The sequence below is a fragment of the Micromonospora sediminimaris genome (assembly GCF_016863575.1).
GTDB classification, from domain to species: domain Bacteria; phylum Actinomycetota; class Actinomycetes; order Mycobacteriales; family Micromonosporaceae; genus Micromonospora; species Micromonospora sediminimaris.
Map to the genome: position 1 here is coordinate 1 of NZ_BOPD01000017.1, position 57,671 is coordinate 57,671.

At 71.8% G+C, this 57,671-nt stretch carries 53 protein-coding genes and 1 pseudogene (1 of these 54 running past the window's edge); 17 read left to right on the forward strand and 37 right to left on the reverse strand.

Annotated features, from left to right (window positions below):
• Positions 1-511, reverse strand: a 511-nt coding sequence (locus Vse01_RS14670; RefSeq protein WP_204019247.1) for a DNA glycosylase AlkZ-like family protein, incomplete at its 3' end; no start/stop codon positions are given.
• 78 nt (positions 512-589) lie between these two features.
• Here Vse01_RS14670 and Vse01_RS14675 point away from each other — a divergent pair.
• Complete coding sequence (locus Vse01_RS14675; protein WP_093401626.1) at positions 590-1,144, forward strand: GNAT family N-acetyltransferase; 555 nt, start codon at positions 590-592, stop codon at positions 1,142-1,144.
• Here the strand turns inward: Vse01_RS14675 and Vse01_RS14680 are convergent.
• Positions 1,040-2,344, reverse strand: a complete 1,305-nt coding sequence (locus Vse01_RS14680) for a glycosyltransferase family 87 protein (protein ID WP_093401627.1) — start codon at positions 2,342-2,344, stop codon at positions 1,040-1,042. The two genes, Vse01_RS14675 and Vse01_RS14680, sit on opposite strands and share 105 nt — an antisense overlap.
• 35 nt (positions 2,345-2,379) lie before the next feature.
• Between Vse01_RS14680 and Vse01_RS14685 the strand changes: the two genes are divergently transcribed.
• Positions 2,380-2,961 (forward strand): GNAT family N-acetyltransferase, encoded by a 582-nt coding sequence (locus tag Vse01_RS14685; protein WP_093401628.1) that lies wholly within the window; start codon positions 2,380-2,382, stop codon positions 2,959-2,961.
• A gap of 29 nt (positions 2,962-2,990) precedes the next feature.
• Here Vse01_RS14685 and dapB read toward each other — a convergent pair whose 3' ends face one another.
• The 6 genes from dapB to truB form a co-directional block, all read right to left on the reverse strand.
• A complete protein-coding gene (dapB, locus tag Vse01_RS14690) occupies positions 2,991-3,764 on the reverse strand; it encodes a 4-hydroxy-tetrahydrodipicolinate reductase (protein WP_093401629.1) in 774 nt (257 codons plus the stop codon).
• Positions 3,765-3,837: 73 nt separating this feature from the next.
• The gene (locus tag Vse01_RS14695) at positions 3,838-5,136 is read right to left on the reverse strand and encodes a M16 family metallopeptidase (RefSeq protein ID WP_232511025.1); all 1,299 of its coding nucleotides are present in this window, start codon (positions 5,134-5,136) and stop codon (positions 3,838-3,840) included.
• 200 nt (positions 5,137-5,336) lie between these two features.
• A complete protein-coding gene (locus tag Vse01_RS14700) occupies positions 5,337-7,703 on the reverse strand; it encodes a polyribonucleotide nucleotidyltransferase (protein WP_093401630.1) in 2,367 nt (788 codons plus the stop codon).
• Positions 7,704-7,924: 221 nt separating this feature from the next.
• The gene (gene rpsO, locus Vse01_RS14705) at positions 7,925-8,194 is read right to left on the reverse strand and encodes a 30S ribosomal protein S15 (RefSeq protein ID WP_013732184.1); all 270 of its coding nucleotides are present in this window, start codon (positions 8,192-8,194) and stop codon (positions 7,925-7,927) included.
• A gap of 193 nt (positions 8,195-8,387) precedes the next feature.
• Positions 8,388-9,317 carry a bifunctional riboflavin kinase/FAD synthetase gene (locus Vse01_RS14710; protein WP_093401631.1) on the reverse strand — a complete coding sequence of 310 codons (930 nt, stop codon included), beginning with the start codon at positions 9,315-9,317 and terminating at the stop codon, positions 8,388-8,390.
• A 59-nt stretch (positions 9,318-9,376) separates the two neighbouring features.
• The gene (gene truB, locus Vse01_RS14715) at positions 9,377-10,261 is read right to left on the reverse strand and encodes a tRNA pseudouridine(55) synthase TruB (RefSeq protein WP_093401632.1); all 885 of its coding nucleotides are present in this window, start codon (positions 10,259-10,261) and stop codon (positions 9,377-9,379) included.
• Between the two features lie 144 nt (positions 10,262-10,405).
• Between truB and Vse01_RS14720 the strand changes: the two genes are divergently transcribed.
• Positions 10,406-10,738 carry a hypothetical protein gene (locus tag Vse01_RS14720; RefSeq protein WP_093402017.1) on the forward strand — a complete coding sequence of 111 codons (333 nt, stop codon included), beginning with the start codon at positions 10,406-10,408 and terminating at the stop codon, positions 10,736-10,738.
• On the opposite strand, the gene Vse01_RS14725 is transcribed toward Vse01_RS14720, so the two are convergent.
• The 10 genes and pseudogenes from Vse01_RS14725 to rimP all read right to left on the reverse strand — a co-directional run bounded on the left by Vse01_RS14725 (position 10,727) and on the right by rimP (position 20,587).
• On the reverse strand, positions 10,727-12,070 hold the full coding sequence (locus tag Vse01_RS14725) for an MATE family efflux transporter (RefSeq protein WP_093401633.1): 1,344 nt from the start codon (positions 12,068-12,070) through the stop codon (positions 10,727-10,729). The two genes, Vse01_RS14720 and Vse01_RS14725, sit on opposite strands and share 12 nt — an antisense overlap.
• 530 nt (positions 12,071-12,600) lie before the next feature.
• Positions 12,601-12,810 carry a DUF6186 family protein gene (locus Vse01_RS14730; RefSeq protein ID WP_170863305.1) on the reverse strand — a complete coding sequence of 70 codons (210 nt, stop codon included), beginning with the start codon at positions 12,808-12,810 and terminating at the stop codon, positions 12,601-12,603.
• Complete coding sequence (locus Vse01_RS14735) at positions 12,810-13,217, reverse strand: hypothetical protein (protein ID WP_093402018.1); 408 nt, start codon at positions 13,215-13,217, stop codon at positions 12,810-12,812. Before Vse01_RS14735 ends, Vse01_RS14730 begins: the two co-directional genes overlap by 1 nt.
• Before the next feature lie 63 nt (positions 13,218-13,280).
• The gene (locus Vse01_RS14740; RefSeq protein WP_232511050.1) at positions 13,281-14,276 is read right to left on the reverse strand and encodes a DHH family phosphoesterase; all 996 of its coding nucleotides are present in this window, start codon (positions 14,274-14,276) and stop codon (positions 13,281-13,283) included.
• A gap of 200 nt (positions 14,277-14,476) precedes the next feature.
• Positions 14,477-14,974: a 30S ribosome-binding factor RbfA gene (gene rbfA, locus Vse01_RS14745; protein ID WP_093402020.1), complete on the reverse strand. Its 498-nt coding sequence runs from the start codon at positions 14,972-14,974 to the stop codon at positions 14,477-14,479.
• Between the two features lie 133 nt (positions 14,975-15,107).
• A complete protein-coding gene (locus Vse01_RS14750; protein ID WP_093401635.1) occupies positions 15,108-15,401 on the reverse strand; it encodes a DUF503 domain-containing protein in 294 nt (97 codons plus the stop codon).
• A 91-nt stretch (positions 15,402-15,492) separates the two neighbouring features.
• Entirely contained in the window at positions 15,493-18,465 is a 2,973-nt protein-coding gene (gene infB / locus Vse01_RS14755; protein ID WP_093401636.1) for a translation initiation factor IF-2, read from the reverse strand.
• 93 nt (positions 18,466-18,558) lie between these two features.
• Positions 18,559-18,889, reverse strand: a pseudogene (locus tag Vse01_RS14760) (YlxR family protein).
• A gap of 16 nt (positions 18,890-18,905) precedes the next feature.
• Positions 18,906-19,949: a transcription termination factor NusA gene (nusA, locus tag Vse01_RS14765; RefSeq protein ID WP_093401637.1), complete on the reverse strand. Its 1,044-nt coding sequence runs from the start codon at positions 19,947-19,949 to the stop codon at positions 18,906-18,908.
• Positions 19,946-20,587 (reverse strand): ribosome maturation factor RimP, encoded by a 642-nt coding sequence (gene rimP / locus Vse01_RS14770; protein ID WP_093401638.1) that lies wholly within the window; start codon positions 20,585-20,587, stop codon positions 19,946-19,948. Before rimP ends, nusA begins: the two co-directional genes overlap by 4 nt.
• Before the next feature lie 168 nt (positions 20,588-20,755).
• Between rimP and Vse01_RS14775 the strand changes: the two genes are divergently transcribed.
• The 7 genes from Vse01_RS14775 (at position 20,756) to Vse01_RS14805 (ending at position 27,309) form a co-directional block, all read left to right on the forward strand.
• Complete coding sequence (locus tag Vse01_RS14775; protein ID WP_170863281.1) at positions 20,756-21,259, forward strand: hypothetical protein; 504 nt, start codon at positions 20,756-20,758, stop codon at positions 21,257-21,259.
• Positions 21,260-21,335: 76 nt separating this feature from the next.
• Positions 21,336-21,782, forward strand: coding sequence for a ferritin-like domain-containing protein (locus tag Vse01_RS14780; RefSeq protein WP_093401639.1), 447 nt, complete (start codon positions 21,336-21,338; stop codon positions 21,780-21,782).
• Positions 21,783-21,869: 87 nt separating this feature from the next.
• The gene (locus Vse01_RS14785) at positions 21,870-22,451 is read left to right on the forward strand and encodes a PadR family transcriptional regulator (protein ID WP_093401640.1); all 582 of its coding nucleotides are present in this window, start codon (positions 21,870-21,872) and stop codon (positions 22,449-22,451) included.
• A 107-nt stretch (positions 22,452-22,558) separates the two neighbouring features.
• Positions 22,559-23,263, forward strand: a complete 705-nt coding sequence (locus Vse01_RS14790; RefSeq protein WP_210937377.1) for an ABC transporter ATP-binding protein — start codon at positions 22,559-22,561, stop codon at positions 23,261-23,263.
• Entirely contained in the window at positions 23,260-25,986 is a 2,727-nt protein-coding gene (locus Vse01_RS14795) for an FtsX-like permease family protein (RefSeq protein WP_232511027.1), read from the forward strand. The genes Vse01_RS14790 and Vse01_RS14795 overlap by 4 nt, the downstream gene beginning before the upstream one ends.
• Positions 25,987-26,014: 28 nt before the next feature.
• A complete protein-coding gene (locus tag Vse01_RS14800) occupies positions 26,015-26,494 on the forward strand; it encodes a nitroreductase family deazaflavin-dependent oxidoreductase (RefSeq protein WP_093401642.1) in 480 nt (159 codons plus the stop codon).
• A 137-nt stretch (positions 26,495-26,631) separates the two neighbouring features.
• Positions 26,632-27,309: a hypothetical protein gene (locus tag Vse01_RS14805; protein WP_093402023.1), complete on the forward strand. Its 678-nt coding sequence runs from the start codon at positions 26,632-26,634 to the stop codon at positions 27,307-27,309.
• Position 27,310: 1 nt separating this feature from the next.
• Here Vse01_RS14805 and Vse01_RS14810 read toward each other — a convergent pair whose 3' ends face one another.
• Together Vse01_RS14810 and map are read right to left on the reverse strand one after the other, a co-directional pair.
• The gene (locus Vse01_RS14810; protein ID WP_093401643.1) at positions 27,311-28,027 is read right to left on the reverse strand and encodes a VIT1/CCC1 transporter family protein; all 717 of its coding nucleotides are present in this window, start codon (positions 28,025-28,027) and stop codon (positions 27,311-27,313) included.
• A complete protein-coding gene (map, locus tag Vse01_RS14815) occupies positions 28,024-28,881 on the reverse strand; it encodes a type I methionyl aminopeptidase (RefSeq protein WP_093401644.1) in 858 nt (285 codons plus the stop codon). The genes Vse01_RS14810 and map overlap by 4 nt, the downstream gene beginning before the upstream one ends.
• Before the next feature lie 94 nt (positions 28,882-28,975).
• Between map and Vse01_RS14820 the strand changes: the two genes are divergently transcribed.
• Positions 28,976-29,290 (forward strand): STAS domain-containing protein, encoded by a 315-nt coding sequence (locus Vse01_RS14820; RefSeq protein ID WP_232511028.1) that lies wholly within the window; start codon positions 28,976-28,978, stop codon positions 29,288-29,290.
• 20 nt (positions 29,291-29,310) lie between these two features.
• Here Vse01_RS14820 and Vse01_RS14825 read toward each other — a convergent pair whose 3' ends face one another.
• From Vse01_RS14825 to Vse01_RS14845, 5 genes are all read right to left on the reverse strand, one after another.
• On the reverse strand, positions 29,311-33,018 hold the full coding sequence (locus Vse01_RS14825) for a SpoIIE family protein phosphatase (protein ID WP_093401646.1): 3,708 nt from the start codon (positions 33,016-33,018) through the stop codon (positions 29,311-29,313).
• Positions 33,019-33,192: 174 nt separating this feature from the next.
• The gene (locus tag Vse01_RS14830; protein WP_093401647.1) at positions 33,193-33,960 is read right to left on the reverse strand and encodes a 3-oxoacyl-ACP reductase; all 768 of its coding nucleotides are present in this window, start codon (positions 33,958-33,960) and stop codon (positions 33,193-33,195) included.
• A gap of 2 nt (positions 33,961-33,962) precedes the next feature.
• A complete protein-coding gene (locus Vse01_RS14835) occupies positions 33,963-35,318 on the reverse strand; it encodes an aldehyde dehydrogenase family protein (RefSeq protein ID WP_093401648.1) in 1,356 nt (451 codons plus the stop codon).
• A gap of 121 nt (positions 35,319-35,439) precedes the next feature.
• Entirely contained in the window at positions 35,440-36,804 is a 1,365-nt protein-coding gene (locus Vse01_RS14840; protein ID WP_093401649.1) for a glutamine synthetase family protein, read from the reverse strand.
• Positions 36,805-36,897: 93 nt separating this feature from the next.
• The gene (locus Vse01_RS14845; RefSeq protein WP_093401650.1) at positions 36,898-37,158 is read right to left on the reverse strand and encodes a YciI family protein; all 261 of its coding nucleotides are present in this window, start codon (positions 37,156-37,158) and stop codon (positions 36,898-36,900) included.
• 60 nt (positions 37,159-37,218) lie between these two features.
• On the opposite strand from Vse01_RS14845, the gene Vse01_RS14850 reads away from it, so the two are divergent.
• Entirely contained in the window at positions 37,219-37,881 is a 663-nt protein-coding gene (locus Vse01_RS14850; protein ID WP_093401651.1) for a Crp/Fnr family transcriptional regulator, read from the forward strand.
• A 216-nt stretch (positions 37,882-38,097) separates the two neighbouring features.
• Here Vse01_RS14850 and Vse01_RS14855 read toward each other — a convergent pair whose 3' ends face one another.
• The 4 genes from Vse01_RS14855 to pcaF all read right to left on the reverse strand — a co-directional run bounded on the left by Vse01_RS14855 (position 38,098) and on the right by pcaF (position 42,974).
• The gene (locus Vse01_RS14855; protein WP_093401652.1) at positions 38,098-38,598 is read right to left on the reverse strand and encodes a DUF456 domain-containing protein; all 501 of its coding nucleotides are present in this window, start codon (positions 38,596-38,598) and stop codon (positions 38,098-38,100) included.
• Between the two features lie 72 nt (positions 38,599-38,670).
• Positions 38,671-40,833: a putative bifunctional diguanylate cyclase/phosphodiesterase gene (locus Vse01_RS14860; protein WP_093402024.1), complete on the reverse strand. Its 2,163-nt coding sequence runs from the start codon at positions 40,831-40,833 to the stop codon at positions 38,671-38,673.
• A 4-nt stretch (positions 40,834-40,837) separates the two neighbouring features.
• Positions 40,838-41,656, reverse strand: a complete 819-nt coding sequence (locus tag Vse01_RS14865; RefSeq protein WP_093401653.1) for an SAM-dependent methyltransferase — start codon at positions 41,654-41,656, stop codon at positions 40,838-40,840.
• Positions 41,657-41,771: 115 nt separating this feature from the next.
• Positions 41,772-42,974: a 3-oxoadipyl-CoA thiolase gene (pcaF, locus tag Vse01_RS14870; RefSeq protein ID WP_093401654.1), complete on the reverse strand. Its 1,203-nt coding sequence runs from the start codon at positions 42,972-42,974 to the stop codon at positions 41,772-41,774.
• Between the two features lie 104 nt (positions 42,975-43,078).
• Here pcaF and Vse01_RS14875 point away from each other — a divergent pair, with 104 nt between their 5' ends.
• From Vse01_RS14875 to Vse01_RS14885, 3 genes are read left to right on the forward strand one after another with little or no spacing between them, the layout of a single operon-like run.
• Positions 43,079-44,044: a glutathione S-transferase family protein gene (locus Vse01_RS14875; protein ID WP_093401655.1), complete on the forward strand. Its 966-nt coding sequence runs from the start codon at positions 43,079-43,081 to the stop codon at positions 44,042-44,044.
• Positions 44,037-44,759, forward strand: coding sequence for a DUF998 domain-containing protein (locus tag Vse01_RS14880; RefSeq protein WP_093401656.1), 723 nt, complete (start codon positions 44,037-44,039; stop codon positions 44,757-44,759). The genes Vse01_RS14875 and Vse01_RS14880 overlap by 8 nt, the downstream gene beginning before the upstream one ends.
• A 28-nt stretch (positions 44,760-44,787) precedes the next feature.
• Positions 44,788-45,855: an NADH:flavin oxidoreductase/NADH oxidase gene (locus tag Vse01_RS14885; protein WP_093401657.1), complete on the forward strand. Its 1,068-nt coding sequence runs from the start codon at positions 44,788-44,790 to the stop codon at positions 45,853-45,855.
• 66 nt (positions 45,856-45,921) lie between these two features.
• Here Vse01_RS14885 and Vse01_RS14890 read toward each other — a convergent pair whose 3' ends face one another.
• Together Vse01_RS14890 and Vse01_RS14895 are read right to left on the reverse strand one after the other, a co-directional pair.
• Positions 45,922-49,677: an ABC transporter ATP-binding protein gene (locus tag Vse01_RS14890; protein ID WP_093401658.1), complete on the reverse strand. Its 3,756-nt coding sequence runs from the start codon at positions 49,675-49,677 to the stop codon at positions 45,922-45,924.
• 120 nt (positions 49,678-49,797) lie between these two features.
• Positions 49,798-50,637, reverse strand: coding sequence for a GNAT family N-acetyltransferase (locus Vse01_RS14895; RefSeq protein ID WP_093401659.1), 840 nt, complete (start codon positions 50,635-50,637; stop codon positions 49,798-49,800).
• A 281-nt stretch (positions 50,638-50,918) separates the two neighbouring features.
• On the opposite strand from Vse01_RS14895, the gene Vse01_RS14900 reads away from it, so the two are divergent.
• Entirely contained in the window at positions 50,919-51,503 is a 585-nt protein-coding gene (locus Vse01_RS14900; RefSeq protein ID WP_093401660.1) for a PadR family transcriptional regulator, read from the forward strand.
• A 60-nt stretch (positions 51,504-51,563) separates the two neighbouring features.
• On the opposite strand, the gene ispG is transcribed toward Vse01_RS14900, so the two are convergent.
• From ispG to Vse01_RS14930, 6 genes are all read right to left on the reverse strand, one after another.
• On the reverse strand, positions 51,564-52,736 hold the full coding sequence (gene ispG / locus Vse01_RS14905) for a flavodoxin-dependent (E)-4-hydroxy-3-methylbut-2-enyl-diphosphate synthase (RefSeq protein WP_093401661.1): 1,173 nt from the start codon (positions 52,734-52,736) through the stop codon (positions 51,564-51,566).
• Between the two features lie 9 nt (positions 52,737-52,745).
• Positions 52,746-53,996, reverse strand: coding sequence for a M50 family metallopeptidase (locus tag Vse01_RS14910; RefSeq protein WP_093401662.1), 1,251 nt, complete (start codon positions 53,994-53,996; stop codon positions 52,746-52,748).
• Positions 53,996-55,207: a 1-deoxy-D-xylulose-5-phosphate reductoisomerase gene (gene dxr / locus Vse01_RS14915; protein ID WP_093401663.1), complete on the reverse strand. Its 1,212-nt coding sequence runs from the start codon at positions 55,205-55,207 to the stop codon at positions 53,996-53,998. Before dxr ends, Vse01_RS14910 begins: the two co-directional genes overlap by 1 nt.
• A gap of 91 nt (positions 55,208-55,298) precedes the next feature.
• Entirely contained in the window at positions 55,299-55,994 is a 696-nt protein-coding gene (locus tag Vse01_RS14920) for a Uma2 family endonuclease (protein ID WP_093401664.1), read from the reverse strand.
• Between the two features lie 188 nt (positions 55,995-56,182).
• Positions 56,183-56,362, reverse strand: a complete 180-nt coding sequence (locus Vse01_RS14925; RefSeq protein WP_093401665.1) for a DUF397 domain-containing protein — start codon at positions 56,360-56,362, stop codon at positions 56,183-56,185.
• Between the two features lie 4 nt (positions 56,363-56,366).
• Positions 56,367-57,248, reverse strand: coding sequence for a helix-turn-helix domain-containing protein (locus Vse01_RS14930; RefSeq protein WP_093401666.1), 882 nt, complete (start codon positions 57,246-57,248; stop codon positions 56,367-56,369).
• Between the two features lie 205 nt (positions 57,249-57,453).
• On the opposite strand from Vse01_RS14930, the gene Vse01_RS14935 reads away from it, so the two are divergent.
• Positions 57,454-57,671: the 5' portion of a hypothetical protein gene (locus tag Vse01_RS14935; protein WP_093401667.1), read on the forward strand. 37 nt of this gene lie beyond the right edge of the window; the window shows 218 of its 255 coding nt (coding positions 1-218); the start codon lies at positions 57,454-57,456; its stop codon lies off the right edge, out of view.

Here is a 57,671-nt window from a genome sequence, read left to right on the forward strand (position 1 = left end):
CCAGGGCCTGTTTCACCGCCGACCAGTTCCACCCCCAGTTCCCGGTCTGTCGGGGTACGTCGTGCTCGATCTCGGCGACGGTCAGCGGGCCCCGGGCGGCCACCTCGTCGCGTACCCAGGCGACCAGGGCGGGCTGCTCGGCGGCGATGCGGCGCATCCCGCCCCAGGCGTCGGTGTGTGCCCGGGCCATCCGCCAGCGCAGCGCCGGATGCAGGGCGACCGGCACCAGCGACGCCTCGTGGCCCCAGTATTCAAACAGCTCCCGGGGACGGCGGTAGGCGGCGGAGTCGAGCAGCGTGGTGGGGTAAGGCCCGAGCCGGCTGTAGAGCGGCAGGTAGTGCGCCCGTTGCAGCACGTTCACCGAATCCATCTGGATCAACCCGACCCGGTCGAGCACCCGACGCAGGTGACGGCGGGTGGGCACCCCGGAGGGCGCCAGATCGGCGAAGCCCTGCGCGGCCAACGCGACACGGCGGGCCTGGGCGAGCGAGAGCGATTCCGGTGCGGCCATCGCAGGCAGGCTACGACAGGCGTACGACATCGGTGCGGACACTGGACCTGCCCGCCCCGGCGGCCTAGAACTACTTCCATGCCCAGCATCCGCCGTGAGCAGCCCGACGACGCCGAGGCGGTGGCCCGGGTGCATGTCCGCGGCTGGCAGGCCGGCTACGCCGGCATCATGCCCGACGAGGTGCTGAACCGACTCAACCCGGTCGCCTGGGCGCAGCGCCGGCGGGCCCTCGGCACCGCCGACCCGGATCACCCGTTCACCACGTTGCTCGCCGAGGAGCACGGCACCCTCGTCGGGTTCGCCACCTTCGGGCCGTACCGCAACAACCAGGATCGCGGTGACCTCGACCCAGCGTACGGCGAGGTGGTCAGCCTCTACGTCACGCCCGAGAACTGGGGTGACGGCACCGCTCGGGCCCTGTTCGCGGCGGCCCGGACGGGCCTGCGCGAGTCCGGCTGGACGGAGTACCGGCTCTGGGTGCTGGCGGACAACGACCGGGCCCGCCGGTTCTACGAGCGGGCCGGGTTGTCACCGGACGGTGAGCGCTCGACCTATCCGGTGCCGTTGTCCGGCGGGCGGCCGGCGATCGGGCTGGTCGAGTTGCGGTACACCGGCCGGCTCGACGGCAGCTGAATCCGACGGCGACGCTGGATCCGACGGCGACCGGGGGGCGGCCCGACGCACCGGCAGGAAGGCCAGCAACGCCAGGCTGATCCAGACGTAGGTGTTGCCGAACAGGAAACCGTCGAGGCCGGTGAAGTCCTTCTCCCACGCCCAGACGATCCGGCTGGTCAGGAACGCGTACCCGATGGTGGCGCAGGCCAGCAGGACCCGGCGTCGGCGACCGCCCGGTGGCGCCGCCATGCCGCGGTCCACCAGCAACAGCAGGCCCGGCAGCAGCCAGACCAGGTGATGCACCCAGGTGACCGGGCTGACCAGGCACATCACCGCGCCGGTCAGGGCCAGCCCGGTGGCCTCGTCGCCCACGGACGCCGCGACCCGGGACCGCCACGCCCAGAGCACCAGCGTCACGGCGACCAGCAGCAGCCAGGCCAGCGTGCTGGGGCTCTCCGGGTCCAGCCGGGCCACCACGCCCCGCAGCGACTGGTTGGAGACGAAGGCCAACTCGCCTACGCGCCCGGTGTTCCACAGGGCGCTGGTCCAGAACTCCCGGGAGGCGTCCGGGAACAGCGCCGCGGCCAGGACGGTCGCGGCGGTCGCGGTGCCCGAGGCGGTCACCGCCGCGCGCCAGCGCCCGGTCACCAGCAGGTAGACGATGAAGATGCCCGGCGTGAGCTTGATCGCGGTGGCCAGGCCGATGCCGATCCCGGCCCATCTGCTGCCACCCGGCAGCAGCCGGAGCAGATCCACCGCCACCAGGAAGAGCAGCAACGTGTTGACCTGGCCGAAGTTGATCGTCTCGCGCATCGGTTCGAAGGCGGCGACCAGGCACAGCGCCACCGCGAAGGCGAACCAGCGGGTCCAGCCGGCACGCCGGGACACCGGGTCCAGCAGCCACCAGATCAGCACCGCGCTGGTCACCACGCCGGCCGCCACGCTCACCACGATCGCCGCATGCCAGGACAGGTACGCCATCGGCAACATCACCAGGGCGGCGAACGGTGGGTACGTGAAGCCGTACTGGGTGCCGGGCTTGAGGTAGTCGTAGATCTCCCCGCCCTCGTGCACCCACCAGACCAGGGCGCCCCGGTACACCTGCAGGTCGAAGAAGCCGTGCCGGACGGCCGCCACGGACAGGAACCCGGCCACCGCGACGGCGAGCACGATCACCGCGGCGACCTGTCCGACCGTCCGCCTGGCACCCTGCGTCACCGTCGCCTCCCTCACCCTGCGTAGGCTGTCGTGCCATGAGTCTCGGGTACGTCCGCCCGGCGCGTCCGGAGGACGCCGCCGAGATCGCCCGCATCCAGCTCGCCACCTGGCGGGTCGCCTACCGGCGACTGCTGCCCCGGGAGGTGCTGGACGGCCTCGATGAGGCGTCGCTGGCCGAACGCTGGGATGCCTCGGTGCGCCAGCCGCCGAGCGACACCCACCGGGTGCTGGTCGCCGTCGAACAGGCCGAGCAATCGTATCTGGTGGGCTTCGCCGCCTCCGGTCCGGCCGACGCCGAGGCGCTGGCCCCGAACGAACCGGCCGAGGCGCTCGGTGCCGACGTGGTGGCGGTGACCGACCTGCTGGTCGAGCCCCGGTGGGGCCGACGCGGGCACGGCTCCCGGCTGCTCGCCGCCAGCGTCGACCTGTGGCGGGAGTCCGGCTTCGACCGGGCGGTGGCGTGGGTGTTCGAGGGAGACCAGGCGTCCCGCAAGTTCCTCACCACAGCCGGCTGGGAACCCGACGGCGCGGGACGCGCGCTGGACGTCGACGACATGCTGGTCCCCCAGCTGCGCCTGCACGTCGCCGTCCCCACCGAGCCGCCCCGGGCCGGCTGACCGACCCGCCGGCCCGCCCCGGCCGCGCCTCAGTCGAGCAGGGCGTCCAGGCCGAGGGTCAGGCCCGGGCGGTTCCGCACCGCGCGTACCGCGAGCAGCACGCCCGGCATGAACGAGACCCGGTCGTAGGAGTCGTGCCGAATGGTGAGCGTCTCACCCGTGGTGCCGAAGAGCACCTCCTGGTGGGCGACCAGTCCGGTGGCCCGCACGGCGTGTACGCGTACCCCGTCGACGTCGGCGCCCCGGGCACCGGCGATCTCGTCCGTGGTGGCGTCCGGCACCGGACCGAGGCCGGCCTCGGCGCGGGCCGCCGCGACCAGGCGCGCGGTGTGCATGGCGGTGCCGCTCGGCGCGTCGAGCTTGCGCGGATGGTGCTGCTCGACGATCTCGACCGACTCGAAGTAGCGGGCGGCCCGCGCGGCGAACTGCATCATCAGCACCGCGCCGAGACCGAAGTTGGGGGCGATCACCACACCCACGTCGGGCCGGTCGGCCAGCCAGCCGCGTACCTTCTCGATCCGCTGCTCGGTGAAGCCGCTGGTGCCGACCACCGCGTGGATGCCCTGGTCGATGCACCAGTGCAGGTTGTCCATCACGACGTCGGGAGTGGTGAAGTCGACGAGCACCTCCGCCCCCGCCTCGGCGGCGTTGACCAGCCAGTCGTCCTGGTCGACGGTCGCCACCAGTTTCATGTCGGCGGCCGCCTCGACGGCCCGGCACACCTCGGCACCCATCCGGCCGCCGGCACCCAGCACGCCGACCTTGATCGACTCGGGGCCAGCCTTCTCCTGCTCGTCAGTCACGCGGCACAACCTATCCCAATCGGGACGTGGACACCCCGGGGGTGCACCGCGCCCATCCGGTCGGCCGAAAGGGTCAGGCGCTGAAGTCCCGGCCGGCGAACGGGCCGACGACGGCGAGGGACATCGGCCGGTCCAGCAGCTCGGCGGCGAGGGCGTTGACATCGTCGAGGGTGACCGCGTCGACCCGGTCGAGCAGTTCGTTCACCGGCACCAGGTCCCCGTAGAGCAGTTCGCCCTTGGCCAGGCGGCTCATCCGGGAGCCGGTGTCCTCCAGTCCGAGCACGAACGAGCCCTTGCTCATCCCCTTGCCCCTGGCCAGTTCCGCCTCGGTGATGCCGTGCGCGGCGGTACGCGCCAACTCGGCCCGGGTCAGCTCCAGCACCTCGTCGACCCGCCCCGGGGCGCAGCCGGCGTAGACGCCGAACAGGCCGCTGTCGGCGTACTGGCTGGCATAGGAGTAGACGGAGTAGGCGAGGCCACGCCGCTCCCGGATCTCCTGGAAGAGCCGGCTGGACATGCCCCCGCCGAGCACGTTGTTCAGCACGCCGAGAGCGAAGCGGCGCTCGTCGAGCCGATCGATGCCCGGGCAGCCCAGCATGATGTGCGCCTGCTCGGTCTCCTTCTCCTCCACCACGGTGGCGGCGGCCCGGGTGCGTACGCCCGGAGTGGCCGGCCGCTGCGGCGCGGGCGCCGCCGGATCGGTGTCCAGCGGAGTGCCTCGCAGCGCCTGGCGGACCAGCCGCACCACGGCGGTGTGGTCGAGGTTGCCGGCGGCGGCGATGACGATCTGGGGCGCGACGTAGCGTCGCCGGTAGAAGCTCTGGATCTGCCGACGGGTCATCGGGGTGACGGTCTCCGCGGTGCCGGAGATCAGCCGGCCCAACGGATGGTCACCGTAGACAGCCTGGGCGAACAGGTCGTGCACCTCGTCGCCGGGTTCGTCGTCGTGCATGGCGATCTCTTCGAGGATCACGCCACGCTCGGTCTCCACGTCGGCCGGCTCCAGCACCGAGTCGGCGACCAGGTCGCACATCACGTCGATGGCCAGGGGCAGGTCCTCGTCCAGCACCCGGGCGTAGTAGCAGGTGTACTCCTTCGTGGTGAAGGCGTTGGTCTCGCCGCCCACCGCCTCGATCGCCGAGGAGATCTCCATCGCGTTCCGCTTGTGGGTGCCCTTGAACAGCAGGTGTTCCAGGAAGTGGGCGGCACCGGCCTGCGGGCCGGTCTCGTCCCGGGAGCCGACCGCCACCCAGACACCAAACGAGACGCTGCGCATTGCCGGAATCGCCTCGGTCAGCACGCGCAGCCCGTTCGGCAGCACCGTGCGGCGTACCGTGCCGCCCAGCGGATCGTCGCTCAGGGTCCGGGTCACCGCCCGGGTCGACCCACCGGCGGCCCGAGCGGTCGCGGTGGTCGAACGACCGGCGCGCGGCGTCGGCCCCGGTCGGGCCCCGAGGAAAGACGAATGCCGGGTCCGGGTCACGGCCACCTGCTTCCAGTACGACGAGAGGGCGGATGAGTTGACGAACCGGCCGGGCGACGGTGTCGCCCGGCCGGTCAGCGGTTCACGTGTCAGCTGTGCCGGGTACGGCGTCGGGGACGGTTGTCGCCGCCACCCTCGCCACCTTCGCCACGCTCCGGGCCGCGAGCGCCCCGGTCGCCACCGCGCTCGCGGTCGCCCCGGTCACGCGGACCCCGGTCGCCACCCCGGTCACGGCCGGCGGGCCGCTCCTCGCCGGCTGCGGCGGCCGGTGCCTCGGCGCCCTCCGGACGGACCTTGTCCAGGTAGATCTTGCCGCGCTGGTCGATGTCGGCGATCTCGACCTCGACCCGGTCACCGACGTTGAGGAAGTCCTCGACCTTCTCCACCCGCTTGCCGTCGCCCACCTTGGAGATGTGCAGCAGGCCGTCGCGGCCCGGCAGCAGCGAGACGAACGCGCCGAACGGAGCGGTCTTCACCACCGTGCCGAGGAAGCGGTCGCCGACCTTGGGCAGGGTCGGGTTGGCGATCGCGTTGATCCGCTCGACCGCGGCCTGTGCCGACGGACCGTTGGTCGCGCCGACGTAGATGGTGCCGTCGTCCTCGATGGAGATCTCGGCACCGGTCTCGTCCTGGATGGCGTTGATGGTCTGACCCTTCGGGCCGATCACCATGCCGATCTTGTCGACCGGAATCTTGACCGTGGTGACCCGCGGCGCGTAGTCGGACATCTCGGCCGGCGCCTCGATCGCCCGCTGCATCACGTCGAGGATGGTCTGCCGCGCCTCGTGCGCCTGCTGGAGCGCGGCGGCCAGCACGTCGGACGGGATGCCGTCGAGCTTGGTGTCGAGCTGCAACGCGGTGACGAAGTCGCGGGTGCCGGCGACCTTGAAGTCCATGTCACCGAAGGCGTCCTCGGCACCGAGGATGTCGGTGAGCGTGACGTACTGGGTCTTGCCGTCGACCTCGTCGGAGATGAGGCCCATGGCGATGCCGGCGACCGGCGCCTTCAGCGGCACACCGGCGCTGAGCAGGCCCAGCGTCGAGGCGCAGACCGAGCCCATCGAGGTGGAGCCGTTGGAGCCGAGCGCCTCGGAGACCTGCCGGATGGCGTACGGGAACTCCTCCCGCGAGGGCAGCACCGGGATCAGCGCCCGCTCCGCGAGGGCACCGTGCCCGATCTCGCGGCGCTTCGGCGAGCCGACCCGTCCGGTCTCACCGGTGGAGTACGGCGGGAAGTTGTAGTTGTGCATGTAGCGCTTGGACTTCTCCGGGGAGAGGGTGTCCAGCGCCTGCTCCATGCGCAGCATGTTGAGCGTGGTGACGCCGAGGATCTGGGTCTCGCCGCGCTCGAACAGCGCCGAGCCGTGCACCCGAGGCAGCACGCCCACCTCGGCGCTCAGCGGACGGATGTCACGCGGACCCCGACCGTCGATGCGGACCTGCTCGCGCAGCACCCGGCTGCGCACCTCGGACTTGGTCAGCGAACGGAAGGCGGCGGAGAGTTCCTTCTCCCGGCCCTCGAAGCGCGAGCCGAGTTCCTCGTGGACCCGCAGCTTGATCGCGTCCAGGGCCCCCTCGCGGTCGGCCTTGCCGGCGATCTGCAGGGCCTCGGCGACGTCGGCGCGGGCCAGTTCGGCGACCGCGTCGTACGCGTCGTCCTGGTAGTCCAGGAAGACCGGGAACTCGGCGACCGGCTTGGCGGCGACCTCGGCCAGCTCGCTCTGTGCCCGGCACAGCTCGCGGATGGCGGGCTTGGCGGCCTCCAGGCCGCTGGCCACGACCTCCTCGGTCGGTGCGGGCGCCCCGCCGGCGACCAGCTTCACGGTGTGCTCGGTGGCCTCCGCCTCGACCATCATGATCGCGACGTCGCCGTCGGGCAGCGCCCGGCCGGCCACCACCATGTCGAAGGTGGCCCGGGCCAGCTCCTCGTGGGTCGGGAAGGCGACCCACTGGCCGTCCACGTGGGCCATCCGGGTGGCCCCGATCGGGCCGGAGAACGGCAGGCCGGACAGCTTGGTCGACATCGACGCGGCGTTGATCGCGACCACGTCGTACGGGTGCTGCGGGTCGAGCGCGAGGATGGTCTCGACGACCTGGACCTCGTTGCGCAGGCCCTTGACGAACGACGGGCGCAGCGGCCGGTCGATCAGCCGGCAGGTGAGGATGGCGTCCTCGCTGGGCCGACCCTCGCGGCGGAAGAACGAGCCGGGGATGCGGCCCGCGGCGTACATCCGCTCCTCGACGTCGACGGTCAGCGGGAAGAAGTCGAACTGCTCCTTCGGCTGCTTGCCGGCGGTGGTGGCGGAGAGGACGACAGTCTCGCCGAGCTGGGCGGTGACGGAGCCGGCGGCCTGTCGGGCCAGCCGGCCGGTCGAGAAGGTGATCTCACGGGTGCCGAACGACCCGTTGTCGATCACGGCGGTGCGGGTTTCGGTGCCGAGTTTGGTCTCGGTCATGCTGCTTCAATGCTCCTTCGCATCGGGGGCCACGACGCGGGAGCTGTACGGACGGCCGGTCTTCGATCGAAGCGCCCGGGACCGCCGGCGGGATGCCAGGGTGCCCGGAGGCCACTACCGGAGACCGGTACGCCGACACTCCCTTGTCTGGGTGGTCGTGGCCCGTTTCTCGGTTGGGACGCCGACGGGGGAGTGACCTGGTGGGCCACTCCCCCGTCACGTCACCGGCGCAGGCCGAGCCGCTCGATGAGCGACCGGTAGCGGTTGATGTCCTTCTTCTGAACGTAGTTGAGCAACCGGCGGCGACGGCCGACCAGCAGCAGCAGCCCACGGCGGCTGTGGTGGTCGTGCTTGTGCACCTTCAGGTGCTCGGTGAGATCGGCGATCCGCTTGGTGAGGACCGCGACCTGCACCTCGGGCGACCCGGTGTCACCCTCGGCGGTCGCGTACTCCTCGCGGATCTTGGCCTTTGCCTGCTGGTCGAGCGCCATGTTCTCCCTGTTCTGGTGGGTTGTCTCGATGCGGTCCGTCGGGCCGGGCTACGGCACCGGTGACGGACGGTCCTCGCACCCGCGGCGTCGAGCAGGCAGGCGAGGCCCCACGTCGGTCAGCCGACGTCTCAGCCAGCCTACCAGCACCCACCGGACCGGGCCGGTCAAGGGCCACGGGCGGGTCGGTGACGGGTCAGCCCAGCGCCCGGCGGGTCCGCTCGACGTCCTGGGCGATCTGGGCGATCAGCGGCTCGATCGAATCGAAGCGGGTCTGCCCGCGCAGGTGCGCCACGAAGTCCAGCGCCAGCCGCTCGCCGTAGAGGTCGCCGTCGAAGTCGAGCACGTACGCCTCGACCCGGCGCTCCCGGCCGGAGAAGGTCGGGTTCGTACCGATCGACACGGCGGCGGCGAGCGGCTGCCGTCGCCCCCGACGGATCATCCGGGCGGCGTAGACGCCGTCGGCCGGGACCGCCGCGTGCCGGTGGCAGAGCAGGTTCGCGGTCGGGTAGCCGAGTTCCCGCCCACGCTGGTCACCGCGGACCACCACACCCTCCAGCCGGTGCGGGCGGCCCAGCGCGTCGGCCGCCGCGGTCACGTCGCCCGCGTCGACGCAGGATCTGATGTACGTCGAGGAGAAGACCGTGCCGGCCGCGGCGACCAGCGGCGCTCCCTCGACGGCGAAGCCGAAGGTGCGACCGAGCCGCTCCAGCAGCGCCACGTCACCGGCGGCCCGGTGGCCGAACCGGAAGTTCTCGCCCACCACCACGAGCGCGGCGTGCAGGTGCTCGACAAGCACGTCGTGCACGAACGCCTCGGCCGACAACCGGGAGAGCTCGGGCGTGAACGGGATCACACAGAGCACGTCCGCCCCGAGGGCCTCGATCAGCTCCGCCTTGCGGGACGGCTCGGTCAACACGGCCGGATGCGAACCCGGCCGCACGACCTCGGACGGGTGCGGGTCGAAGGTGACCACCACCGACTGCACGCCGAGTTCACCGGCGCGGGCCACGGCATGCCCGATGGTCGCCTGGTGCCCCTTGTGCACACCGTCGAAGACGCCGATGGTGACGACCGACCGCCCCCAGCCACCGGGCACCGCGTCGTACCCCCGCCACCGCTGCATGCTGCTCCTCCGCTGTCGTTGGCCCCGACCGTCGGCGGTCGGCCGTCGGGCACCCGGCGTCAGGCCGGGGCGAGCACGATCTCCGCGCGGGCCCGGCCGGCCCGCTCGCTGACGATAGCGATCAGCCCACCGGCCGGATCGAAGACCGCGTACGGCCCGGTGTGGCCGACCGGGTCGAGCGGACCGCCGTGGGAGAGCACCTTCGCCTCCTCGGCGGTGGCGTCCCGGCGGGGGAAGAACCGGTCGGCGGCGGGCGCGAGCGGCAGCCCCACCACGTCCGGCGCGCGACGCTCCAGCTCGTCGAGGGTGACGGCCTCCGCCAGGGTGAACCCACCCACGGCGGTACGACGCAGCGCGGTCAGGTGACCGCCGACCCCGAGCGCCAGGCCCGCGTCGCGGGCGATCGCCCGGATGTACGTCCCGGTCGAGCAGACCACCTCGACATCGACGTCGACCACGTCGGGCCGATCATGTCGGATCGCCAGCACGTCGAGCCGGGAGACGGTGACCCGCCGGGCCGGCAGGTCGACGCTCTCGCCCTCACGGACCCGCTTGTACGCCCGCTGCCCGTTGATCTTGATGGCGCTCACCGCGCTCGGCACCTGGTCGATCTCCCCGGTCATCCCGGCCAGCACGCTCCGGACCGCCTCGTCGGTGAGCATTCCGGCGGGCGTGGTGGCGATCACGTCACCCTCCGCGTCGTCGGTGACCGTGGCCTGGCCCAGCCGGATGGTCGCCGCGTAGCTCTTGTCCGCACCGATCACGTAGGTCAGCAGCCTGGTGGCCCGGCCCACCCCGATCACCAGCACCCCGGTGGCCATCGGATCGAGCGTGCCACCGTGACCGACGCGCCGGGTCCGAGCGAGCCTGCGGATCCGGGCGACCACGTCGTGCGAGGTCATGCCGCCGGACTTGTCCACCACGATCAGGCCGTCTGTGCTCACGACGTGCAAGCCTGCCAGATCGGCGCGCCGGCCCGAGCACCGGACAGCCGCCGGAAAACCGGATGTTCGGGCTTGGACTCCCCTGACACGATGGGCCCATCGGCGACGGTGAGTGCCGCGCTGGCAGGCCACGGGGAGAACGAGATGACCACGGACCGCGGTCCCGATCGAACGCGCCGGCCCGACGAAGGGGTCCGCCTGCGTACGCCCGACCAGCCCAGCGCGCTGCCGGACTGGATGCTGAATCCACCACCGGCGCGGCGCACGTTGGGTGTCCGGTTCGCCGAAGGTCTGGCCGCCCTGCCCGGCGCCGCGGCGGTCCGGCGACGCTGGTGGGCCTGGCAGGGACGGCGGCGCCTGCGCGAGCGCTACCCGAACACCGTGAAGATCGTCGCCATGCTGGCCGCCTTCGTGGCGAGCCTGGCGCTGGTGCTCGTCATCTACGCGCTCTACGGCCAGGTCTTATCAGGCGGGTAGACGCTCCTCGCCGCGTACCGCGCCGGTCACCGCCCAGGCACCGCTGCGCAGCCGCAGCAGCAGCCCGATCAGGCGGATCACGGTGAACAGCATCAGCCCGGCCCAGATGCCACCGAGGCCCAGATCGAGGGCGTACGCCAGCCAGATCGCCGGCAGGAATCCGCCGAGCGCACCGGCCACGGTGAGGTTGCGCAGATAGCGGATGTCACCCGCGCCGATCAGCACGCCGTCGAGGGCGAACACCACCCCGGCCAGCGGCAGCATCGCGGCGAACCAGGGCCAGGCCACCAACGCCTGTTCGTGTACCGCCCGATCCGAGCTGAACCAGGTGGGCACCACGCCGGCGCCGGCCGCCGCGAGCACCGCGAACGCCGTACCGCAGATTGCGCCCAGCCGGCCGATCCGGCGGGCCAGCGCCCGGGCCGTCGCGTCGTCACCACCGCCGAGCGCCGCCCCGACCAGCGCCTGCGCGGCGATGGCCAGCGCATCGAGCACCAGCGCCGCGAAGAACCAGAGCTGTACGGCGATCTGGTGGGCACCGACCGTGGCGGCACCGAACCGGGCGGCCACGGCCGTGGCGGACAGGAAGCTGGCCTGGAAGGCCACCCCGCGAATCAGCAGGTCCCGGCTGAGCACCAGTTGCTGGCCGATGATCCGGGGACGCGGGCGCAGCGCCACCCGCTCGGCCACCAGGGCGGCGGCGAAGAGAGCGCCGGAAAGGGTCTGCGCGATCACGTTCGCCACCGCCGAGCCGATCAGCCCCAGGCCCACCGGGTAGACCAGCACCGGACAGAGCACCGCGGAGAGCACATTGGGGCCGACCACGAAGAGCAGCGGCCGCCGGGTGTCCTGTACACCCCGCAGCCAGCCGTTGCCGGCGGCGGCGAGCAGCAACCCGGGGGTGCCGAACGCGGCGATGCGCAGCCACTCGGCGGCGGCCACGGCCACGTCACCACCGCCGGCCAGCGCGCCGGCCAGGGCACCACCGCCGAACTGCATGCCGACGACGACCGCCAGGCCCACGCCAAGGGCCGACCAGGAGGCCTGGACCCCCTCGGCCACCGCTGCGGCGCGGTCCCCGGCACCGAACCGACGGGCCGCGCGGCCGGTCGTGCCGTACGCGACCACGGTCCCCAGCCAGGCGGTGAGGGTCATCACGGTGCCACCCACGGCCACCGCCGCCAGCGGCACCCGACCCAGGTGGCCGACAACCGCGGTGTCAACGAGCACGTAGAGCGGCTCGGCGGCGAGCACCACGAGGGCGGGCAGGGCGAGCGCGGCGATTCGGCGCGGCGACGCGACCCGGCCGGTGGCAATTGTCGGCTGGCTCATCGCCGCCGATGGTGGCACGTGAGAAGTAAGGGGGGCAAGCCGGCGCACCACTTACCCCTGGCGACCATCACCCGGGGATGGCGCCGGTCCAGCCCAACGACCCGGAAGCACGAGCGGACCGGCGGTGACGCCGTACGCATCGGCGGCGGGGCGTCACCGCCGGTCGAACACCGTCACTGACGGGTGTCCATGGAGGTCTGCAGGGCGCGACGGGCCTGCTCACGGGCCTCGTCAGTGGTCTCGGGCTTGGGCTTGGCGGCCATGGTGAACCCCTTCCAGGGCACGCGTCACCGAGCGCGGCGGCGCGTCACGGGCGGTGCTACGACTGTCGCCCGAAAGCCGGTACCGGGGTCGCCGGAGCGGCGGATGGGCGGCCTGATGGCCCGGGTCGGTCAACCCTGGAGTGGAGCGGCACCGGGTATGGCTCCGCCCCTGACCTGCGCCGAAAGCGACGCCAGCCGTTTCCCAAGTTATCGTTCAGGTCCACATGGTGCGCGCTGTTCCCGCAATCTGGACGGGTCGAGTCCCGGTCAACGAGCCAGGAAGTGCCAGCCGACCCACCACCAGAAGCCGAACAGCCCGATCCGGCCCACCGGTACCGGACCGACCTCGTAACGCATGACGTACGCGCAGAGTTCGCCGAGGGTCGGAATCTTCGAGCCCTCCCGCCGGGCCAGCCACTCGACCAGCCCGAACAGCGCCATCCCGAGCAGGAAACCGCCGATCGCCAAGGCCCGCATCATCGCCGCACCAACCCCCAGAACGCCGACAGCCACACCAACCAGGCCGCCGAACGGACCAGGCGGTCCTCCAGCAGCGGATCGGCCAGGAGGGAGAAGGTGGGGAAGTCGTCACCGGCCGCCGCGATGAAGGTGACCCCCTCGAAGATCCCGAAGACCGCCACCGGCAGCGCCCACCAGACCACGCCGGGTGGCAACCGATCAGGTGCCGGACGGGCCTGCACCCGCTTGGTCAGGCCGAGCCAGATCAGCACCCCGCCGGCACCGAAGACATAGACGTTCGCCTCGGTCGAGAAGGACGAGAAGCGGCCGCCCACCAGGGAGAGAGCGACAAGCACCGGTACGCAGACGACCGGCCGCTCCCAGGTGCGAGGGGCGTCGACGGTGAGATCGTGGGGCTGCTCCATCATCCGATTCTCCCCGCCCTGTCCAGGTGCCGAAGCGCCGACGCCCCGGAGCTGACCCTGAAATCACCCCTGCTGGTCGGTGCCGCTCCTCGGGGCGCACGCCCGCAACTGGCTCCTGATCTGCTCGATGACCTCGTCCACGGTCCCACGGCCGGTGAAACCGGCGGCCAGCCGGTGCCCACCGCCACCCAGCGCAACGGCTACCCGGCTCACGTCCGTCGCACCCTTGCTGCGCAGGGAGACCGCCCAGACGGCCGGCGCGGTCTGCTTGACCACGCAACTCACGTCGGCCTCCGCGGTGCAGCGCACCGGATCGATGAGTGCCTCCAGCACGTACGGCCGCTGCTCATGGCGGGCCAGGTCGTCCAGGGTCGCGTACGTCCAGACCAGGCCCTGCCCGCCGGCCTCACCGGGCTCCAGCCGGGCTCGCCCGAGCACCTCACCGAAGAGCCGTACCGCGCCGAACGGCCGGCTGTCGAACACCCGCCGCGAGATGTCACCCGGACGGATCCCGGTCGCCAACAGCCGGGCCGCCATCTCGTGCACCGCCGGGGTGGTCGCGTCGAACCGGAACGATCCGGTATCGGTGCTCAGCGCCACGTACAGACATTCGGCGATGCCGGCGTCCAGCGGCACGCCGAGGCGGTCCAGTAGCTGCTCGGCGAGCACGGAGGTCGCCGCCGCCGCCGGGTCGACCAGGTTCACATCGCCGAAGCCGCGATTCGAGGCGTGATGGTCGAGCACCAACGCGGTGCCCTTCCCGGTCAACCGGTCGGCCAGCTCACCGAGCCGCGACTCACTCGCCGCGTCGAAGCAGATGACCAGGTCCGGCTCGGGTTCCACCTCGGCCTCGGGCACCAGCAGCTCCAGACCGGGCAGACCGGACAGCGGCTCGGGCACCTCCGGCGGACCGGGGAAGGTGGCCTGCAACCGGCGTACGCCGAGTCGCCGCAGCCCGAGTGCGAAGCCGAGCATGCTGCCCAGCGCGTCGCCGTCCGGGTTGACGTGGCAGATCAGCAGCACCCGACCGTCGGCGGGCAGCTGGCGGATCGCCGCCACCGCGGCGGCCCAGTCGGCCTCGGTCGGCCCGACGGGTGCCGTCGCGGAGGGACTCGGCCCGACCGGGTCGTCCGGGCCGTGCGGACCGGTGGCGGGTGTCGACGGGGCCGGCTGACCGTCGGCAGCCGCACCGACCCGGCCGGGGCCGGGCTGACGCCGCACGGCGGGATCCGGCTCGGTCACGGCTCCACCGTAGGCGGTCACCGACGGTCCCCGCCCCGGGCATCGTCGGCGGTGCCGTCGGGCTCGTCCTCGTCGTCGGCGCCGCCCTCGTCATCGTCCTCGTCGAGGCGGTACGGCTGCGCCTCACCGGCGTACTCGGCCCTCGCCGCCAGGCGCTGCACCTCGGCGTCCGCGTTGCGGGCCGCGGCGAGCAGGTCGTCGATGTGCTTGACCTGATCCTGGACGTCGTCCAGAACGAAGGTCAGCGTCGGCGAGTGACGCAGCCCGAGCGCCTTGCCGACCGTGCTGCGCAGCATGCCCTTGGCGCTGTCCAGCGCGGCGGCGGTGCCCGCCTGGGCCGCCGCGTCGCCGAGCACGGTGTAGAAGACCGTGGCATCCCGCAGGTCGGCGGTGATCCGGGCGTCGGTGATGGTGATCATGCCGAGTCGGGGATCCTTGATCTGACTCCGCACCACCGACGCGACCAGTTCGCGCACCCGCTCCGCGTGCCGGCGTACCTTGGCCGCATCCGTCATCTCCGCCACCTCCACGGCGTCCCGCCACCGGCCGGGGCCGGCGACGCCGGCGTCACCGGAGCCCGCACCGACCCCAACACTCGAACCCTACCCGCGCCGTCCGCCCCGGCGTGCGGGGCGGCGGCCAACCGGGTCAGTCGTCGTCGCCGTACCACCGACGACGCACCGACAGCAGTTCGACCTCCGGACGGCCCGCCATCAGACGCTCGCACGAGTCGAGCACCTCACCGGCATGTGCCGCCTCGGCGGCCACCACCGCCACTCCTATCTCCGCTCGCCCGTGCAGGTCGAGCGCCCCCACCTCGGCGGCCGACACGTCGAACCGGCGGAGCGCCGCGACGATCGGCCGCACGTACGACCTCTTGGCCTTCAGCGACCGGGAGTCCCCCGGCAGCAGCAGGTCGAATACTGCGGTTGCGGTGTACATCGTCTGGGGACACTACCCGCACCCCACCCCGCATGATCAAGGGGTTTACGCCGGCCGGCGTAAACCCCTTGATCAGTGCGTCACCGCAGGATCAGGCGCGAACCTTCTCCCGCATCTCGAAGGTCTCGATCACGTCGCCGACCTGGACGTTGTTGTAACCGCCCAGAGTCAGACCACACTCGAAGCCCTCCCGGACCTCCGTCGCGTCGTCCTTGAACCGCTTGAGCGAGCTGATCGTGAGGTTGTCCGCCACGACCGTGCCGTCACGCAGCAGGCGCGCCTTCGCGTTCCGTCGGATGACACCCGACCGGACGATGCAACCGGAGATGTTGCCGATCTTGGACGAGCGGAACACGTCGCGGATCTCCGCAGTGCCGAGCTCGACCTCCTCGTACTCCGGCTTGAGCAGGCCCTTGAGCGCCGCCTCGATCTCCTCGATGGCCTGGTAGATGACCGTGTAGTACCGGATCTCCACGCCCTCGCGGTCGGCCATCTCGCGGACCTTGTTGGAGGCCCGCACGTTGAAGCCGATGATCGTGACCGGCTCGGACGACGCGCTCGCGAGCATGATGTTGCTCTCGGTGATCGCGCCGACGCCCCGGTCGAGGACCTTGAGCTGAACCTCCTCGGGAATGTCGAGGTTGAACAGCGCGTCCTCCAGGGCCTCCACCGAACCGGAGACGTCACCCTTGAGGATGAGGTTGAGCGACGTCTTCTCGCCCTCCTTGAGCTGCTCCATGAGCGTCTCGAGGGTGGCCCGGCCACGGGAGTTGGCGAACGCCGCCGCCCGGCGACGGGCCTGCCGCTGCTCGGCGATCTGCCGCACCGTGCGGTCGTCCGCCGCAGCGAGGAAGGTGTCGCCCGCCCCCGGCACCGCGGTCAGACCGAGGACCATGACCGGACGCGCCGGACCCGCCTCGGTGACCTGATTGCCGTTCTCGTCGAGCATCGCCCGGACCCGGCCGTGCGCCCCACCGGCGACGATCGAGTCGCCCGCCCGCAGGGTGCCCTTCTGCACCAGCACCGTCGCGACCGCACCACGGCCCTTGTCCAGGTGCGCCTCGATGGCCACACCCTGCGCCGGCCCGTCGGTCGGAGCGGTCAGCTCCAGCGACGCGTCGGCGGTGAGCAGCACCGCTTCGAGCAGTTCCTCGATGCCGGTGCCGGGCTTCGCGGCCACGTTGACGAACATGGTCTCGCCGCCGTACTCCTCGGCGACCAGGCCGTACTCGGTCAGCTGCTGGCGGACCTTGTCCGGGTTCGCCTCCGGCTTGTCGACCTTGTTGACCGCGACCACGATCGGCACCTCGGCCGCCTTGGCGTGGTTCAGCGCCTCGATGGTCTGCGGCATGACACCGTCGTCGGCCGCGACCACCAGGATCACGATGTCCGTCACCTGGGCACCACGGGCACGCATGGCGGTGAACGCCTCGTGACCCGGGGTGTCGATGAAGGTCACCGCGCGGTCCTCGCCCTCGTGCGGCACGTGGACCTGATAGGCACCGATGTGCTGGGTGATGCCTCCGGCCTCACCGGCGACGACGTTCGCCTTACGGATCGCGTCGAGCAGCTTGGTCTTACCGTGGTCGACGTGACCCATGACGGTCACCACCGGCGCCCGGCTGACCAGGCGGTCCTCCGCGACCTCGGCGTCGAGGTCGATGTTGAACTGCGCGAGCAGCTCGCGGTCCTCGTCCTCCGGGCTGACGATCTGCACGTTGAAGCCGAGGTGCTCGCCCAGCAGCAGCAGCGTGTCGTCGGAGCACGACTGGGTCGCGGTGACCATCTCGCCCAGGTTGAACATCTCCTGGACCAACGAACCCGGGTTGGCGTTGATCTTGTCGGCGAAGTCCGACAGCGAGGCGCCGCGGGAGAGCCGAACCGTCTGCCCCTGACCCCGGGGAGCGCCCGAGCTCATGGTCGGGGCCGACAGGTTGTCGAACTCCTGTCTGCGCTGCTTCTTGGACTTGCGACCACGGGTGGGCTTGCCACCCGGACGCCCGAAGGCGCCCGCGGCACCACCGCCACGACCACGGCCGCCGCCACCGGGACGACCGCCGCCACCGGCCGGCGCACCCGGGCGGAATCCACCGCCACCGCCGCCACCGGGACCGCCACGGTAGCCACCGCCACCGCCGCCACCCGGACCGCCACGGTAGCCACCGCCACCGCCGCCACCGGGACCACCGCGGTAGCCACCGCCACCGCCGCCACCCGGACGACCGGCACCGCCGCCGGGACGACCGGCACCCGGGCCACCGGGACGACCCGGACGCTGGCTCGGCATGGAGGCCGGGCTGGGCCGGGGCGGCATCGAGGCCGGGCTGGGCCGCGGCGGCATCGAGGCCGGGCTGGGACGGGAACCACCGGCACCGGCGGCCGGTGGCCGCTGCTGCTGGCTGCCCTGGATACCGAAGGGGTTGTTACCGGCGCCACGCGCCGGCGGGCGACCCTGCCGGCCACCCGGACCCGGGTTGGTGGCACCGGGACGACCCGCAGCCGGAGAACCCGGGCGGGGCGGCATCGTGCCGGGACCGGGTCGAGGACCCGGACGGGCACCACCGTCGGCCGGGGGCTCCCGGCGGACGTTCTCCCGCTGCTGCTGGCGGGCGGCCTGGGCGGCCTTGACCGCGGCCTCCTGCTCAGCCTTCAACGCGGCGGCACGCGCCTCGGCGGCGGCCACCTCAATGTCGTGAGCACTCGCCGGCTTGGCGACCGGGGCCGCCGCTGGCGGCGGACCGGGCACCGGACCCTTCGGCTTCGGCCCGGGCACCGCCGGACGCCGTGGCGGCGTCGGCTTGGCGGTGACCCGAGGCTCGCCGGGGGTCGGCGACGGGGTCGGTGCTGCCGCCGTCGGAGCCGGTGCGGCCGGCGGCGCGGCCGCCGGGGCACCGGGTCCACCCGAGGCGACGAACGCGCTGCGCAGCCGTCGGGCGACAGGCGCCTCTACGGTGCTCGACGCGGACTTGACGAACTCGCCCATCTCCTTGAGCTTGGCGAGTACGGTCTTGCTTTCGACCCCGAGCTCTTTTGCAAGCTCGTGTACGCGGGCCTTACCTGCCACTGCACTCCTCACTCCGAGGTCGTGCGGGCAGCACCCGCAGCGACCTCACTCGTGCACTTGAAGCCTGATCATTTCTGGGACTTCATCGTGTGCTCATGTCGGTCGTCCTACCTTGCTAGCGGCCCTCGTCCGGTCGGGTGACCGGACGTGGTGGTTGACGCGTCAGGTGCTCCGCGAGGGCCCCGTCATCCGGAACCCCGGCGATGCGCAGCGCGCGCCCGAAGGCACGACGCCGCACTGCCTGCGCGAAGCAGGCCGGATCCGGGTGCATGTTCGCTCCCCGACCCGGCAGCCTGCGGGCCGGATCAGGTCGGAGGCTGAAACCAGCCTCGTCGCCAATCGCGACAATCCGCAGCAATTCACTGGACGGTGCGCGCCGTCGACAACCCACACAGGTGCGCTCCGGCAGCGCGCGTCGTGCCACTGGTGAAAGTCTACCCCTAGCTACCCGACACCGCTCCGCCCGGTTCCCGGACGTGATCAGCTTCGGATTGCCCGGCGGGGTTGGCCTGTTCGGCATCGGAGCGAATGTCGATCCGCCAACCGGTCAGTCGGGCAGCAAGCCGGGCATTCTGCCCCTCCCGCCCGATCGCGAGCGACAGCTGGAAATCCGGAACCGTCACCCGCGCGGCCCGGTTGGCCAGGTCGACCACCTCGACGCGGAGCGCCTTGGCCGGGGAGAGCGCGTTACCGACAAAGGTCGCCGGGTCGTCCGACCAGTCGATGATGTCGATCTTCTCTCCGTGGAGTTCGCTCATCACCGCCCGGACCCGCTGACCCATCGGACCGATGCAGGCGCCCTTGGCGTTGACCCCGGCGGCGGTCGAACGGACCGCGATCTTCGTACGATGACCCGCCTCGCGGGCGATCGCGCCGATCTCGACCGTGCCGTCGGCGATCTCCGGCACCTCCAGGGCGAAGAGCTTCTTCACCAGGTTCGGGTGCGTACGGGACAGCGTGATCTGGGGACCACGCATTCCCTTGGCCACGTGGACCACCACGCAACGGATCCGCTCGCCGTGGGTGTACCGCTCGCCGGGCACCTGCTCCGACTGCGGCAGCACACCCTCCAGCTTGCCCAGGTCGACGGTGACGATGCCCTTCTCGGCCCGTGCCTCGTGCGCCTGCACCACCCCGGTGACCAGGTCACCGTCGCGGCCGACGTACTCACCGAAGTGAACCTCGTCGGTGGCCTCCCGCAGCCGCTGGAGGATCACCTGCTTGGCGGTCATTGCGGCGATCCGGCCGAAGTCGTGCGGGGTGTCGTCCCACTCCCGCTCCACGGCGCCCTCGGCGCCCAGCTCCTGGGCGTAGACAAGTGCCGCGCCGGTCTTCCGGTCGATCTCCACCCGGGCGTGCGTCTGAGCACCCTCGGTGTGCCGGTACGCGGTAAGCAGCGCGGTCTCGATCGCCGCGAGGATCGTGTCGAACGGGATCTCCCGCTCGCGCTCCAGTGCGCGCAGCGCCGCGAGGTCGATGTTCACCTCTCCTCGTCCTCCACATCGTCATCGTCGTCGACGTCTTCTGATTCGGCCAATTCGTCGAGGCGGGTGAACTCGACCTGTACCCGGCCCGGGCCGAGATCGGCGTAGGCCCACTCCGCGCGGTCCGCGTCGGTCTCCAGCACCACCCGCTCGGTGTCGGCGTCGACCACCCGCCCGGTGACCTGCCGGTCGCCGCCGGGCTGCCCGGACGGCGTGTTGCCACGCACGGTCACCCGGACCAGCCGCCCCACGTTGCGGCGCCAGTGCCGGGGCAGCGTCAACGGGCGGTCCACGCCCGGCGAGCTGACCTCGAGTTGGTACTCGCCCGCGACGATGTCGCCGCCGCTCTCCTCGGCCGCGTCCAGGGCGGTGGAGACCGCGCGCGACACCTCGGCCACCGCGTCCAGGTTGATCCCGCCGTCGGCATCGACGATCACCCGTACCACGTGCCGGCGACCGGCTCGGGAGACGGTCAGGTCCTCGAGGTCGTAGCCGGCGGCCTGCACCACGGGCGCGATCACCGAACGCAGCCGCTCGCGGCGGGCGGCGAGGTCACCACGGGAGGTCTGGCCCACGCGTGCAGCCTGGCCACCGCGGGGTCGCCCCGTCGTCCTGGTGGCACGGCCACGCTGCGTCATCCGAAGTACCCTTCCGCTGCTCGCCGACGCCATGCCGGCACGCCACCGGTGCGGACGCGCCGGTGGCTGCGCAGAGCGTAACGCGCCGCCGGGACGACGGCCCGGGCGGCGCACCGACGCCACCGCCGGACACCCGTCACGCCGATGGTGTTGACTTGTCCGGTGGCGATGGGCAGAACGACTTGGCAGGACGAATCGTCCGAGCTTTCCCGCCGCGGCCTCCTGCGGGCCGGTGCGCTGCTGGCGCTCGGCGGGGCCGCCGCTCCGCTTACCGGTTGCGGCCTGCTCGACCGCGACGAGCCACCGCCGCAGCCCGATCCGCTCGCGCCGCTGCTGGACGAATCGCGGCGGCTCGCGGCGGGACTGCGCGCCGCCGCCACCGCCCACCCCGATCTGGCCGCCCGGCTGCTCCCGCTTGCCGAGTCACACGAGGCGCACGCCGCAGAACTGGCCGGGCTGACCGGGGTGGCGACCGCCTCCGCCACGCCCACGGCGGGCCCGTCGGCCACGCCGCCGACGGATCGCTCGGCCGCGCTGGCCGAGCTGCGGAAATCCGAGCGCGCCGGCCGGGAGGCGGCGATTCGGGCCTGTGCGGCGGCGCCCGCCGAGCGCGCCGCGCTGCTCGGCTCGATCGCCGCCGCCCGCGCGACCCACCTGGAGGCGCTGCGATGAGCGAGCGTGGCGGGCGAATCATCAGACTCGGTGCCGAGCTGCCTCAGGACAGCACGCAGCGAAGCGGAGTGCCGTCATGAGCGGGCGAATCATCAGCGAATCCGCCGAGGCGCTCGCCAGCGCCCTCACCGCCGAGTACGCCGCCATCTGGGCCTACGGCCCCGTCGGGGTCCGACTCAGCGGCGCCGAACGCAAGGCCGCGGTGGAGGCGGAGGCATCCCACCGGGCTCGCCGGGACGCCCTGGTGGTGCAGTTGAGTACCGGCGGCGGCAGCGTTCCGCCGGATCGGGCCGGGTACGCGTTGCCCTTCCCGGTGATCGACCGGGCCAGCGCGCTGCGCCTCGCCGTGCAGGTGGAGGAACGCACCGCGGCCTTCTGGCGCGCGGCGCTACCGGTCAGTTCCGGTGCCGAGCGGGAGCGCGCCCTGGCCGCCCTGGTGGAGTACGCGGTACGGGCGACCCGCTGGCGGCGCAGCGCGGAGATCACCCCGTTGACCGTGCCGTTCCCGGGCCGCCCCGGCTGAGCCGGGCCCGCCTGACGTACCGGGCGTAGGCCAGCTCACGTCCGCGCCGGTTGCGGGTCGGCATACCAGGTATGCATACTCCGGTCCATGTCCATCCGCCACGGCCTGCTCGCCCTGCTCGAACGCGGGCAGATGTACGGCTATCAGCTCAGGGCCGCCTTCGAGGAGTCGACCGGCGCCACCTGGCCGCTGAACATCGGGCAGGTCTACACCACCTTGTCGCGGTTGGAGCGGGACGGTCTGGTCAGGTCGCTGCCGGAGAGCGAAGCCGGACAACGGCCGTACGAGATCACCGACGCCGGGCGAGCCGACCTGGCCCTGTGGTTCGCCACCCCGATCAGCCGCAGCGACCGCCCGCGCGACGAGTTGGCGATCAAGCTGGCGCTGGCGTTGACCACCCCCGGAGTGGATGTCCGTTCGGTGGTCCAGACGCAACGGACGGCCACCATGCGGACGTTGCAGGAGTTGACCCGGCTCAAGTACTCCAGCGACCGTCCGGAGGATCTGCCGTGGCGGCTGGTGCTGGACGCGATGGTGTTCCAGGCCGAGGCCGAGGTGCGCTGGCTCGACCACTGCGAGAGCAGCCTGGTACGGCACCGCCCCCCGGCCGCCGGCCCAGCGCCCCTCTCCGAGGCGGTGGGCCACAGTGGTGAGGAGGCACGACGGTGACCGCCCCCGGGGGACGAAAGCCAGCCGCCCCCGACCCACCGGCCGCCTCCGACTCCACCACCTCGGACGGAGCCGGTGCCCGATCAGCCGGCGACACCGTACTCGACCTGCGTGACGTGCACCGCACCCACGGCAGCGGCCCGGCGGCGGTACACGCCCTGCGCGGAGTGAGCCTGGCCGTACGCCCCGGCGAACTGGTCGCTGTGATGGGCCCTTCCGGATCCGGTAAGTCCACCCTGCTCACCCTGGCCGGCGGGCTGGACAGCCCGACCGCCGGTGAGGTGCACGTCGAGGGGCAGCCGCTGCACGCCCTGGATCGGCGTGGGCTGGCCAGGCTGCGCCGCCGCCGCATCGGGTACATCTTCCAGAACCTCAACCTCATCGGCAGCCTGACCGCCGTGGAGAACGTCGCTCTCCCCCTCGAACTGGACGGCACCGGGGTACGGGCGGCCCGCCGGCTGGCGCTCGACGCACTGACCGAGGTGGGTCTGTCGGAGCTGGGTGACCGGTTCCCGGACCAGCTCTCCGGTGGCCAGCAGCAACGCGTCGCCATCGCCCGGGCGTTGGTCGGTCAGCGGCGCCTCGTGCTGGCCGACGAGCCGACAGGTGCGCTGGACTCGCAGACCGGGGAAGCGGTGCTGCGGTTGCTGCGTCGCCGGGTCGACGCGGGGGCCGCCGGGGTGCTGGTGACCCACGAGGCGCGCCATGCCGCCTGGGCCGATCGGGTGGTCTTCCTGCGCGACGGCGTGACGGTCGACTCGACGGCCCCGCTGGCCGGCGTGGAGGCCCTGCTCAGCGGTAGCGGCCGGTGAGCAATCGGCCGTCCCGGCTGACCAGCGGTGCACGGCTGGCCGAGACGCTCGGGTCGTGGCGGGCCGCGCTACGCATCGCCCGCCGCGAGGCGAGACGGGCCCGTGGGCGTACCACCCTGGTGCTATCGATGATCATCCTGCCGGTGCTGGCGTTGAGCTTCGTCGCGGTCAGCGTCGACATGGCCCAGCTGACCCCGGGCGAGGAGTTGGATCGTCGGCTCGGCAGCGCCGACGCGGAACTTCGGGTGGTCGGGCGCGGCCCGGTCGAGCAGAGCTCCGACGGCAGCGGCTGGACCTCCGGAGACCGGGACCAGCCGCTCACCGCCCCGGTCAGCGCCGAGCACGTCGCCGCGCTGCTACCCGAGGGCAGCCGGGTGCTGCCGATACGTCGCTGGGTGCCGTTCAGCGCCTGGCAGGGTGACCGGATCCGCGACGACATCGCTGCCACCGCGATCGACCTGACCGACCCGCTCGGGCGCGGCCTCGCCCGGATCCACCGGGGCCGGGCACCGGCCACCGCCGACGAGATCGCGGTGAACCTGGCCGCCCGACGCAGCCTCGGTGTCGACCTCGGGGACCGGATCGCCGCCGGAGACGGCAGCCGCACCTGGACGGTTGTCGGCGTGGCCGAACTCCCCGAGCGACTGACCGCGATGGTCATCCTGCACCCCGCCGGAGCGCCTCCGGAGACCAACCCCGACGAGGTCTTCCTGGCCGATCTGTCCGGCCCGCTCACCGACGACGTCTTCCGGCAGCTCAACCACAACGGCATCGTGGTAGCCGCCCGCGTCCCCGCGCCGCCCGGAAAGCTGACCCAGTACGTCGGCTCGCGAATGAGCGGAATGAACGTGGAGGCGGTCAGCACCGGCGTGCTCGTCGGCGGACTCGGCCTGCTCGAAGTGGTGCTGCTGGTCGGGCCGGCGTTCGCCGTGGGAGTACGCCGTCGGCGACGGGAACTGGCTCTGGTGGCGGTCGCCGGTGGCGATGCGGTGCAACTGCGCCGAGTGGTGCTCGCCGACGGCGTGGTGCTGGGTGGGGTCGGCGCCGTGGCCGGGATCGCGCTCGGCGTGACGGCCGCCATCGCCGGCCGGCCCCTGGTCGAGGAGTTCATCTTCTCGCAGCGGTTCGGCGGCTACCGCGTCTGGCCCGCGGCCCTGGTCGTGATCGCGCTGGTCGCGGTGCTGGCCGGGGTCCTGGCCGCGCTGGCACCGGCGTGGACGGCCGCCCGGCAGGACGTGGTGGCCGGGCTCGCCGGTCGGCGCACCCCGCCCGCGCACCGACGCCGGTGGCTCGCCATCGGCGTCGCGCTGGCCGCCGGGGGGACCGTCGTGGCCGCGATCGGCGCGGTCGTCACCTCGCAGCCGGTCATCCTCGCCGGGCTGGTCCTGGGCGAGCTGGGACTGGTGTTCGCCACCCCGACGCTGGTGGGCCTGCTGGCCCGGCTCGGCCGGTTCCTCCCGCTGGCCCCCCGGATCGCCGTACGCGACGCCAGCCGCAACCGGGCGTCGGCCGCGCCGGCCATCTCCGCCGTGATGGCCGCGGTCGCCGGCAGCGTCGCCCTCGGCCTCTTCCTGGCCAGCGACGACGCCCGCACCGACCAGCGGAACCGGGCGCTGCTGCCGGAACGCACCGTGCTGGTCACCACCGGCGGCGATCCCGCGTCGGATCGGCCACCCACCCTCGACGAGATCAGCCGCCCGGCCCGGGAACTGCTCGGTGCCGACACGATCGCCCCGCTGGTGGCGGCCGGCTGCTCGCCGGACTTCTACGCCTGCACGATCACCGCGACCATGCCGGCCGAGCGCGTCTGCCCCTGGCAGCCGTACGAGCCACTCAGCGCGGCCGACCAGCTGCGGGCCCGCGCCGATCCCCGCTGCCAACACGGCGACGACGAGCTCCAGAGCCCGTACCTGCGGGTCGCCGTGGACGACGGCACCACGCTGCGGCTGCTCACCGGGGTCGCACCGGCCGAGGTCGAGGCCGCCACGGCCACGCTGCACTCGGGCGGCGCAGTGGTCACCGACGCCCGCTTCCTGCGCGACGACCGCCTGGATCTCCGGGTCGAGCACGGCGACGAGAAACGGCCGGCGGACAGCGTCACCGTGCCCGGACACGCGCTGCATACCGGGCTCGGTGAGCACTGGCTGGTGCTCTCCCCCACCGCCGCCGACCGACTCGGGCTCACGACCCGGCAGGTCGGCTGGGCGTTGGACGCCCAGCAGCCACCGGACCAGCAGCGGCAGGACGAACTGGCCGCCGTACTTCGCCCGCTCGGCTCCGCGGGAGTCGCGGTGGAGCGGAATCAGAACCACGACGACACCCGGCCGCTGCTGCTCTTGCTGGCGGCGGTCTCCGCCGTGGTCACCGTCGGGGCCGCCGGTATCGCCACCGGTCTGGCCGCCGCCGAGGGACGAGCCGACCTGTCCACCCTCGCCGCGGTCGGTGCGGGACCAGGCGTACGCCGTCTGCTGTCGCTCTGCCAGGCCGGCCTGATCGCGGTGCTCGGCTCGACGTTGGGCATCGTCGCCGGACTCGCCTCGGCCCTGATCGTGCTGGCCTTCACCAACCGGCGGTACGCCGACAGCTGGCCGATCGAACCGCCCTACCCGCTGGTGATGCCCTGGCTCACCCTGGCTGTGCTGGTGGCGGTACCGCTGGTGGCGATGCTCGGCGCAGCGCTGTTCACCAGGTCCCGGCTACCTGTGGAACGCCGTCTGGACTGACCGGTACCTGACACCGCAGACTGTGCGGATGTCCGTGCTGGGAAGCCTCACCCGCCGGGTCGGTCGGTACCGCTGGTTCGGTGCCACGGTCCGGTTGCTGGTACCCGTCGACCGGGCCGTCGGGCGGCTGACCCGGGGCCGAGTGGTCGCCCTCGGGCTCGCACCGTCGCTGGTGATCACCACGACCGGCCGCAAGTCTGGTCGGCCGCGCAGTAACCCGCTGCTCTACGTGCCCGACGGCGACGGGTACGTGGTCGTCGGGTCGAACTGGGGCCAGGCCCACCAGCCGGCGTGGTCGCTGAACCTGCTCGCCGAGCCGAGGGCCGAGGTGGACGTCAAGGGTCGCCGGATCCCGGTACGCGCCGAGGTCGCCACGGGCGCCGAACGCGACCGGCTGTGGCGGCTGCTTGTCGACGAGTGGCCGGCCTACGAGACGTACGTGGAGCGGGCCGGTGGCCGGGAGATCCGGATCTTCCGGCTGGTGCCCGACGACACCCGCCGCACCTGACCCCCGTCGCGGCTCGGCCGAAGGCCCGAACACAGGCGTTAGGGTGTGCGTGACCGACAGGTCGCTGTGGGTGGCGCGAACGCGGGGTGGTCGGCGTGGACGGTGTCCAGGAACACCGGGACGATCCCCGATGGGACATGGCCGAACGGGTCGCCGCGGCCCTCCGGCGGCGGTTCCCGGCCGAGGTGCTCGCGGTCGCGGTTCACGGTCCGCTGGCCCACGGCGACGACGACGGCGGTGGCGACAGTGAGGTCGGGATGCTGGTGGTCACCTACCGGCCCGGCACCGGCCCACCGACGGCGACCCGCCGGGTGGACGGCGTACTTGTCGACCTGACCGTCGTGGCCGCCGAGGAGCGGCTCCGCCAGGCCCGGCAGTTGACCAGCCGGTGGCCGCTGACCGCCGACCGCTACGTGACCACACGGGCCCTGCACGACCCGACCGGATGGCTGGCCACCCTGCGCGACGAGCACCTCGGCCGACTGGCCCGGGCGCGCCCGGCCGAGTTCACCTCGGCCGCCCGCAGGGCGTGGTACAGGGGCAGCGCCGCGCACGCCCGAGCCGCCCGGCTGGCCGAGTGGTACGAGACGGACCAGGCCCTGCTGATGCTCGGCGAGGCCCGGCTCGGCGCGGCCACGGTCAGCGGACTACTCAGCCGCACCTACTTCCGGGATCCGGGCGACGCGGTACGGCGGACCGGGCTGGCCGGGGCGGACATGACCGAGGTGGGTGCGGTGCTGGCCCGCCAGTCGGCGGAGCTCACCGCCCGTGGCCGCCCGGTCGACGGCACCATCGACGACCTGCTCGACGGCTGACTCAGCCGAGGCCGCCCGACACCCCGATCAGCGCGCCGATCAGGTATGTCGCCACCGCTGCGGCGCCACCGAGCAGCAGTTGGCGCAGCCCGCCGGTCCACCACCGGCGGTTGGTGAACCGGGAGACGGCCGCACCGGCGACGAAGAGCCCGAGCCCGCCGAACGCCAGGGCCAGGGCCAGGCTGGTCGCCCCGAACAGGTACGGCAGCAGCGGCACCAACGCCCCGACGGAGAAGCAGAGGAACGACGAGAGCGCCGCCGCCCACGGGTTGGGTTGCTCGTCCGGGTTGACGCCCAACTCCTCCTGCACGTGCATCCGCAGCGCCTGCTCCGGGTGACGGCGTACCGCCTCGGCGACCTGGACGGCGAGGTCTTCCGGCAGGCCCCGGGCGATCCACAGGTCGGCAAGCTCGCGGGCCTCGGCCTCCGGGTGGCGCTCCAGCTCCCGTCGTTCCTTGGCCACCTCGGCGGCGATCTGCTCGTTGGCCGACCGCACGCTTGTGTACTCGCCGAGCGCCATCGAGATGGCACCGGCCACCAGGCCGGCGGTGCCGGTGAGCACGATGGTGCGGGGCGAGACGCCACCGCCGCCGACACCGGCGATCAGGGCGATGTTGGTGACCAGGCCGTCCATCGCACCGAACACGGCCGGGCGCAGCCAGCCGCCGGACACGTCGGCGTGATGGTGCTCACGCAGCGCCGCAGGGGTTTCGGTCACGGCAGTGTCAGGATCTCGTGGCCGTCCTCGGTCACCAGCACGGTGTGCTCGAACTGGGCGGTCCACCTGCGGTCCTTGGTGACCACCGTCCAGCCGTCGTCCCACAGGTCGTACTGGTAGGTGCCGAGCGTGATCATCGGCTCGACGGTGAAGGTCATTCCCGGCTCCATCACGTCGGTCGGGCGCGGGCTGTCGTAGTGCGGCACGTAGAGCCCGCTGTGGAAGGCTTCGCCGATGCCGTGACCGGTGAAGTCGCGGACCACGCCGTAGCCGAAACGCTTCGCGTACGACTCGATGACCCGGCCGATCACGTTGATCTGCCGGCCCGGGGCGACCGCCCGGATCCCCCGCATCATCGCCTCGTGCGTCCGCTCGACCAGCAGCCGGTTCTCCTCGGCTACCTCGCCGACGCAGAACGTCGCGTCCGTGTCGCCGTGCACTCCACCGATGTACGCGGTGACGTCGACGTTGATGATGTCGCCGTCGACAAGCGCGGTCGAGTCGGGGATGCCGTGGCAGATCACCTCGTTGAGGCTGGTGCAGCAGGACTTCGGAAAGCCCCGGTAGCCCAGGGTCGACGGGTAGGCACCGTGGTCGATGAGGAAGTCGTGCACCACCCGGTCGATCTCGTCGGTGGTCACGCCGGGCTTGCAGTGCTCCCCCGCCAACTGCACCGCCTGGGCGGCGATCCGCCCCGCCAGCCGCATCTTCTCGATGGTCTCCGGGGTCTGCACGTGCGACCCCTGCCAGGGCCGGGGGGCCTTCTTGCCGACGTACTCCGGGCGGGCGATGTGGGCGGGCACCGGCCGCCACGGGGAGAGCGTGCCGGGGGTCAGCGGCGCACGGACGGTCATGACGCAAGCCTATCGCCGCCCGTGCAGTGACCCCCACCACCGGCAGCCCCGAGCGGTTGTTGCCCTACCACAAGCACTGTGTCAAGGTGTCTGCGTGGATCAAGGGGGCGCACCTCCCATCTTCTCCGCCAACGCGGAGACCGACGGTGATCACCTGAGCGTGGTGGTCACCGGCGAGGTCGACATGGCGACCGCCGACACCATGCTCGATACGGTGCTGCGGGAGCCAGCCGGCCGGGTGACACTCGACCTGCGGGCAGTCACCTTCTTCGACTCGGCGGCCATCCACGCGGTGGTCCGGCTCGCCGGCCACTACCCGGACGCGTTGACGGTGCTGCCGTCCCGACAGGTCAGTCGGGTGTTGGAGATCGCCGGTCTGGGGACTCAGCCCTGGCTGCACCCGGCCTGAGCCGCCCGACCGGCGCTCAACTACTCGCTCAGCTCCCGGCGCAGGGTGACCCGTGTCCCCTCAGGGGTGTGCTCGACCGAGAGATCCCCGAGTGCCCGGATCAGCGACAGCCCGCGACCCCGGAAACCCGATCCGGTCGACTCCCGCCACCGCCCGCTGTCAGCCACCGTCGCCACCACCGTACGGTCCTCGACCCGCACCTCGATCTCGATCACCGGCTCGGCCGGGTCGACCGGGTGCTCGATGGCGTTCGCCGCCGCCTCGGAAACCGCCACGGTCAGGTCGAACAGGTCCGTCTCGCCCACCCGGTGGGCGACCAGGAAGTCCTCCAGCCGCTTGCGCAGCACACTGAGCCGGGTCGGGTCGGCGGGCAGCCGCAGCGCGAACCTGTTGAGTTCGACCGCCTCCAAGGCCAGGACCGCGACGTCGTCCCGTCGGGGCCGGCCGGCGACCCGCGCCACCACCGCGTCGATCAGATCGGCCACGTGCTCACTGGAGCGGGCCGCGTCGGCGCGCAGCAGGGCCAGCGATTCGTCGATGCCGACCTGTCGGTCCTCGATCAGGCCGTCGGTGTAGAGCAGCAGCCGGTCACCGGCCCGCAGCTCGCCGGGGACGGTCTCGTACTCGGTGCCCGCGATGGCACCGACCGGCGGCCCGAGCGCCCGGCCGTGCAGGAACGCCACGTCGTCGCCCCGGATCAGCAGGGGCGACGGGTGACCGGCGCTGGCGTAACGCAGCCGACCCGTCCGGGGGCTGAACCACAGACAGAAGACCGTCGCGAACGAGCGTGACTCGGTGGAGCCCACCAGCCGGTTGAGTCGGGTCAACGACTCGCCGGGCTCGAAACCCTCCAGCACGTACGCGCGCAGCGCGTTGCGTAGCTGGCCCATGGCCGCCGCCGCCGGCACACCCTTGCCGACCACGTCACCGATGATCAACACGAGTTCGTCGTCGTCCCGGGCCACCACGTCGTACCAGTCGCCGCCCACCTCGACGTCCGCGCTACCGGGCAGGTAGCGGCTGGCCACCACGGCACCGGGCAACTGGGGCAGGGTGCGGGGCAGCAGGCTGTGCTGGAGGGTGGTGGCGATGCGGTGCTCGGCCTCGTAGAGCTGGGCGTTCTCCATGCGCGCCCCGACCAGGCGGGCGAGCTGGGTCAACGCGGCCTCGTCGGCGTCGGCGCTCTCGGCGGCCGGATGCCACACCCGCAGCTCGCCGAGCGGCTGGTCGGCCACTCCTGTCAACGGCAGGACGAAGGACGGCTCGGCGCTGCTGGCTCCACCGGCGTCGGCCTCGTAGCGCGCGCCGCCGGCGGAGACCGCCACCCGGACGGCCTCGGCGAGACTCAACGCATGGCGGGCGGCGACCTGGAGCACGTCGGCGGTGGATCGGGCGGTGTTGACCGCGACCGCCGCGTCCGCGAGGGCACGCAGCCGGCGGATGATCTGGTTACGCAGCTGACCGAGGGCCATGTTGGCGCGGACCCGGGCGATCAGCTCCTGCCCGGAGAAGGGCTTGGTGAGGTAGTCGTCGGCACCCACCGACAACCCGGCCACCTCCTCGGCGGAACCGGCGCGGGCGGAAAGCAGCACGATCGGTACGTACCGGGTACGCGGGTCCGCGCGCAGCGCGGCGACCAGACCGAAGCCGTCCAGGCGCGGCATCATCACGTCGGTCAGCACCAGGTCGAAGGCACCATCGGTGGCGAGGCGCAGCGCCTCCACCCCGTCGGCGGCGGTGCGCACCTCCCAGGTGGGCACGAGCAACTGGGTGACGTGTTCGCGCAGGTCAGGGTTGTCGTCGACGACGAGCACGCGGCCGGCGGGCCCGGCGGTGAGGGGCCGCATCCGTTCCGCCGAGGCGTCACCGTCGAGCGCGGTCGGGGCGTCGGCCGGTGCCGGGCGGGACGCGGCAGCGAGCGGACCGGCGGTCCACTGAGCGGTCTCGGCGACGAAGAGCGGGGCCTGCCGCGGCTCCCGCTCGGTGTGATCGGCGTCGGCCACCCGGTCGGCCGGCAGGTGCCCGGACCCGAACGGGATGGTGACCACGAAGGTGCTGCCGGCGTCGATCCGGCTCGTGGCGCTGACCCGTCCGCCGTGCATCTCGACCAGTTCCCGCACCAGGGCCAGGCCGATCCCGGTGCCCTCATGGCTGCGGGAGCGCACTCCCGGCACCCGGTGGAACCGCTCGAAAACGTGCGGAAGTTCCTGCGCTTCGATGCCCACCCCGGTGTCGGAGACCTCCAGTTGGGCTGCGCCGCCTACCGTACGGACCCGGATGCTGATCTCTCCCTCGAAGGTGAACTTCAGGGCGTTGGAGACCAGATTGAGGACGATCTTCTCCCACATGTCCGGGTCGACGAAGACCGGCTCCGCCAACGGCGGACAGTCCACCACCAGTCGCAGCCCGGCGCGCTCGGTGGCGGAGCGGAACGTGCTGGCCACCCGGGAGGTGTAGTCGGCCAGGTCGGTGGGCTCGTAGTGCGCCACCAGCCGCCCGGATTCCAGCCGCGAGAAGTCGAGCACCGTGTTGACCAGCTTCAGCAGCCGCAACGCGTTGCGGTGCATCACGGTCAGCCGCCGCGTGTGGTCCTCGCTGAGCCTCGGGTCGGCGAGCAGGTCCTCCAACGGGCCCAGCACCAGGGTCAGTGGCGTACGGAACTCGTGGCTCACGTTGGCGAAGAAGTTGGTCTTGGCCAGGTCCAGGGCGGCCAGCTCGGCGGCCCTGGCCCGTTCCTGCTCGTACGCCCGCTGTTTGCCGACCGCCCGGGAGATCTGCGCGGCGACCAGCTCGAAGAAGGTGCGGTAGTCATCGGTCAGCGGCAGCCGCCGGGCCATTCCCAGCACCAGCACCCCGACCGGTTCGTTTGTCGCGCTGATCGGGAGCACCACCGCCTCGTCGGCGGCATCGGGCGGGACCTGGCCGAGCAGATCGGCGGTGGACACCACCGCACTCGCGCCGGTCGCGGCCAGCTCCATCAGCCGGGCGGACGGATCGACCGTGACGGTCACCGCACCGCTGGCCCCGGCCAGGCGCGGATGTCCTTCACCGTCACGCAGGTAGAGCAGCCCGAATGGGACGTCGGCCTGATGCCGGTCGAGCACCGCCGCCGCGACCTGGCCAAGTTCCTCGGTGTCCACCGGATCGGCCAGTTCCGAGCCGAGTTCGGCCAGCGCGCGCAGCCGGCGTTCGCTGAGCACCCGCCCGGTGGTCTCGCTACAGATGCAGAGCACCCCGCTGATCGCACCGTCGACGTCGCGGATCGGATCGTACGAGACGTCGAAGTAGACGTCCTCCACGAAGCCGTGCCGATCGAGCAGAAAGTGACGGTCCCGGGCCTGGTACGCCTCGCCGCCGTGCAGCACGTCGGTCAGCAGCGGCCCCAGCACGTCCCACGTCTCCGCCCAGTGCTCCCGGGCCGGCTCGCCGAGCACAGCGGGATGCTTGTCGCCGATGGTGGGCCGGTACGCGTCGTTGTAGAAGGCGCGTAGGTCCTCGCCCCAGAACATGGCGATCTGCGCCTTGGAGGCGAGCATCGTGCTGAGGGCGTTGCCGAGCGAAACAGGCCAACGGTCCGGTGGACCGAGCGGGTTGGCCGACCAGTCGCGGTCGCGCAACAGTGCGCCCATCTCACCGCCACCCGCGAATGCCGCCGCGAGCAGCGGAGACGTTCCACTTTCCGCTGCGGACGGCTGACCACCGTCCACGCCCCCCTGGGCCGAGTTCATGCAGCCTCCCCGGCCGTGTCCACGCCGCTCCCGATCACCAAATGCCCTGACCGCTCTCTACCCAGACGGATCAGCAACGTAACGCATACGGCGGTTCGGACGCTGTTCAGCTCCAGGTGAGCGTCGGTGGCGATCCCGGCCGACCGCGATCGCTCGTGATCGGTGTAAGTGAGATCACAGCGGGGTGACGTACGCGCCGGTGATCCCCCCGTCGACCACGAACTGCGCGGCGGTCATGAACGAGGCGTCGTCGCTGGCCAGGAAGGCCACTGCGGCGGCGATCTCGGTCGGTTCACCGAATCGACCCATCGGCACGTGCACCAGCCGGCGGGCGGCCCGCTCCGGATCGGCCGCGAACAGCTCACGCAGCAACGGCGTGGCCACCGGTCCCGGGCAGAGGGCGTTGACCCGGATGCCCTCCCGGGCGAACTGCACGCCCAGTTCCCTGGTGAGCGCCAACACACCGCCCTTGCTCGCGGTGTACGCGATCTGTGACGTCGCCGCGCCCATCAACGCCACGAAGGAGGCGGTGTTGATGATGGAACCTCGGCCCTGTCGGCGCATGTGCGGGATGACGTGCTTACAACACAGGTAGACGCTCGTCGTGTTGACCCGAAGCACCCGTTCCCAGGCGTCCAGCCCGGTCTCCAGGATGGAGTCGTCCTCGGGTGGCGAGATACCGGCGTTGTTGAACGCGATGTCCACCCGCCCGTACCGCTCGACCACCCCGTCGAAGAGGTCGCGTACCGCCGGCTCGTCGGCCACGTCCGCCGCGACGAAACTCCCGCCCACCTCGTCGGCGGCCCGTTGACCGGCCTCGGTGTCCACGTCGACGCAGACCACCCGGGCACCCTCGGCGGCGAACCGCCGGACGGTGGCCAGCCCGATACCGCTGGCCGCCCCGGTCACCACGGCCACCCGGTCCTGCAACCGTCCCGGCATGCTCACTCCTCCGTGTTGACGAAGACGTTCTTGACGTCGGTGAACGCGTGCAGGGCGTCCGGCCCCAGTTCCCGACCCAGACCGGAACGCTTCATCCCACCGAAGGGTGTCCAGTACCGCACCGAGGAGTGGGAGTTGACGCTCAGGTTGCCGGCCTCCACGGCCCGGGCCACCCGCAGCGCCCGGCCCACGTCGCGGGTCCAGATCGAGCCGGAGAGACCGTACTCGGTGTCGTTGGCCAGCCGGACGGCGTCGGCCTCGTCGTCGAACGGGAGCACCGAGACGACCGGGCCGAAGATCTCCTCCCGCCAGTGACGGTCGCCCGGGGAGTCGGCGAGCAGCACGGTCGGTGCGTGCCAGTACCCGGGGCCGTCGGGCCGCGAACCGGTGAACGCCACTCGCGAGCCGTCGACGTAGCCGGCGACCCGGTCCCGCTGCGCGGCCGAGATCAGCGGTCCCATCTCGGTGCTCTCGTCGGCCGGATCACCCACCCGGAAGGCGCGCACGGCCGGTTCGAGCAGTTCGAGGAAGCTGTCGTACACCCCGCGCTGCACCAGCAGTCGGGACCGGGCGCAGCAGTCCTGACCGGCGTTGTCGAAGACGGCGTACGGCGCGCTGGCGGCAGCCCGCTCCAGGTCCGCGTCGGCGAAGATCAAGTTCGCCGACTTGCCGCCCAGCTCCAGGGTCAGCCGCTTCACCTGGTTCGCGCAACCGGCCATGATCCGGGTGCCGACCTCGGTGGAGCCGGTGAAGCAGATCTTGCGCACGGCCGGGTGGCTGACGAACCGTTCACCGACCACCTCGCCCCGCCCGGGCAGCACGGTGAACACTCCCTCGGGCAGACCCGCCTGCTCCGCCAGCTCGGCCAGCCGCATCGCGGTCAACGGCGTCAGTTCGGCGGGCTTGAGCACCACCGTGTTGCCGGCGGCGAGCGCGGGCACGAAGCCCCAGGCGGCGATGGGCATGGGAAAGTTCCACGGCACGATCACCCCGACCACGCCGAGCGGTTCGTGGAAGGTGACGTCCAGCCCGCCCGGCACCGGGATCTGCCGCCCGGTGAGCCGTTCCGGCGCCCCCGCGTAGTAGTCCAGCACGTCCCGCACGTTGCCCGCTTCCCAGCGGGCGTTGCCGATGGTGTGACCGGCGTTTGCCACCTCCAGCCGCGCCAACTCCTCCAGGTGCTCGTCCACCACCGCCGCGAACCGCCGCAACAGTCGCCCCCGGTCCCCCGCGCTCACCTGCCGCCACCGCTCGAACGCCCGCCCCGCCCGCTCAACCGCCGCATCCACCTCCCCGACGGAGCTCTCCCCAACCTCCCGCAACACCACCGCACGAGCCGGATCCCAGACCTCACCCACCCACCCTCACCCACCCACTCCTCGCGATCTTGCACTTTCTGTCGGGACAAACTCGACATAGCACCACAATCTAGGGACCGAAAGTGCAAGATCGCGGAGAAGGTGGGGTGGTTGGCGGCTGTCAGAGGCGTTCGAAACCACGGGTCAGTTCCCAGTCGGTGACGGCGGCGTCGAAGGCGGCCAGCTCGACGCGGGCCATGTTGGCGTAGTGGGCGACCACCTCCTCGCCGAAGGCGTCGCGGGCCACCGTCGAGCCTTCCCAGAGGGAGAGGGCGTCGCGAAGGGTACCGGGGACGCGTTCGGCGCCCGGGTCGTCGTACGCGTTGCCGGTGCACTCCTCGCCCAGATCCAACTCGTTCTCGATGCCGTGCAGCGCGCCCGCCACCAGGGCCGCGATCGCCAGGTACGGGTTGACGTCGGCACCCGGCACCCGGTTCTCCACCCGCATCCCCTGACCGTGCCCCACCAACCGCAGCGCGCAGGTGCGGTTGTCGGTGCCCCACCGCAGTGCGGTCGGCGCGAAGGAGCCCGGCTGGTAACGCTTGTATGAGTTGATGTTCGGCGCGAAGAACAGGCTCATCTCGCGCATCGTGGCGAGCAGCCCGGCGAGCACCCGCTCACCGGTCCGGCTCAGGTCCGCCGGCCCGTCACCCAGCATCGCCGAGCCGCCGGAGGCGTCCCGCAGCGAGAAGTGGATGTGACAGGAGTTGCCCTCCCGCTCGTTCGGCTTCGCCATGAAGGTGATCGACATGCCCTCCTGGGCGGCGATCTCCTTCGCCCCGTTCTTGTAGATGACGTGATGGTCGGCGCAGGCGACCGCCTCGTCGTAGCGGAAGGCGATCTCGTGCTGGCCGAGGTTGCACTCACCTTTCGCGCTCTCCGGAACCAGCCCCGCGCCGGCCATCTCGGTGCGGATCCGGCGCAGCAGCGGCTCCACCCGGGCGGTACCCAGCAGGGAATAGTCGACGTTGTACTGGTTGGCCGGGGTCAGCTCCCGGTACCCGCTGCGCCACGCCTGCTCGTACGAGTCACGGAAGAGGACGAACTCCAGCTCGGTGCCGGCGTACGCGGTCAACCCGTGCCCGGCCAGCCGGTCCAACTGCCGGCGCAGGATCTGCCGCGGCGAGGCGATCACCGGACCGGCCCCGTCCAACCACTCCAGATCGGCCAGGAGCAGCGCCGTCCCGGGCTGCCACGGCACCCGGCGCAGGGTGCCGAAGTCCGGCTTCATCGCGAAGTCGCCGTAGCCGCGTTCCCAGCTCGACATCGCGTACCCGTCGACGGTGTTCATGTCCACGTCGACGGCGAGCAGGTAGTTGCATCCCTCGCTGCCGTGTCCGACGACCTGGTCGAGGAAGTACGGGGCGTGGAACCGTTTGCCCTGCAACCGGCCCTGCATGTCGACCAGGGCCAGCGCCACCGTGTCGATCTCGCCCTCGGCGACGGCGACCCGCAGTTGTTCCAACGTGAGCGGCGGCGTTCTCATCCGCGAGCCTCCATCACCAAGGTCTACCGGCCGAGCCGATCACCGTCAATAAGACGCTCCGCCGGTACCCCGATCCGGTCCCCCGCCAAACCGTCAGGGACCGACGACCGGTCGCCATCCGCGCACCGCCACAACCTCGACACCGGCGGTGGTGAAGTAGGGATCCTCGGCCATGAGCCGGTCGACCTCCGCCCGGTCGCCGGTGAAGACCAGCAACGCACCGGAGTCGCCGTCCCAGGGGCCGGCGAGGAGCAGCGCGCCCTGCTCGTACAGCGCCCGCAGGCGGTCCCGGTGCGCCGGTCGGGCCGCCAGCCGGGCAGGCTCGTCGGTGAAGGAGAGTTCCACACAGATCATGGCGAGGAGCGTAAGGACCAGACGGGTCGTACGGCTGTATCCCGCGATACGCTCCGCGAGATGGACCAGGTCGAACTGGCGGCGGTGCCGCTGTTCTCGATGCTCGACGAGGCACGCCTGGCGTGGCTCGCCACCGAGTGTCCGCCCCGCGACCTTTCCCGGGGCGCCACCGCCGCCCGCGTCGGCGAGCCGGCCCGACACCTCGTCGTTGTGATCCGCGGAACGCTCTCGGCGGGCTACGACACCAGCCACGGCTCGCGGGTCCGATTCGTGACGGTGACCGGCCCATGCGTGATCGACAAGGCCGCCGTACTCGGCGGCGGATCGCACACGGCGACCTGGACCGCGTCGACCGCCTGCCGGATCCGCCTGCTGCCGGCGGTTCTCCTGCGAGATCTCATCGGCCAGGTTCCGGCGCTCCGCGACCACGTACTACGCCACCTGTCCGACCAGGTGCACCGCGACCGCCGGGCCCAGGTCCGCCGCGCCGCGCCGCAGCCCGTCACGCGGGTCGCCGCCTGGGTCGCCGAATCCATGCGTACCCGGGGCAGCCGGATCACCCTGCCGGGAGCGCAGCAGGGACTCGGTGAGGAGATCGGTCTGTCCCGGGTGACCGTCAACCGTGCGCTACAGGTCCTCGTCGGCGCGGGCGCCATCCGGGTCGAGCCCGGCGCCATCGTCGTGTTGGACCCGAGCCGCCTCACCGCACGCGACGGCAGCTAGCAGCGTCAGGGCCGCAATTGCGTTGCCGGCGGGGCCGGCGTAGCCCATCCTTGGGCTTGTGACCAGGCCCGATCGCGACGGGCCGACCACCGGGCCCTCGGAACGGCCCGGCCGCCGCGGCGGCGCGGGGAAGCGTCACCTCTCTCTCGGGTACGGCGTCGCGCCCTACCCCGACTCCGCCCCGCGCCGCTTCGGTAAGCACCGTGCCACGATCGGTCAAGCCATCACCAGGCCGGCCACCCAGAGGGCGCCGATCACCATGCCGGAGAGGAACTCCACGAGCATCGACAGTCCCGCCGCGGCGACCGCCTGCTTCGTCGCCGGCCAGGCCAGCCGGGTGTCTCCCAGCCGCAGCCGCTCCATCACGAAGATCCCGCCGACGAAGCCGATGACCAGCCCGACCACCGGGATGACGAAGAAGCCGACCAGGCCGAGCACCGCGCCGGCCAGCAGCGAGGTGGTGGGCACCCCGGCCCGCTTGAGGTTCCGGCCGGGCCAGGCGTACTTGACCACGGTGCCGGCCACGGCGACCAGCGTGGCGGCGGCGAGCACCAGCCAGCGGCCGGTTCCGGCGTCGCCGAACAGGCTCCACACCAGTACGCCGCCCCAGCACAACGGCAGCGCCGGCAGACCGGGCACCACCACCCCGGCCAACCCGGCGAGGATGGCCAGCGCGGCGACGACCGACACCGCCGTCCCGGTCTCCGTCAGCCCCACGTCGACTCCCCATCCGCTCGCCTCGACCCTGATCCACGGGCCACGTTCGTACCCGGAATGGTCACGGTCTGATCATCGCGGTCCGTCGCCACGCAACCGGGCCACCACCGTCTCCGCCGGACCGGGTGGGCCGAACAGCCGGCCCTGGGCGGTGTCGCACCGCAACGCCCGCAGCCGCTCCGCCTGCGCTTCGGTCTCGACCGCCTCCGCGGTGACCCACAGTTCCAACGCGTGGGCCAGCCGCACCAGCGCGTCGACGATGCGTTCGTCACGGTGATCGGCGTCGGCCGGCGCGGTGCCCCGGATTCCCTCCACGAACGGGCCCGCCAACTTCAGACAGGTGATCGGCAACCGGCGCAGGTACGCCAGATTCGAGTACCCGGTGCCGAAGTCGTCCACGGCCAGCCGTACGCCCAGCGCGGCGAGCCGGTGCAGGGTCCGCAGCGGCTCCCCGGCGGACCCCATCACCGCGCTCTCGGTCAGCTCCAGTTGCAGCAGCTCCGCCGGCAGGCCGCTGCTGGCCAGCGCATCGGCCACGGTGTCCACGATCGCCGGGCGATCGGCCTGGCGGGCGGCCAGGTTCACGCTAACCACCAACCCGGCGTCAGGGAATTCGGTGTGCCACCGCTGGGCGTCGCGACACGCTTGCCGCAGCACCCACTCACCGAGACGGACGATCAGGCCGGTCTCCTCGGCGAGTCCGATGAACCGGTCCGGACCGACAAGTCCCAGGTGCGGATGCTGCCACCGGACGAGCGCCTCGACGGCCAGCATGCGCCCGTCGAGCAGGGAGACGATCGGCTGGTAGTGCAGCACGAACTCGCCCCGGTCCAGGGCCGCCGGCAGCCCGGCGGCCAGCTCCGACCGGGCGAGGTCCCGGGCGCTGCGCTCGGGATCGTAGACCGCCCACCGGTCGCGGCCCTCCGCCTTCGCCCAGTAGAGCGTGGCGTCGGCCGCCTTCATCAGCTCCACCACGCTGGTGCCGGCCACCGCCGAGTCGACGATGCCGATGCTCGCCGAGACCGCGAGCTGCTGGTCGCCGACGCACAGCGGCGCGGCGACGGCGGCCAGGGCCGACTCGGCCACGGCGATGACGTCCTCGACGGCGGCCACCCCGTCGACCAGGATGACGAACTCGTCGCCGCCCATCCGGGCGACCAGATAGCCCTGCTCGGCCACACAGTCGGCCAGCCGTCGGGCGATCATCACGAGCAGCCGGTCGCCGAGTGCGTGCCCGAGACTGTCGTTTATCGCCTTGAATCCGTCCAGGTCGAGGAAGCAGACACCGACCCGGCCCGGCGCGTCGGGTCGCTCCACCAGGCCGGCCAGCGTGTCGAAGAACAGCGTCCGGTTCGGCAGGCCGGTCAGCGGGTCGTGCAGCGCCTGGAAGCGCAACCGCTGCTGGAGTTCGTACCGTTCGGTGATGTCCTCGACCACGGCCACGGTGAACCGGGGCCGGCCGTCGTCGTGGCGGATCAGCGAGACGGCCAGATCCGTCCAGACGGCGCTGCCGTCCTTGCGGTAGTAGCGCTTCTGGACCCGGGCCGCTTCGTGCTTGCCCTCGATCAGCTCCTGGTACAGCTCCCACATGCCGGCCGCGTCGTCGGCGTGGAACAGCGACGCCACGTTGAGCTGCCGCAGTTCCTCGACCGAGTAGCCGAGCATGTCGGCGAAGGCGTGGTTGACGTCGATGATCGTCCCGTCGACTCCGGCGATGCCGATGCCGATGGCCGCGCCGTCGAAGACCGCCCGGAAGCGGGCCTCGCTGTCCCGCAACGCCGCCTCGGCGTCGTCCCGCGCCTGCCACATGGCGCGGGCGATCCCCTCCTGCTGGACGAAGGTCCGCTCCCGCAGCGCGCGGGCGAAGCCGGCCGCGAGAGCGCCCTGCACCACCGCGATCCGCTCGTCCAACCCCGGCCGCCCGGCCGCGGCGGCGAGCACGTCGGCCCGGAACCGCTCGCCGAGCGTACGCACCGACCACTCGATCACCCCCGGCTCGGTCAGGTGCGCGGCGACGAGTGACCGACCGACCTCCTCCGCTGCCGGGGCCGGTGGCTCGGCGCTGAGCAGCACCTCCGCCAGCCGGAAGGTGTGCCCGAGCAGCAACCGCTCGGTCTCGGCCGCGCTCAGCGGCACGAAACCGAGCCGGCGTACGGCCCGCGCCCAGTCGGCGGCGTACCGCTGGGCGCCGGCCGGATCGACGGTGTTCCCGCCGGAGGCACCCACGGCGGCCATCGGATCAGCCGGCGGGCCGGTCGTTCCGGGCGACACCACCGAAGGCACCGAAGCGCTGCCCGTCGGCGGTGACGTCGGACGGCGAGTCGGGTCGCCACAGCTCCATGTGCACCACTCCGGGATCCACAATCGTCCAGTCACCGAAGAACCCGGTGATCTCGGCCCGCGAGCGGAGAGTGATCTCCGTGGCGGTACGTGCCGACAGTCGTTGCGCGTCCAGCATCTCCTGCGGCTGGTCCTCGAAGGTGGAGTGTGAGATGACCAGGTGGCTGCCGGGGGCGGCGGCCGCGCGCAGGGTGGCCAGGACGTCACCGGGACGGTCGGTGTCCGGTACGAAGTGCACCACCCCGGCGAGCAGGATGCCCAGCGGCCGGTCGAAGTCGAGCAGGTCGAGCTTGCCCGCCTCGGCCAGGATCCGTTCCGGGTCCCGCAGGTCGGCGTGGATGACGCCGGTCGACTCGTTGCCGGCGAGCAGTTCCCGGCTGTGCGCCACCGCGACCGGGTCGATGTCGACGTAGATCACCCGGGCCTTCGGGTTCGCGGCCTGGGCGACCTCGTGCACATTGCCGACCGTGGGGATGCCGGAGCCGATGTCCAGGAACTGGTCTATGCCGGCGTCGAGCAGGGCACGCACCGCCCGGCGAAGGAACTCCCGCCCGGCCCGCATGGTGGCCGCCAGGTTCGGCGTCATGGTCGCGATCTGCTCGGCCAGTTGCCGATCGATCTCGAAGTTGTGGGCACCGCCGAGGAAGTAGTCGTACACCCGCGCCGCGCTGGGCCGGGAAAGGTCGATCTCGGCGGGAAGTCCGTCCGGCTTCTGCACTGGTTGCACCTCACGTCGTCGCCGTGGATCGTGATGCTGACCACTCTAGGCGGGTCCGCGGCGCGGGGGGAGATCCACAACGGCCTTTTCCTGATCTACCACCGCTGCCGGCGGCTCAGGCGGCCTCCAGCAGCAGCGCGATGCCCTGCCCCACTCCGATGCACATGGTGGCCAGCGCCCGCCGCCCGCCGCGTCGGCGCAGTTCCAACGCGGCGGTCAGCGCGAGCCGGGCACCGCTGGCACCGAGCGGGTGACCCAGGGCGATGGCGCCCCCGTTGGGGTTGACGTGCTCCGCGTCCTCCGGCAGGCCGAGTTCGCGCAGCACCGCGACGGACTGGGCGGCGAACGCCTCGTTCAGCTCGATCACGTCGATGTCGGCCAGCGCCAACCCCTGCCGGTCCAGCAGCCGCCGGGTCGCCGGAACCGGCCCGATGCCCATCACCCGGGGCGGCACGCCGGCCGCCGCCGTGCCGGCCACCCGGGCCAACGGAGTGAGACCGTACGCGGCGACGGCCGCCTCCGATGCGACAAGCAGCGCCACCGCGCCGTCGTTGACGCCCGAGGAGTTGCCGGCGGTCACCGTGCCGCCGTCGCGGAACGGGGTGGGCAGCGCGGCCAGCTTCTCCAGCGAGGTCTGTCGGGGATGCTCGTCCACCTCGACCAGCCGGGTCTCCCGCCGACCCGCCGGCACGGTCACCGGCACGATCTCCTCGGCCAACCGGCCGTCGGCCTGGGCCTTGGCGGCCCGCAACTGCGAGCGGTACGCGAACTCGTCCTGCGCCGCCCGGTCGACGCCGTACTCGGCGGCCACGTTCTCCGCCGTCTCGGGCATCGAGTCGATGCCCCAGCCCCGCTCCATCAACGGGTTCACCAGCCGCCAACCGATAGTCGTGTCGTACACCTCGGCGGAGCGGGAGAACGCGGTGGTCGCCTTCGGCATGACGAACGGCGCCCGGCTCATGCTCTCCACGCCGCCCGCGACGACCAGGTCCGCCTCGCCGGCGACGACCGACCGGGCGGCGGTGGCCAGCGCGTCCAGCCCGGAGCCGCAGAGCCGGTTGACCGTGCTGCCCGGCACCTGCTCGGGCAGCCCGCCGAGCAGCGCCGCCATCCGGGCCACGTTGCGGTTGTCCTCGCCGGCCTGGTTGGCGCAGCCGAGCACCACGTCGTCGGTACGCGCCCAGTCCACCGACGGATGCCTCGCGACCAGCTCGCGGATCACGTGGGCGGCCAGATCGTCGGGGCGTACGCCGGCCAGCGCACCGGCGTACCGGCCGATCGGGGTGCGGACACCGGCCACCAGGTATGCCACGGTCATCGCGAGTCCTTCGGGGGGATGGGAAGGGGTGCAGGGGCGCGTCCACCGGGTCCACGGGGACTGACGGCCAGGATATCCCCGGCGGCTGCCGATAGGTTGTGGGCATGGCTCGGGCCCAGTTCAGCGCGGAAACCAGCGACGGCGGCGCGTTCGTCCGCCAACCCAACCGGTTCACCGGGCGGGTGACGCCGCACTCGACCGCACCGCCCGGTGGCGGGCCAGACGAGCAGGACCGCTGGCCGCTGGAGCCGGGCCGCTACCGGCTGATCTGGTGCCGGGCCTGCCCCTGGGCGCACCGGGCACTGATCGTGCGTAACCTGCTCGGGCTGACTGACGCCATCTCGCTGGGCACCGTCGACCCGATCCGGGACGATCGCGGTTGGCGGTTCGTCCTCGACCCGGACGGCTTCGACCCGGTGCTCGGCATCGGTTTCCTCTCCGAGGCGTACCTGGCCACCGATCCGGACTACACCGGCCGGGTCACCGTGCCGGCGCTGGTGGACACCCGTACCGGCCGGGTGGTCACCAACGACTACCCGCAACTGACCCTGGACCTGTCCACCGAGTGGCGGCAGTTGCACGCCCCGGACGCGCCGGACCTCTACCCGGTCGAGCTGCGCCCGGAGCTGGACGTGCTGATGGCCGAGATCCACCGGGACGTCAACAACGGCGTCTACCGATGCGGCTTCGCCACCACCCAGCAGGCGTACGACGAGGCGTTCGAGGTGCTGTTCACCCGGCTGGACGCGCTGTCGGAGCGGTTGGCCGGCCGTCGCTACCTGATGGGTGACTCGATCACCGAGGCGGACGTGCGCCTGTTCACCACGCTGGTCCGCTTCGACGTGGCGTACCACGGACACTTCAAGTGCAACCGGCAGAAACTCACCGAGCTGCCGGTGTTGTGGGCCTACGCCCGGGACCTGTTCCAGACTCCCGGTTTCGGGGAGACCGTCGACTTCGACCACATCAAGCGGCACTACTACGCCACCCACGGCGAGATCAACCCGACCGGGATCGTCCCACTCGGGCCGGACCTGCACGGCTGGACGACGCCGCACGGACGTGGCTGAGCCGCCGGCAACGGTCCGACGGTCGGTGCGGCGCGGCGCCGCGCTGGTCGCCGCGCTCTGCGCCCTGGCTGGCGCGGCTGCGGTGACACTCGCCGTCGTCGCCGGCCCAGGACCGGGCCTGACCGGGTACGTGAGTGAGGCCGGTGTCGTCGACAGCGACTATGCCTGGACGTACCGGTTCGGAGTGTTCGCCCTGGCCGGGGCGCTGCTGCTGCTCGCCGTCGCACTACGGGTCGGTGCGCGGCACTGCGGCGACCCGGCACTTCGGGTCGCCGTGACGCTACTCGTGGCGGCGAGTCTGTGCACGGTCCTGTCCGGAGCGGTGACGTGCAGCGCGGGCTGCCCGCTGCCGCCGTTCGAACGGGCCACCGTGGCGGATCTGGTGCACGGTGCGGCAAGTGTCGCCGCGACGGCTGCGGTGGTCTTCGCGATGCTGGCGGTCGCCTTCTCGCCGGTGGCGCGACGCCGGCTGCGGCGCACGGGCGTCGTCGCGGCAGTTGTGTCGCTGCCACTCGCGGGAGCTGTCGGTCTGGCGATGCTGCTGGTCGGCCGGAGTCCGCTGGTCGGGGTGCTGGAGCGGCTGCTGCTGACGGTTGCCGTCGGCTGGGCCCTGGTCACCGCCGGAGCGTTGGCGGTACGCGACCCCACGACGGTGGCGGTGCAGGACCACCGGACACCTACCGTGCGCGAGCCCACAGCTCGCCGTCGGCGCTGAGGTCGCGCATCCGGGAGAGGATGGCGCGATGAGTTCGTTGTTCACGCCGCTGACGCTGCGGACGGTCACCCTGCCCAACCGGATCGCGCTGGCACCGATGTGCCAGTACAGCGCCGGTCCCGACGGCCTGCCCACCGACTGGCACCTGGTGCACCTCGGCACCCGGGCGATCGGTGGCGCGGGCCTGGTGATGACCGAGGCGACCGCCGTGCTGCCGGAGGGCCGGATCAGCCCGCAGGACACCGGGTTGTGGTCCGGCCGCCACGTCGACGCCTGGCGGCCGGTGACCAGGCTGGTGGCCGCGCACGGCGCGGTGCCCGTGGTGCAGCTCGCGCATGCCGGGTTCAAGGCGTCGACGTACCGGCCGTGGGAGCCGCGCCAGGGTGGGGTGCCGGACGCCGAGGGCGGCTGGACGCCGGTCGGGCCGACCGGTGAACCGTTCGTGCCGGAGTACCGGGTGCCGTCGGCCCTGGACGACACCGGGATCGCCGATGTCGTCGCGGCATTCGCCGAGTCCGCCACGCGGGCGGTGGCGGCCGGCTTCGCCGCCGTGGAGATCCACGCTGCACACGGCTACCTGCTGCACGAGTTCCTCTCCCCGCTGACCAACAATCGGGCCGACGGCTGGGGCGGTGACCGGGCCGGGCGGATGCGGCTGACGCTGGAGGTCGCTCGGGCGGTGCGCGCCGCTGTCGGTGAGGACGTGCCGGTCCTGGCCCGGATCTCGGCCACCGACTGGGTGCCGGGCGGCTGGACGGTCGAGGACAGCGTGGCCCTCGCCGCCGAACTCGCCGCCGCCGGGGTGGACCTGATCGACTGTTCCTCCGGCGGGGCGTCGCCATCCGCAAAGGTTCCGGTCGGGCGCGGCTACCAGGTGCCGCTGGCCGCTCAGGTCCGCCGCGAGGCGCAGGTGCCGACCGGCGCGGTCGGCCTGATCGTCGAACCGGAGCAGGCCGAGGCGATCATCGCCGACGGCGAGGCCGACATGGTGCTGCTCGGCCGGGAGTTGCTGCGCAATCCGTACTGGCCGCACCAGGCGGCCGCCAAGCTGGGCGCCGCGCCCAACTGGCCGGCCCCGTACCTGCGGGCGGCCTGATCCGCGGGTCCGGCTGCCCGGTGACGGGTGCGGGCAGCCGGACCCGTGCGGATCTCAGACCCGCTCTCAGCCGGCCAGGTGACCCCAGCGTCGGTCCAGGTCACGCCAGGGGCCCTGGGCGGCCACCGTACCGGCGATGAGCACCACCACGTGGTCGGCCCGTACCAGCGCGGCCCGCTTCGAGGTGGAGCCGACCACCGTGACGCCCCGGTCCCGCAACGCCTGCCACAGCGCCAGTTCCGTGGTGACATCCAGCGCTGAGGAGACGTCGTCGGCCACCAGCAGCTCGGTACGCGGAGCCAACGCCCGGGCCAGCGCCAGCCGTTGCAGCTGCCCACCGGACAACCGGGTGCCCTTGTGCCCGATGAGCAGACCCAGCCCACTGCCGGTGGCGGCCAGGTCGTGTTCGAGCTGGGCGGTGCTGACCGCGTGCTCGGCGTCCACCTGATGCCCGAGGGTGATGTTGTCGGCGACCGTGCCGGAGAGCACCCGGGGCAACTGACCGACGTAGCCGACCTGGTTGGGACGCAGGAACAGCTCCGGCTCGGTCACCGGCTCGTCGTTCCAGGTCAGCAGGCCGGTGTGCGGGGCGATGCCCGCGAGGGCCCGCAGCAGCGACGACTTGCCCGAACCGACCGGCCCGACCACGAGGACCAGTTGACCACGTTCCACGGTCAGGTCCACGTCGCGTACGGCGACGGTGCCGTCGGTGTGCCGGACGCCGAAGCCGACCAGTTCCAGCCGCCGCAGCGGGGTACGCGGTGGCGCCGTCGGGGCCGGGGCCGTGCCGGCGGCCAGGTCGACCCCGGGCACCCGCGCCGAGTACGCCTCGATCCCGGTCATCTCCGCCGTCCGCCGGGTCCACACCCGCGCCGACGGCACCTGGGAGATCAACGAGGCGGTGGTCCAGGCGAACCAGCGTGCCGCGCCCAGCGTGGCGACCGCGACCAGAGTTGCCCCAGCGGAGAGCCCGCCGGCCAGGAACAACGCCCACACGCCGATCGGGAACAGCCCGCTGGCCACCGCTGGCGTGGAGCGCGCCCAGACCTGCACGGCGATCTCCCGGCGCTGCCGTTCGCTGCGTACGGTGTCGAGGTTGGCGAGGTGGGTCAGCACCGGTCGGGTGGCCCCGGCCAGCTTCACCGTGCGGGCCGCCGACAGGGTGGAGACCAGGGCGGTGGCGAAGGCCGCCCGGGCGGCGACGGTGTCCCGTGCCGCGCGCTCCAGCCTCGGCCCGAACGCCGTGGCGGCCAGCCCGGAGAGCACCATCGTGCCGAGGAAGAACAGTCCCGGCACCACGCTGTCGGTGATCAACGTCATGGCGACCAGCAGGATCAGACCGACGGTCTGGTCGAGCACGTTGTCGGCGAGTTGGACCACCCGCTCGGTGTCACCGCCCTGGGCGACCACCTCGGCCGGGGTGTGCCGGCTGACCCGGCGCGGGCCGGTCTGGCCGTGCACGAGTCGCGCGCTGATCCGCAGCATCTGCCGGACCCACCAGGCCGGAAACCACAGGTGGGTCCAGTAGTGCGCCGGGATGGCGAGGATCAGCCCGGCCGCGATACCCACGGCGGGCAGCCAGGGGTCGCCGGTGCCGTCGACCACGTCGGCCCAGAGCCAGGCGAGCACCGGCCCGTCCAGGCCGAGGATCGCCAGCACGGCGAAGATGCCCACCGCAGCCGCGCCGTACCGAGGGTCGTTGAGGCAGAGCCGAGCTATCTCCCGCAGGGTCCGTGCCCGGGAGGCGGGTCGCTGATCGCCCCCGCCTCCCGTCCTCGCGTCGACCGGCGGTCCGCCGAGCTCAGGTCCGCCAACCTCATGTCCCCCGGTCTCCCGGCCCTCCGCCGGCTCGACCGGCTCGGGTCCGACCGCCGGTGTGGCGGCGACGGCGGCTTCGACCGGCGGGTCCGGCCGGACGGCGTCGGCCAGCGGATCACTCGCCTGGGACGAACCGGGCGCCCTGATGCCTGCCACCAGCAGACCTCTCGGGTCGCCCGAGTCGGCTGCGATCGCCGCGTCCGCCGGGTGGGCACCGACCAGCACCGGTTCCGGCCGCGGCCAGCCCGACCCGGCCAGCAGGTCAACCTCGGCGTCGCCGGCAGCACCACCCGCCTGGCCGGCAGCACCATCCGCGTTACCGACGGCACCACCCGCGTCGCCAGCGGCGAGGAGTTCGGCGAAGCGCCGCGACTCGGCCAGCGGGGCGGCCTCGACCACCGCGCCGTCGGCCAGCACCACCACCTCGTCGCAGCGGCTCACCGACGACAGCCGGTGAGCGATGACGATGCCGATCCGGTCGCGCAGCAGGCGCTCGGTGGCCTGCTGCACCCGGGTCTCGGTGACCGGGTCGAGCCGGGCGGTGGCCTCGTCGAGGATCACCACGTGCGGATCACGGACCAGGATCCGGGCGAAGGCGACCAACTGCTCCTGGCCGGCCGAGAGCACGTGGCCGCCCTCGCCTAGGCGGGTGTTCAGCCCGGCCGGCAGCTCCGCGATCCAGTTGGTCAGCCCCAGCTCGTCCAGGGCCCGGGCGGCGGCGTCGAGCAGTTCGGGGTCGAACAGCGCCACGTTCTCGGCGAGGGTGCCGGCGAGGATCTCGGTACGCTGCGGCACCACGGCGACCCACCGGCGCAACTGCTCCACGTCGAGGTCGAGCACGTCGCGCCCGCCCAGCAGGACCGTCCCCGGTGGCACGTCGACCGCCCGGGTGAGCAGCTTGGCCAGCGTCGACTTGCCCGACCCGGTCCGGCCGACCAGGGCGTACGAGCGGCCCCGCACGAAGGTCAGGTCGATGTCGCGCAGCGCGGGGCCGCGATCGGCGTCCGGGCCGGTGCTCGGGTAACGGTAGGTGAGGTCGCGGATGACCAGGTCACCGTCGCTCGGGGCGGCACCGCCGGTGGGTTCCTGCGGGGCGGCCGAGAGCAGTTGGACCCGCCCCCACGCGCCGAGGGCGTACTGCACCTCCGGCACCATCCGGCTGACGTGTTCGACGGTCATGCCGAGGGAGAGCGCGAGCAGCCAGATCGCGGTCATCCGGGCGGCGTCGACCCGGCCGGTGGTCAACGCCCACACGCCGCCGAGCACGACCACCGCCACCCCGGCCCGGGTCACCCCGGCCGCGACTGTGTTGACCTGTGCCGACATCTGCCACACCCGCAGGCCACGGCGCAGCACCTCGGCTGCCCGGCGGGCGTACAGGCGAAGCACGTACGGTCGGGCCAGACTCGTGCGTACGTCGTCCTGGCCGTGGATCGCCTCCTCCATCACCGCCGCGAGGTCCGACCAGGCCGCCTCCTCGTGCATCCGGGCCGGGGCGATCCGGGCGGCGGGACGGCGCAGCGTGAACGCGAGCAGGACGCAGAGCAGCAGCATGCCGATCCCGGCCGGCCACCAGACGGTGAGCGCGACGAGCGTGGACAGCAGGCCGACGGCCAGCGCCTGAGCCAGCCGTACGCCGGGACCGCGCACCCCCGATGCGACGTCGTAGACGTCGCCGTCGATCCGGTCGAGCATCTCCCCCACCGGAGTGGTCTCCAGGGTGGGTACGGGCTGCCCCAGCGCCACCCGGCACAGTCGGCGACGCAGGTCGGCGGACCAGTCGGCGGTCACGCCGGCCATCACCAGGCTGACCACCAGGTCGCTGACGACCGCCGCGACCAACGCCACCGACAGCAGCACGAAGAACCCGACGGAGCGGTGCAGCAGCACCGGCCCGGCGAGCGCGGCGGTGGCCGCCTGGCCGATGCCGCCGAGCAGGATCAGGACGATCACCAGGGTCATCCGACGCGAGGAGGTGACCCACAGATCACGGAGCAGGCGCATGCGTCGGTTTCCTCCGGTCTGGTGGCGGAGTTTCCAGCCTGCTGCGCCCGGCCGCCTGACTCAACGCATTTTCGCCGGTGGCGGGGCGTGACGAGGATCTCCGCCGACCGGCGGGCCGACTCAGAACAGCACGGTCGCCAACGCGCCGACCGGTCGGAAGCCGCAACGCTCGTAGACGCGCCGGGCGGGCAGGTTGAAGTCGTTGACGTACAGGCTGACCGTGGGCGCGACCCGGGTCAGCGCGTCACGGACCACAGCCGCCATCGCGGCGGTGGCGATGCCCCGCCCGCGCCACTCGGGTGCCACCCACACCCCTTGGACCTGCGCGGTGCGCCGGGTGACGACCGCCAGTTCGGCCTTGAACACCACCCGGCCGTCGACGAAGCGGGCGTACGCCCGACCCGAGCGGATCATCTCGGTGACCCGGCGCCGGTACCCGCGCCCGCCGTCGTCGGCCAACGGCGAGATGCCGACCTCCTCGGTGTACATCGCCACGGCGGCCGGGAAGAGGCGGTCGAGTTCGCCGCTGTGCACCCGGCGTACCTGCGGGTCGACGGGGACCGGGGGCAGCGCGTCGGTGACCAGCAACGGCTGGTTCGGGCGTACGTCGCGGGCCGGACCCCAGGTGTCGGAGAGTCGATCCCACAGTTGCAGCACGGCGTCGGCGCGCCCCACGATCGAGGAACAGAGCCGTTCCTCGCCGGCCAGCAGGTCGGCGAAGGCGGCGATGGCCTGCGGGCCGGCCAGCACCGGGGTGAGGTTGCCGCCGAGCCAACAGACGGATTCGAGGTGGCGTCGGGAGCCGTACCCCAGGACCCGGCCCTCGGCCCGCCACCAGGCCAGCCCGCGCGCGGCGACCCGCTCCGCGACCTGCGCGCTAGCGAACGGGTCGAGATCGAGCAACCGCTCGACCGCACGCCGTTCCGATTCCCCGATTTGCCGCACCGGCGCAGTCAGCACGGTTACCAGCCTGCCAGATTCATTCACCTTCCGTCGCCGGACCGCAACCCCCACCCACCCGGCCCCACCCCCGCCCACCCCACCCCCGCCCGCGTCCACCCGCGTCCACCCGCGTTGATCAAGAAGTTTTCGCCATCCTCGGGCCCCCATCCCGACCCAAACTTCTTGGTCAACAAGGCGACGTGGGCGGGTGAGCGGGCGAAGCGGGTGAGTGAGTTGTCGGCGTTGTGTTGGCGATATATCGTTGATGCATCAGTGATAGTTCCGGGAAGGAGCACAGCATGAAGTTCCATCGACGTGGGCATGGGCTGCACGAGGGGCGGATGCGGGGGTTCGGCTTTCCGCCCTTCCCGCCGGGGCCGCCGTTTCCGCCGGGCGGGCACGGGTTCGGACACGGCCGGGGTGGCCGCGGACGAGGCCGGGGACGCCGGCCCAACGTCCGCCACGCGGTGCTGGCCCTGCTCACCGAGCGGCCGATGCACGGCTACGAAATGATCCAGGAGATCGACTCGCGCACCGGCGGGAGTTGGCGGCCCAGCCCTGGTTCGATCTACCCGACCCTCCAGTTGCTGGAGGACGAGGGCGTCGTCGTCGCCACCGAGGAGTCCGGCGGCGGCCGCAAGCGGTTCACCCTCACTGAGCAGGGCCGCGCCGAGGCCGACGAGGCGGCCCAGACGCCGCCCTGGGCGGAGGTCGCGGAGGACACCATCAACAGCTGGCACGACATTCGTCACGCCGGCATGCAGGCGATGCAGGCGCTGCGCCAGGTGATGATGACGGGCACCGACGACCAGCGGGAACGCGCCGCCCAGGTGCTCGACGAGACCCGCCGCAAGCTGTACGCGATCCTCGCCGAATCCGAGTGACCCCGGTACGCGCCGAGGGCGGCCACCCAGTGGTTGGCCGCCCTCGTAGTGGTCGCGTCGTCAGTGCACGGTGACAGTGGCGCCGGGAATCAGGTCGCGCAGTTCCTCGGGCAGCTCGGCGCCCATCTCGTCGGCCAGCCGCAGCGCCTCCTCGATGAGGGTCTCCACGATCTGCCCCTCGGGCACGGTCTTGATGACCTGACCCTTGACGAAGATCTGCCCCTTGCCGTTGCCGGAGGCCACCCCCAGGTCGGCCTCGCGGGCCTCACCTGGACCGTTCACCACGCAGCCCATCACGGCGACCCGCAGCGGCACCGGCAACCCTTCCAGGCCGGCGGTGACCTCCTCGGCCAGCTTGTAGACGTCCACCTGGGCCCGCCCGCAGGACGGGCAGGAGACGATCTCCAAGCCCCGCTCGCGCAGCCCGAGCGACTCCAGGATCTGGTTACCGACCTTGATCTCCTCGACCGGCGGCGCGGACAGCGACACCCGGATGGTGTCGCCGATCCCCTCGGCCAGCAGCGCACCGAAGGCGACCGCGGACTTGATGGTGCCCTGGAACGCCGGCCCGGCCTCGGTCACGCCCAGGTGCAGCGGGTAGTCGCACTGCTCGGCGAGCTGCCGGTACGCCCGGATCATCACCACCGGGTCGTTGTGCTTCACCGAGATCTTGATGTCCCGGAAGCCGTGCTCCTCGAAGAGCGAGCACTCCCACAGCGCCGACTCGACGAGTGCCTCCGCCGTCGCCCGGCCGTACTTGGCCAGCAGCCGCTTGTCCAGCGAGCCGGCGTTGACCCCGATCCGGATTGGCGTACCCGCGTCCGAGGCGGCCCGGGCGATCTCGGCCACCTTGTCGTCGAACTGGCGGATGTTGCCCGGGTTGACCCGGACCGCCGCGCACCCGGCGTCGATCGCGGCAAAGACGTACTTCGGCTGGAAGTGGATGTCCGCGATCACCGGGATCTGCGACTTGCGCGCGATGGCCGGCAGCGCCTCCACGTCGTCCTGGCTGGGCACCGCGACCCTGACGATCTGACACCCGGACGCCGTCAGCTCCGCGATCTGCTGAAGGGTTGCGTTCACGTCTGCGGTCAACGTGGTGGTCATCGACTGGACGGACACCGGCGCGCCGCCGCCGACCGGCACGGACCCGACCATGATCTGGCGGCTGGCCCGGCGGGGCGCGAGCGGCGGCGGCGGTACGGGCGGCATACCGAGACTGACAGCGGTCACTTCAGGCACTCACTTTGGGAAGAGGGTGATCGGGTTGACCACGTCCGCGGTGATGGTGAGCAGGGTGAACACCCCACCGATCAGGATCACCACGTACGTGAAGGGCATCAGCTTGAAGTAGTCCACCCGTCCCGGGTCGGGCCGGCGCAGCCGCGCGTACAGCCAGGAGCGGGCTCGTTCGAACCAGGCGATGGCGATGTGGCCGCCGTCCAGCGGCAGCAGCGGCAGCAGGTTGAACACCCCGATGAAGAAGTTCAGCGAGATGAACAGCATGATGAAGATTTCCCAGGCGTTGTTGGCGACCGCCTCGCCACCGAGGACGCTGGCGCCGACCACACTGATCGGGGTGTCGATGTCCCGCTCGCCGCCGGTGATGGCGGTCCAGAGCGCGGGGATCTTCTCCGGCAGCCGCTGCAACGCCTGCGCGGTGGCCACCGCCATGTCGCCGATGAAGGTGCTTGTCGCGCCGACCGCCTCGACCGGGCCGTAGCTGACCAGGCCGGGAGTGCTGATGACCAGGCCGATGCCGAGCGCGGAGACGTCGCCGACGGGCCCGTCCGGGTTGTCGATCGGCGGGCGCTTGGTGGTGGCCAGCACCGTCTCGACGTTGCCGGGCTGGCCGTCGCGTTCGTACCCGATCTTGGCGGTGCTGCCGGGGCTGGTGGCCCGCAGGGTGGTGAGCAGGTCGCCGTAGTTGGCGATCGGGGTGCCGTTGATCGAGGTGATCCGGTCGCCGTCCTGAAGCCCGGCCGCAGCGGCGGGGCTCGGCGCGTCACCGGTCTCGCAGGCCCGGTACGTGGTGTCCGGCAGGACGCAGTCCTGGAGGGCGATCACCGCCGGCTCGCTGCGGATCTGCTCCTCGGTGCTGGGAAAGTTCGGGTTGGGCAGGCCGAAGGTCATCGCGGCCAGCCAGGCCGCGAAGATCGCCAACCCGAAGTGGGTGACCGACCCGGCGGACATCACGATGGTGCGCTTCCACACCGGGTAGCGCCACATGGCGCGCTTCTCGTCACCGGGCTCGACGTCGTCGTCCTGCGGCGTCATGCCGACGATCTTGCAGAAGCCGCCGAGTGGGATGCCCTTGATCCCGTACTCGGTCTCGCCACGCTTGAACGACCAGAGGGTGGGGCCGAAGCCGACGAAGTAGCGGGTGACCTTCATGCCGAAGGCCTTGGCGGTGAGCATGTGCCCGGCCTCGTGCAGGCTCACCGAGATGAGAATGCCGAGGGCGAACAGCACCACCCCGAACGCGAACGACATCAAGCTCCTTCCACCGCAGCAGCGATGATCTCCTGCGCGTGTGCGCGCGCCCACGACTCGGCTTCGAGTACGTCCTCGACGGTACCCGGTTCGCCGAAATCGGGAGCCTCCTCCAACACGCGCTGCAACGTGTCGACGATGCCGAGGAACGGCAGCCGCCCGGCGACGAACGCCGCCACGCACTCCTCGTTCGCCGCGTTGTAGATCGCCGGCCGGCAGCGGCCGGCCTCCCCGGCCGCCTTGGCCAACGCCACCGCCGGGAACGCCTCATCGTCGAGCGGCGTGAACTCCCAGGTGTGCGCCGTGGTCCAGTCGACGGCGGCGGCGGCCTCCGGCACCCGGTCCGGCCAGCCCAGCCCGAGGGCGATCGGCAGCCGCATGTCCGGCGGGCTGGCCTGCGCCAACGTCGACCCGTCGACGAACTCGACCATCGAGTGGATCACCGACTGGGGGTGCACCATCACGGTGATGTCGGCGTACGGCACGTCGAACAGCTCGTGCGCCTCGATCACCTCAAGCGCCTTGTTGACCATGGTCGCCGAGTTGATCGTGACGACCGGTCCCATGTTCCAGGTCGGGTGGGCGAGCGCCTGCTCCGGCGTGACAGCCGTCAACTCGTCGCGCCGCCTACCCCGGAACGGCCCACCACTGGCGGTCACCACCAGCCGGCGTACCTCACCCCGGGTGCCGCCGCGCAGGCACTGTGCCAGCGCCGAGTGCTCCGAATCCACCGGGACGATCTGCTCCGGCCGCGTCACCGCGCCCTTGACCAGCGAGCCGCCGGCCACCAGCGACTCCTTGTTGGCAAGCGCGAGCGTACGCCCGGCGCGCAGCGCCGCCAGCGTCGGCGCCAGCCCGAGCGACCCCACCACCCCGTTGAGTACGACGTCACACGGCCACTGCGCCAGCTCGGTCATCGCCTCCGGCCCGGCCACGATCTTGGGCAGCTTGAACTCCCCGCTCGCCCAGCCCCGCCGACTCGCCTCGGCGTAGAACGCCAGCTGGAGATCCTGCGCGGCCGACGCCTTGGCCACCCCGACCACGTCGACACCGAGTTCGAGGGCCTGGGCGGCGAGCAGCCCGATGTTGCCGCCGCCGGCACCCAGCGCCACCACCCGGAACCGCTCCGGGTTGCGCCGCACGATGTCGATGGCCTGCGTACCGATCGACCCGGTACAACCCAGCAGCACAAGATCACGGGGGGACGTCACGCGCCCATTCTTCCCCACCGCCCTCCGGGGGCACGGAAGGGCACCTTGTTGCGCCTGAGGTCGCGGAAGGGCCTCTCCGAAGGGAGGGAAGCTACTTTCCTTCCCGGTCCGCCTCCGGCGGGACCGGGCCTTCCGGAGAGTCAGCATCCTGCGGTGCCTCGTCGTCGAGCAGGTCTGCCGGGTCGACCGAGAAGTCGAAGGGCCGATTCATCACGAACGTGGTGCCAGCGGCGGCTGCCGCCAGCGGCCGGTACTCCCCATCGACCAGTTCGAGCAGGGCGATGGTGGGCACCCGGTTGCGCAGGTCCACCCGCAGAAAGAACGGCACGCCAGCGGCGGCGTACTCACGCGGTCGATCGATGACATCCTTGCGACGGTTACCCGGAGACACGATCTCACCCAGCAGCACCGCGGTCGCGATGTCGACGACTGAGCGCCCTCCACCCGACTTGGTCAGTACTGCGATGTCCGGAATGAAGAGGTCTTTACCGGAAACGACGTTGATCTCGGGATAGACCCAGAGCCCGGCCCGGCGGGCAGCCCGGTGCAACAGATATGGCAGTTCACGTTCGACCGACTGGTGGTCAATTCCGGCGTGGGGTGTCACGATCACGCTTCCGCTCAGGACCTCAACCTTGGGGCCGTTGGTCTCCGGCAACAGGTCGAGGGCGAGCTGGGCGGTCCACGGCTCGTCGTGCCACCGCAGCACGTCGAACGACGGCCCGGTGGGCCGGTCGTCGGCACCAGTGTCCGGCGCGGGCTCGGGCGCGTACGCAGCCTGGGCCATCCGGGCTCACCCCCTCAGCGGAACATCTTGCTCAACTCAGCCTAGCCAGCACAGCCCGCACCGCACGCCATCGCACAACCTGTCCGACGCAGCCGGGGCGAACGATGTCGACCAAGCCGCCGACTGTGGGTGCGTTTCTTGTCGTCGGGACAGCAAGAAACGCACCCACAGCTTGCGGTCACGTCAGTTCAGGGGCGGGTGTCGAACCGGCCCGCGCGGGTGGCGGCGACGAACCGGGTCCAGCTCGTCGCGGCGAAGCTCAGCTCCGCGCCCTGCCGGTCCTTGCTGTCGCGTACGCCGACTGCGTCGACGAAACCCGCCACCTCGACGCATTCACCGCTGCCGGACCGGGACGACGTGCGCCACACTCCGTCACGTCTCATGGGTCATCTCCTTCGCGATCGCCGTGACCAGCTCACGGGAGTCATCGACATCGAGCGCCCGCTCGCCGAGCGAGCGCCAAACTTCCTCGTAGGTCCGGATCTCGTGCGGCTTGTCAAGGTAGACCGCGCCGCACGGACCGTCCATGTAGATGGTGGTCGGCTCCGGTTCCCGCACGTCGGTGGGAAAATCGAGCATGGTGAAGGTGCCCGTGTCGGCCGAGCGGAACAGCCCGGCGGCCAACGGAAGCACCCGAATCTTGATGTTGTGCTGTCGACTCGCCACCACCAGCGCGTCGAGTTGCCGGGCCATCGCGAGCCGGTCACGCAGCGGCCGACGTAGCACCGCCTCGCTGAGAATCACGTCGTAGTAGGGCGCGCGGGGCACCGCCCGAGCCAGCAGACGTTGTCTGCGCAGTCGAACATCTACCTTGACCTGCTGTTCCGACCGGGACAGATCCGGATGGTTCGTCGCGATCACCTCGGTCATGTACTCGACCGTCTGCAACAGGCCGGGTACCAGGTCGGCCTCGTACTTTCGGATCTTTGTCGCGGCGGCCTCCAGGCCGACGTAGAGCTTGAACCAGTCCTCGATCGCCTCCCCGTAGCTGTGCCACCAGCCGTGCGCCTTCGTTTCGCGGGCCAGCGACCGCATCGTCTTGATCGTCTCGGGGGTCGCGCCGTACACCCGGCACATGGCCTCCACGTCGTTCGGATGCATGGGGACCTGGCCGGTTTCGTACCGCCAGATTCGCGGCGTCGACCATTCCAGTTCCTTCGCGGCCGCGACCACAGTTACGTGCGCGTTTTCGCGAAGTTCTCTCAAATACCTGCCGAGTTGCCTACGCGGGACGGTGCTTCCCGGGTCGTCCACGTCATCTCCTCTGCTGTTGTCGCGTAAGGCACCTCATCCCTTGATTCGCATTCTTGCGCAAAAGATTGCGCCAGGCCAGTAGTGAAATGACCATCGTGGATGACCAGCCAATCCCCCTGGCAGGTCACGGCCGGAGCGGACGCCTCCCACGAACCTCATCCCGGCGTCCGCTCCGGCCCCCACAACCATTCCACAGAGGAGGATCATGGATTCGATCGACAAAGCCCTCGGCGAGATTCCGCTGCCTCCCTACATCACCGCCGAAGATGTCACATTCGCGCTCCGGGCGATAAACGTGCACGCCGCAGAACAATGGCCCGACGGCCAACGCTGCCGCAACGACCGGGCAACCCACCCCTGCCGCCTGCACCGCTGGGGCCGCCGCGTCCTCGCCATGCGCGGCCTCACCGACCAGGAGTTCCA

Coding starts and splice junctions, on each gene's coding strand:
- Vse01_RS14725 (WP_093401633.1), bottom strand. CDS start 12,070: ATGAGCCAGCCGACAATTGCCACCGGCCGGGTCGCGTCGCCGCGCCGA.
- Vse01_RS14825 (WP_093401646.1), bottom strand. CDS start 33,018: ATGAACTCGGCCCAGGGGGGCGTGGACGGTGGTCAGCCGTCCGCAGCG.
- pcaF (WP_093401654.1), bottom strand. CDS start 42,974: ATGACCGTGGCATACCTGGTGGCCGGTGTCCGCACCCCGATCGGCCGG.
- Vse01_RS14685 (WP_093401628.1), top strand. CDS start 2,380: ATGAGTCTCGGGTACGTCCGCCCGGCGCGTCCGGAGGACGCCGCCGAG.
- rimP (WP_093401638.1), bottom strand. CDS start 20,587: ATGACGCAGCGTGGCCGTGCCACCAGGACGACGGGGCGACCCCGCGGT.
- Vse01_RS14735 (WP_093402018.1), bottom strand. CDS start 13,217: ATGGAGCAGCCCCACGATCTCACCGTCGACGCCCCTCGCACCTGGGAG.
- Vse01_RS14900 (WP_093401660.1), top strand. CDS start 50,919: ATGAAGTTCCATCGACGTGGGCATGGGCTGCACGAGGGGCGGATGCGG.
- Vse01_RS14845 (WP_093401650.1), bottom strand. CDS start 37,158: ATGATCTGTGTGGAACTCTCCTTCACCGACGAGCCTGCCCGGCTGGCG.
- Vse01_RS14860 (WP_093402024.1), bottom strand. CDS start 40,833: ATGGCCGCCGTGGGTGCCTCCGGCGGGAACACCGTCGATCCGGCCGGC.
- Vse01_RS14910 (WP_093401662.1), bottom strand. CDS start 53,996: ATGTCGTTCGCGTTCGGGGTGGTGCTGTTCGCCCTCGGCATTCTCATC.
- Vse01_RS14885 (WP_093401657.1), top strand. CDS start 44,788: ATGAGTTCGTTGTTCACGCCGCTGACGCTGCGGACGGTCACCCTGCCC.
- map (WP_093401644.1), bottom strand. CDS start 28,881: ATGACCGTCCGTGCGCCGCTGACCCCCGGCACGCTCTCCCCGTGGCGG.
- Vse01_RS14720 (WP_093402017.1), top strand. CDS start 10,406: ATGACCACGGACCGCGGTCCCGATCGAACGCGCCGGCCCGACGAAGGG.
- Vse01_RS14785 (WP_093401640.1), top strand. CDS start 21,870: ATGTCCATCCGCCACGGCCTGCTCGCCCTGCTCGAACGCGGGCAGATG.
- rbfA (WP_093402020.1), bottom strand. CDS start 14,974: ATGACGGATGCGGCCAAGGTACGCCGGCACGCGGAGCGGGTGCGCGAA.
- Vse01_RS14840 (WP_093401649.1), bottom strand. CDS start 36,804: ATGAGAACGCCGCCGCTCACGTTGGAACAACTGCGGGTCGCCGTCGCC.
- Vse01_RS14800 (WP_093401642.1), top strand. CDS start 26,015: ATGTCCGTGCTGGGAAGCCTCACCCGCCGGGTCGGTCGGTACCGCTGG.
- Vse01_RS14890 (WP_093401658.1), bottom strand. CDS start 49,677: ATGCGCCTGCTCCGTGATCTGTGGGTCACCTCCTCGCGTCGGATGACC.
- Vse01_RS14750 (WP_093401635.1), bottom strand. CDS start 15,401: ATGTACACCGCAACCGCAGTATTCGACCTGCTGCTGCCGGGGGACTCC.
- Vse01_RS14830 (WP_093401647.1), bottom strand. CDS start 33,960: ATGCCGGGACGGTTGCAGGACCGGGTGGCCGTGGTGACCGGGGCGGCC.
- Vse01_RS14675 (WP_093401626.1), top strand. CDS start 590: ATGCCCAGCATCCGCCGTGAGCAGCCCGACGACGCCGAGGCGGTGGCC.
- Vse01_RS14730 (WP_170863305.1), bottom strand. CDS start 12,810: ATGCGGGCCTTGGCGATCGGCGGTTTCCTGCTCGGGATGGCGCTGTTC.
- Vse01_RS14780 (WP_093401639.1), top strand. CDS start 21,336: ATGAGCGGGCGAATCATCAGCGAATCCGCCGAGGCGCTCGCCAGCGCC.
- Vse01_RS14775 (WP_170863281.1), top strand. CDS start 20,756: ATGGGCAGAACGACTTGGCAGGACGAATCGTCCGAGCTTTCCCGCCGC.
- Vse01_RS14920 (WP_093401664.1), bottom strand. CDS start 55,994: ATGGCCCAGGCTGCGTACGCGCCCGAGCCCGCGCCGGACACTGGTGCC.
- Vse01_RS14850 (WP_093401651.1), top strand. CDS start 37,219: ATGGACCAGGTCGAACTGGCGGCGGTGCCGCTGTTCTCGATGCTCGAC.
- Vse01_RS14805 (WP_093402023.1), top strand. CDS start 26,632: ATGGCCGAACGGGTCGCCGCGGCCCTCCGGCGGCGGTTCCCGGCCGAG.
- Vse01_RS14875 (WP_093401655.1), top strand. CDS start 43,079: ATGGCTCGGGCCCAGTTCAGCGCGGAAACCAGCGACGGCGGCGCGTTC.
- Vse01_RS14710 (WP_093401631.1), bottom strand. CDS start 9,317: ATGCAGCGGTGGCGGGGGTACGACGCGGTGCCCGGTGGCTGGGGGCGG.
- rpsO (WP_013732184.1), bottom strand. CDS start 8,194: ATGGCGCTCGACCAGCAGGCAAAGGCCAAGATCCGCGAGGAGTACGCG.
- Vse01_RS14700 (WP_093401630.1), bottom strand. CDS start 7,703: ATGACCGAGACCAAACTCGGCACCGAAACCCGCACCGCCGTGATCGAC.